The organism is Lederbergia citrisecunda (assembly GCF_018343695.1).
Lineage (GTDB): Bacteria > Bacillota > Bacilli > Bacillales > Bacillaceae_C > Lederbergia > Lederbergia citrisecunda.
In genome coordinates, this window is record NZ_JAGYPJ010000001.1 from 1,829,115 (window position 1) to 1,882,212 (window position 53,098).

Annotated in this window: 50 protein-coding genes and 1 tRNA gene (1 of these 51 running past the window's edge); 9 read left to right on the top strand and 42 right to left on the bottom strand. The window is 36.8% G+C overall.

The window, feature by feature from the left end:
• The 7 genes from spoVID to hemA all read right to left on the bottom strand — a co-directional run.
• Positions 1-220: the beginning of a stage VI sporulation protein D gene (gene spoVID / locus KHA93_RS09185; RefSeq protein ID WP_213110466.1), read on the bottom strand. Its footprint begins 938 nt before the window's first position; the window shows 220 of its 1,158 coding nt (coding positions 1-220); its start codon is at positions 218-220; the stop codon falls past the left edge of the window.
• A gap of 485 nt (positions 221-705) precedes the next feature.
• Positions 706-1,995, bottom strand: a complete 1,290-nt coding sequence (gene hemL, locus KHA93_RS09190; protein ID WP_213110467.1) for a glutamate-1-semialdehyde 2,1-aminomutase — start codon at positions 1,993-1,995, stop codon at positions 706-708.
• A gap of 252 nt (positions 1,996-2,247) precedes the next feature.
• Positions 2,248-3,234: a porphobilinogen synthase gene (gene hemB / locus KHA93_RS09195; RefSeq protein ID WP_213110468.1), complete on the bottom strand. Its 987-nt coding sequence runs from the start codon at positions 3,232-3,234 to the stop codon at positions 2,248-2,250.
• Positions 3,235-3,237: 3 nt separating this feature from the next.
• Complete coding sequence (locus KHA93_RS09200) at positions 3,238-4,047, bottom strand: uroporphyrinogen-III synthase (protein WP_213110469.1); 810 nt, start codon at positions 4,045-4,047, stop codon at positions 3,238-3,240.
• Positions 4,044-4,976: a hydroxymethylbilane synthase gene (gene hemC / locus KHA93_RS09205; RefSeq protein WP_213110470.1), complete on the bottom strand. Its 933-nt coding sequence runs from the start codon at positions 4,974-4,976 to the stop codon at positions 4,044-4,046. Before hemC ends, KHA93_RS09200 begins: the two co-directional genes overlap by 4 nt.
• 26 nt (positions 4,977-5,002) lie before the next feature.
• Entirely contained in the window at positions 5,003-5,830 is an 828-nt protein-coding gene (locus tag KHA93_RS09210) for a cytochrome c biogenesis protein (RefSeq protein ID WP_213110471.1), read from the bottom strand.
• 13 nt (positions 5,831-5,843) lie between these two features.
• Positions 5,844-7,199 (bottom strand): glutamyl-tRNA reductase, encoded by a 1,356-nt coding sequence (gene hemA / locus KHA93_RS09215; protein ID WP_213110472.1) that lies wholly within the window; start codon positions 7,197-7,199, stop codon positions 5,844-5,846.
• A gap of 178 nt (positions 7,200-7,377) precedes the next feature.
• Here hemA and KHA93_RS09220 point away from each other — a divergent pair, with 178 nt between their 5' ends.
• Positions 7,378-7,866, top strand: coding sequence for a LiaI-LiaF-like domain-containing protein (locus tag KHA93_RS09220; RefSeq protein ID WP_213110473.1), 489 nt, complete (start codon positions 7,378-7,380; stop codon positions 7,864-7,866).
• A 135-nt stretch (positions 7,867-8,001) separates the two neighbouring features.
• Here KHA93_RS09220 and yihA read toward each other — a convergent pair whose 3' ends face one another.
• The 6 genes from yihA to KHA93_RS09250 all read right to left on the bottom strand — a co-directional run bounded on the left by yihA (position 8,002) and on the right by KHA93_RS09250 (position 16,925).
• Positions 8,002-8,589 carry a ribosome biogenesis GTP-binding protein YihA/YsxC gene (gene yihA / locus KHA93_RS09225; protein WP_213110474.1) on the bottom strand — a complete coding sequence of 196 codons (588 nt, stop codon included), beginning with the start codon at positions 8,587-8,589 and terminating at the stop codon, positions 8,002-8,004.
• Positions 8,586-10,862, bottom strand: a complete 2,277-nt coding sequence (gene lon / locus KHA93_RS09230; RefSeq protein WP_432806345.1) for an endopeptidase La — start codon at positions 10,860-10,862, stop codon at positions 8,586-8,588. The genes yihA and lon overlap by 4 nt, the downstream gene beginning before the upstream one ends.
• A gap of 249 nt (positions 10,863-11,111) precedes the next feature.
• A complete protein-coding gene (gene lonB / locus KHA93_RS09235; protein WP_213110476.1) occupies positions 11,112-12,776 on the bottom strand; it encodes an ATP-dependent protease LonB in 1,665 nt (554 codons plus the stop codon).
• Between the two features lie 219 nt (positions 12,777-12,995).
• On the bottom strand, positions 12,996-14,261 hold the full coding sequence (clpX, locus tag KHA93_RS09240; RefSeq protein WP_213110477.1) for an ATP-dependent protease ATP-binding subunit ClpX: 1,266 nt from the start codon (positions 14,259-14,261) through the stop codon (positions 12,996-12,998).
• A 222-nt stretch (positions 14,262-14,483) separates the two neighbouring features.
• Positions 14,484-15,773: a trigger factor gene (gene tig / locus KHA93_RS09245; RefSeq protein WP_213110478.1), complete on the bottom strand. Its 1,290-nt coding sequence runs from the start codon at positions 15,771-15,773 to the stop codon at positions 14,484-14,486.
• 141 nt (positions 15,774-15,914) lie between these two features.
• Positions 15,915-16,925: a tetratricopeptide repeat protein gene (locus tag KHA93_RS09250; RefSeq protein ID WP_213110479.1), complete on the bottom strand. Its 1,011-nt coding sequence runs from the start codon at positions 16,923-16,925 to the stop codon at positions 15,915-15,917.
• Between the two features lie 420 nt (positions 16,926-17,345).
• On the opposite strand from KHA93_RS09250, the gene KHA93_RS09255 reads away from it, so the two are divergent.
• The 3 genes from KHA93_RS09255 (at position 17,346) to KHA93_RS09265 (ending at position 18,384) form a co-directional block, all read left to right on the top strand.
• A tRNA-Arg gene (locus tag KHA93_RS09255) sits at positions 17,346-17,419 on the top strand.
• A gap of 100 nt (positions 17,420-17,519) precedes the next feature.
• The gene (locus KHA93_RS09260) at positions 17,520-17,939 is read left to right on the top strand and encodes a VOC family protein (protein ID WP_213110480.1); all 420 of its coding nucleotides are present in this window, start codon (positions 17,520-17,522) and stop codon (positions 17,937-17,939) included.
• A 49-nt stretch (positions 17,940-17,988) separates the two neighbouring features.
• Positions 17,989-18,384: a YheC/YheD family protein gene (locus KHA93_RS09265; protein WP_213110481.1), complete on the top strand. Its 396-nt coding sequence runs from the start codon at positions 17,989-17,991 to the stop codon at positions 18,382-18,384.
• A 282-nt stretch (positions 18,385-18,666) separates the two neighbouring features.
• On the opposite strand, the gene KHA93_RS09270 is transcribed toward KHA93_RS09265, so the two are convergent.
• The 4 genes from KHA93_RS09270 to KHA93_RS09285 all read right to left on the bottom strand — a co-directional run bounded on the left by KHA93_RS09270 (position 18,667) and on the right by KHA93_RS09285 (position 22,125).
• On the bottom strand, positions 18,667-19,080 hold the full coding sequence (locus KHA93_RS09270) for a DUF3908 family protein (RefSeq protein ID WP_213110482.1): 414 nt from the start codon (positions 19,078-19,080) through the stop codon (positions 18,667-18,669).
• Positions 19,081-19,354: 274 nt separating this feature from the next.
• Complete coding sequence (locus tag KHA93_RS09275; RefSeq protein WP_213110483.1) at positions 19,355-19,840, bottom strand: hypothetical protein; 486 nt, start codon at positions 19,838-19,840, stop codon at positions 19,355-19,357.
• A 208-nt stretch (positions 19,841-20,048) separates the two neighbouring features.
• Positions 20,049-20,408, bottom strand: coding sequence for a hypothetical protein (locus tag KHA93_RS09280; RefSeq protein ID WP_213110484.1), 360 nt, complete (start codon positions 20,406-20,408; stop codon positions 20,049-20,051).
• A gap of 274 nt (positions 20,409-20,682) precedes the next feature.
• Positions 20,683-22,125 (bottom strand): arylsulfatase, encoded by a 1,443-nt coding sequence (locus KHA93_RS09285; RefSeq protein ID WP_213110485.1) that lies wholly within the window; start codon positions 22,123-22,125, stop codon positions 20,683-20,685.
• Between the two features lie 104 nt (positions 22,126-22,229).
• On the opposite strand from KHA93_RS09285, the gene KHA93_RS09290 reads away from it, so the two are divergent.
• Genes KHA93_RS09290 through KHA93_RS09305 form a run of 4 tightly spaced genes read left to right on the top strand, consistent with a single transcriptional unit; the run spans position 22,230 to position 25,595 of the window.
• A complete protein-coding gene (locus KHA93_RS09290) occupies positions 22,230-22,859 on the top strand; it encodes a chromate transporter (protein WP_213110486.1) in 630 nt (209 codons plus the stop codon).
• Complete coding sequence (locus KHA93_RS09295) at positions 22,856-23,410, top strand: chromate transporter (RefSeq protein ID WP_349772273.1); 555 nt, start codon at positions 22,856-22,858, stop codon at positions 23,408-23,410. The genes KHA93_RS09290 and KHA93_RS09295 overlap by 4 nt, the downstream gene beginning before the upstream one ends.
• A gap of 24 nt (positions 23,411-23,434) precedes the next feature.
• A complete protein-coding gene (locus KHA93_RS09300) occupies positions 23,435-24,625 on the top strand; it encodes an ROK family transcriptional regulator (protein WP_213110488.1) in 1,191 nt (396 codons plus the stop codon).
• A gap of 28 nt (positions 24,626-24,653) precedes the next feature.
• Positions 24,654-25,595, top strand: coding sequence for a formylglycine-generating enzyme family protein (locus tag KHA93_RS09305; RefSeq protein ID WP_213110489.1), 942 nt, complete (start codon positions 24,654-24,656; stop codon positions 25,593-25,595).
• A gap of 40 nt (positions 25,596-25,635) precedes the next feature.
• On the opposite strand, the gene KHA93_RS09310 is transcribed toward KHA93_RS09305, so the two are convergent.
• The 22 genes from KHA93_RS09310 to murG all read right to left on the bottom strand — a co-directional run bounded on the left by KHA93_RS09310 (position 25,636) and on the right by murG (position 48,147).
• The gene (locus KHA93_RS09310) at positions 25,636-26,142 is read right to left on the bottom strand and encodes a metallophosphoesterase (RefSeq protein WP_213110490.1); all 507 of its coding nucleotides are present in this window, start codon (positions 26,140-26,142) and stop codon (positions 25,636-25,638) included.
• A gap of 14 nt (positions 26,143-26,156) precedes the next feature.
• On the bottom strand, positions 26,157-26,750 hold the full coding sequence (locus tag KHA93_RS09315; RefSeq protein ID WP_213110491.1) for an XTP/dITP diphosphatase: 594 nt from the start codon (positions 26,748-26,750) through the stop codon (positions 26,157-26,159).
• Positions 26,747-27,508: a ribonuclease PH gene (gene rph, locus KHA93_RS09320; protein WP_213110492.1), complete on the bottom strand. Its 762-nt coding sequence runs from the start codon at positions 27,506-27,508 to the stop codon at positions 26,747-26,749. The genes KHA93_RS09315 and rph overlap by 4 nt, the downstream gene beginning before the upstream one ends.
• A gap of 123 nt (positions 27,509-27,631) precedes the next feature.
• Positions 27,632-28,693 (bottom strand): GerMN domain-containing protein, encoded by a 1,062-nt coding sequence (locus KHA93_RS09325; protein ID WP_213110493.1) that lies wholly within the window; start codon positions 28,691-28,693, stop codon positions 27,632-27,634.
• A gap of 246 nt (positions 28,694-28,939) precedes the next feature.
• Positions 28,940-29,803, bottom strand: a complete 864-nt coding sequence (locus KHA93_RS09330) for a PhzF family phenazine biosynthesis protein (protein WP_213110494.1) — start codon at positions 29,801-29,803, stop codon at positions 28,940-28,942.
• Positions 29,804-30,255: 452 nt separating this feature from the next.
• Positions 30,256-31,530 (bottom strand): coiled-coil domain-containing protein, encoded by a 1,275-nt coding sequence (locus KHA93_RS23710; protein ID WP_349772274.1) that lies wholly within the window; start codon positions 31,528-31,530, stop codon positions 30,256-30,258.
• A 621-nt stretch (positions 31,531-32,151) separates the two neighbouring features.
• Positions 32,152-32,991 carry a S1C family serine protease gene (locus tag KHA93_RS09340; RefSeq protein WP_213110495.1) on the bottom strand — a complete coding sequence of 280 codons (840 nt, stop codon included), beginning with the start codon at positions 32,989-32,991 and terminating at the stop codon, positions 32,152-32,154.
• A gap of 101 nt (positions 32,992-33,092) precedes the next feature.
• Entirely contained in the window at positions 33,093-33,914 is an 822-nt protein-coding gene (gene racE, locus KHA93_RS09345) for a glutamate racemase (RefSeq protein WP_213110496.1), read from the bottom strand.
• Between the two features lie 178 nt (positions 33,915-34,092).
• Positions 34,093-34,548 (bottom strand): MarR family winged helix-turn-helix transcriptional regulator, encoded by a 456-nt coding sequence (locus tag KHA93_RS09350; RefSeq protein WP_432806346.1) that lies wholly within the window; start codon positions 34,546-34,548, stop codon positions 34,093-34,095.
• 161 nt (positions 34,549-34,709) lie between these two features.
• Positions 34,710-35,558 carry a sugar phosphate isomerase/epimerase family protein gene (locus KHA93_RS09355; RefSeq protein WP_213110498.1) on the bottom strand — a complete coding sequence of 283 codons (849 nt, stop codon included), beginning with the start codon at positions 35,556-35,558 and terminating at the stop codon, positions 34,710-34,712.
• A gap of 380 nt (positions 35,559-35,938) precedes the next feature.
• Positions 35,939-36,925, bottom strand: coding sequence for a Gfo/Idh/MocA family protein (locus KHA93_RS09360; RefSeq protein WP_213110499.1), 987 nt, complete (start codon positions 36,923-36,925; stop codon positions 35,939-35,941).
• Between the two features lie 53 nt (positions 36,926-36,978).
• Positions 36,979-38,046, bottom strand: a complete 1,068-nt coding sequence (locus KHA93_RS09365) for a lactonase family protein (protein ID WP_213110500.1) — start codon at positions 38,044-38,046, stop codon at positions 36,979-36,981.
• Positions 38,046-38,852, bottom strand: a complete 807-nt coding sequence (locus tag KHA93_RS09370) for an SDR family NAD(P)-dependent oxidoreductase (protein WP_349772275.1) — start codon at positions 38,850-38,852, stop codon at positions 38,046-38,048. The genes KHA93_RS09365 and KHA93_RS09370 overlap by 1 nt, the downstream gene beginning before the upstream one ends.
• Before the next feature lie 53 nt (positions 38,853-38,905).
• Positions 38,906-39,688 carry an aldo/keto reductase gene (locus tag KHA93_RS09375; protein WP_213112855.1) on the bottom strand — a complete coding sequence of 261 codons (783 nt, stop codon included), beginning with the start codon at positions 39,686-39,688 and terminating at the stop codon, positions 38,906-38,908.
• Between the two features lie 129 nt (positions 39,689-39,817).
• Positions 39,818-40,774 carry a sugar kinase gene (locus KHA93_RS09380; RefSeq protein ID WP_213110502.1) on the bottom strand — a complete coding sequence of 319 codons (957 nt, stop codon included), beginning with the start codon at positions 40,772-40,774 and terminating at the stop codon, positions 39,818-39,820.
• A gap of 27 nt (positions 40,775-40,801) precedes the next feature.
• The gene (locus tag KHA93_RS09385) at positions 40,802-41,605 is read right to left on the bottom strand and encodes a sugar phosphate isomerase/epimerase family protein (RefSeq protein ID WP_213110503.1); all 804 of its coding nucleotides are present in this window, start codon (positions 41,603-41,605) and stop codon (positions 40,802-40,804) included.
• A 19-nt stretch (positions 41,606-41,624) separates the two neighbouring features.
• The gene (locus tag KHA93_RS09390; protein ID WP_213110504.1) at positions 41,625-42,449 is read right to left on the bottom strand and encodes a sugar phosphate isomerase/epimerase family protein; all 825 of its coding nucleotides are present in this window, start codon (positions 42,447-42,449) and stop codon (positions 41,625-41,627) included.
• 138 nt (positions 42,450-42,587) lie between these two features.
• A complete protein-coding gene (locus KHA93_RS09395; RefSeq protein ID WP_213110505.1) occupies positions 42,588-43,346 on the bottom strand; it encodes a phytanoyl-CoA dioxygenase family protein in 759 nt (252 codons plus the stop codon).
• A 134-nt stretch (positions 43,347-43,480) separates the two neighbouring features.
• Positions 43,481-44,683 (bottom strand): Gfo/Idh/MocA family protein, encoded by a 1,203-nt coding sequence (locus KHA93_RS09400; RefSeq protein WP_213110506.1) that lies wholly within the window; start codon positions 44,681-44,683, stop codon positions 43,481-43,483.
• Positions 44,684-44,700: 17 nt separating this feature from the next.
• Positions 44,701-46,131 carry an alpha-L-rhamnosidase-related protein gene (locus KHA93_RS09405; RefSeq protein WP_213110507.1) on the bottom strand — a complete coding sequence of 477 codons (1,431 nt, stop codon included), beginning with the start codon at positions 46,129-46,131 and terminating at the stop codon, positions 44,701-44,703.
• 114 nt (positions 46,132-46,245) lie between these two features.
• Positions 46,246-47,064: an alpha-L-rhamnosidase N-terminal domain-containing protein gene (locus KHA93_RS09410; protein WP_213110508.1), complete on the bottom strand. Its 819-nt coding sequence runs from the start codon at positions 47,062-47,064 to the stop codon at positions 46,246-46,248.
• A 15-nt stretch (positions 47,065-47,079) separates the two neighbouring features.
• On the bottom strand, positions 47,080-48,147 hold the full coding sequence (gene murG / locus KHA93_RS09415) for an undecaprenyldiphospho-muramoylpentapeptide beta-N-acetylglucosaminyltransferase (protein WP_213110509.1): 1,068 nt from the start codon (positions 48,145-48,147) through the stop codon (positions 47,080-47,082).
• Between the two features lie 349 nt (positions 48,148-48,496).
• Here murG and KHA93_RS09420 point away from each other — a divergent pair, with 349 nt between their 5' ends.
• Entirely contained in the window at positions 48,497-49,324 is an 828-nt protein-coding gene (locus tag KHA93_RS09420; protein WP_213110510.1) for a sugar phosphate isomerase/epimerase family protein, read from the top strand.
• Between the two features lie 56 nt (positions 49,325-49,380).
• Here the strand turns inward: KHA93_RS09420 and KHA93_RS09425 are convergent, their stop codons facing one another.
• From KHA93_RS09425 to KHA93_RS09435, 3 genes are all read right to left on the bottom strand, one after another.
• Positions 49,381-51,039 (bottom strand): extracellular solute-binding protein, encoded by a 1,659-nt coding sequence (locus KHA93_RS09425; protein WP_213110511.1) that lies wholly within the window; start codon positions 51,037-51,039, stop codon positions 49,381-49,383.
• Positions 51,040-51,102: 63 nt separating this feature from the next.
• Positions 51,103-51,999: a carbohydrate ABC transporter permease gene (locus KHA93_RS09430; RefSeq protein ID WP_213110512.1), complete on the bottom strand. Its 897-nt coding sequence runs from the start codon at positions 51,997-51,999 to the stop codon at positions 51,103-51,105.
• Positions 52,000-52,245: 246 nt separating this feature from the next.
• On the bottom strand, positions 52,246-53,098 hold an 853-nt coding region (locus tag KHA93_RS09435; protein ID WP_213110513.1), incomplete at its 5' end, for an ABC transporter permease.

The window sequence follows — 53,098 nt, forward strand, 5'->3', positions numbered from 1 at the left end:
CAGTTATAGGAATATCCTCAACCACATCACTTTCAATGCTGTGATTAAATTCCCCTGTTAATTGAAGCGTTCCTTTTAGTACCACGTAATCATCTTCATTAAATATCGATATATTAGGATCTAATGATATAGAAATAAGTTCATCTACTTCCTGTCCTTTTTGAAACCAAACAGTTTCTTCCAATGGGAATTTGAGCGATGTTTGTTGGCGTTCAGGCAAGATTGATTCCTCCTTTCATTTCCAATGCAAATAATATCGGTCACTTACAGCCTATGAGGGAAATGTAACTTTTATGATTGCTCACATAAACTTCTAGGTTGATTTCCACTCAAGGGGCTTCGCTTTCCACTAGCGGTTGGGCGACCTTCTCGGTATTATGCACAAGTAAGGTCTCCTGTTACCCCATTCATCAGGAGTGCTGAAAAATACGTTTTTAACGTAGTTATTGATTTGCGCTCCAGGCGCTTCGCTTTTCCGCGGGCGGTACGGAGAGCCTCCTTGGCGCCTACACTGCGGGGTCTCCCCTACCCCGTTTTCCCACAAGAGTCTACGCGCTTTCCGCTCTAATCAACAGCGTTAAAAATTCGGGCAAGGTAGTAGTCTCGCACCTTACACTACAATTATTATTATTACAAATTGGCAATGAGCCTTAGCATTGTAAAAAAAAAGAAGTAATGGCGCTAAAGCCATCACTCCTTTTATCATTATTTCCTAATGTTATTAAATGCAGTTTTTACTGCATCAATCGTTTTTTCAATATCTTCGTCAGTGTGAGCAGTGGATAGAAATAACCCTTCAAATTGTGAAGGTGGTAAAAACACTCCGTTATTAGCCATTTCCTTATAATATCTTGCAAATAATGCTAAATCTGATGTTTTTGCTGTTTCATAATTAATTACTTTTTCATTCGTAAAGAAAATTCCAACCATAGATCCGGCACGATTGATTGTATGAGGAATATCATACATTTCCGCTGCTTCTTTCAAACCTACTTCCAATTTACCCGCTTTTCGATTGAATTCAGTATATGTTTCAGGACTTAATTGACTGAGTGTCTCATATCCTGCTGTCATTGCCAATGGATTTCCAGATAATGTACCAGCCTGATAGATAGGTCCACTTGGTGCTATTCTTTCCATTATTTCTGCCTTTCCACCATAAGCACCAACAGGTAGACCTCCTCCAATTACTTTCCCTAAACATGTTAAGTCCGGAGTTATACCGAAATACCCTTGGGCACAATTATATCCTACACGGAATCCCGTCATAACTTCATCAAATATTAATAAAGCACCATACTCATTTGTAACCTCACGAAGACCTTCAAGAAATCCAGGTAGAGGAGGAACAACTCCCATATTACCAGCTACAGGCTCAACTATGATGCAAGCAATGTCATTTCCAAACTCTTGAAAGGCATACTTAACACTTTCCAAATCATTGTAAGGAACGGTAATCGTATTTTTTGCGACACTTTCAGGGACCCCAGGACTATCTGGTAAACCAAGTGTGGCCACGCCTGAACCAGCCTTAATTAATAGTGAATCTCCATGACCGTGATAACAGCCTTCAAATTTCAATATTTTATTACGACCTGTATAGCCTCTTGCAAGACGCAAGGCACTCATCGTTGCTTCCGTACCAGAAGAAACCATGCGGATAATTTCGATAGATGGTACCCTTTCAGTGACAAGCTTGGCAAGTTTATTTTCTATAAGGGATGGCGCTCCAAAGCTCGTACCATTTTCTGCTACCTTTTTTATGGATTCCACTACTTGATCATTTGCATGTCCTAAAATCAGTGGTCCCCAAGATAAAACATAATCAATATACTCGTTGCCATCAATATCATAGATTCGAGAACCTTTTCCTCTATCCATAAAAATCGGATCCATATCAACCGATTTAAAAGCACGGACTGGACTATTAACTCCACCAGGCATTAGACTTTTCGCTTCAGTAAAAGCCTGCTTTGATTTCTCATAAGAACGCATCGAAAAAAACCTCCACCTTATTTAGTTCTTTCTTAGGAATATATATTTTAGGAACTTTGTAGATAATTTTAAAGGAAGTAGTTCCCGTCTAGCTGCAGCGCCTATCGACTAGCAAACTTCTTGTCCTTCTCTTTTGCGTAAATCAACATCAGCTCGTTACTCGCCATGTTTCCTTTATCGCAATGCTTAAGGTCGAAGAAGGAATGTTGACTAAAAGCCGCCACGTCCTGTAGCGAAGTCGATGGACAGGCGTTACGCTTTTGTTCTTTGCAGCCATCTTGCAGCATCTTTTGCAAAGTAAGTAATAATGATATCTGCACCTGCACGTTTTAAGCCAGTGAGCATTTCCATCGTAACAGCCTCTTCATCGATCCATCCATTCGCAGCAGCTGCTTTAATCATGGAGTATTCACCGCTTACGTTATAAGCAACGATTGGCGCATTGAAGCTATTCTTCACATCTCTAATAATGTCCATATAGGCAAGCGCCGGCTTTACGATAAGGAAATCTGCACCTTCCTCCATATCAGACTGCGCCTCTCTTAATGCTTCCATTCGGTTAGCTGGGTCCATTTGATATGTTTTCCGATCGCCAAATTGTGGGGCACTATTAGCAGCATCCCTAAATGGACCATAAAAAGCAGAGGAATATTTAACCGCATATGACATAATTGGAATATGTTCAAAACCAGCCTCATCTAAGCCTTGTCTAATCGCCGCTACAAAACCATCCATCATATTGGAAGGGGCAATGATATCAGCTCCTGCATTCGCTTGGCTTACAGCAGTTCTTACTAACAACTCTAAACTTTCGTCATTTAATACATAACCGTTTTCTACGATTCCACAATGTCCATGGTCGGTATATTCACAAAGGCATGTATCCGCTACTACAATAAGTTCAGGATAGTGCTTTTTCACTTCCCTCGTCGCTTCCTGTACGATTCCATGATCATGGTATGCACCAGAACCACAGTCATCCTTTTCATTCGGCACTCCAAATAAAATAATGGACTTAATACCGAGACTTACGATTTCATCCAGTTCTTCTTTTAATAGATCCAAGGAAATTTGGAAAACTCCAGGCATTGAAGAAACTTCATTTCTTTCATTTTCCCCTTCAACAATAAAAAGTGGGTAAATAAAATCATCTACGTGTAAATGAGTTTCACGAACCATTGACCTAATATTTGCGGAATGACGTAATCTTCGGTGGCGTTTAAATTGAGCATTTTCCATTGGTTAATCTTTCCCTTCATCTACTTGCTTTTTGACATATAAGCATATCTCGTTGAACATATCATCAATTGTAAATGTTTTAGGACAAATATGTGTAGTATAACCTGATTGTTCAATCGTTCTTTTTGTAACAGTCCCAATTGCAGCATATAAGAGCTGTTTTGCATGCTTAGTAAGATGGTGCTGATTGACAATTTTCATAAAATGATTAAAGGTGGAGGGGCTTGTGAAAGCAGCAACATCAAGCAAATCCTCTTCCAACATCTGGACTAACTTATCTGTTTCTTTCGAAGGATAATACGTTTCATATACTATCCATTCATCTGCTGTAAAGCCTCTTACACGAAAACTATCCGCTATTGTAGTGCTTGCAAGATTTCCTTTTGGAATCAATACCTTCTTCCCTGTCAATCCTTGATCAAAAAATTCACGGGCAAAATCTTCAGCTGTATACACATTCGGCATGAAGCGAGAAGGAAGCCTGTATCTATGTAATGCTTCCTTTGTTTTTTCACCGACAACCGCAAATTGAATGTTCCCATCATGAAAGAGATGCTCATCCACTAAACCTTTTATTTGTTGAAAAAAATAATGAACACCATTTTTACTTGTGAAAATAATCCATTCGTAATGATTCAAAGTTTTAACAAAATAAGATGCATTTTGATCATGATGCGCTCGAAAATCGATGAGAGGAACCATATGTGGCACCCCGCCAGATGAAGCTACATCCATACAAAACTTTTCCCCTTGTTCCCCACCACGTGTAATGAGCACATGCTTACCTTTTAAAGGAAGCTCTCTGCTCCTCATTTCTCCAATTCATCCTTTACTTGATCAATCAATTCTTTTGCTCCTTGATCAATTAAAAGTTTTGCCGCTTCTTCACCTACTAATCGCGGTTCCCATCCTGTAACTGTTTCTTTGTAAACGATCTTTCCGTCAGGAGATGCAACAAGTGCTGTGAGCTCGATTTGATTATCATCCAGTATCTTTCCGAAACCAGCAATCGGCACTTGGCAACTTCCTTCCATTTCATGTAGAAAAACACGTTCTGCTTCAACAGCACGCGCTGTAACATTAGAAGTAAGTTCTGACAAATGCTCTAGCAACTCTACATCATCGGCCCGGCATTCTATCCCAAGCGCCCCTTGTCCAATCGCAGGCAGGCAGTTTGTAGGATCTAGAAATTCAGTCGCAATATCCTCTTTCCATCCCATCCGAGAAAGTCCAGCAGCAGCAAGAATGATTGCATCGTAATCTTCGGTTTCCAATTTATTAATACGGGTTTCAATATTGCCTCGTATCCATTTTATTTCTAAATCAGGTCGCATTGCTAATATTTGAGCACTTCTTCGTAAGCTGCTCGTCCCTACTTTCGCACCAATCGGAAGATCTCTCAGCTTCACATGATTTTTTGAAATCAATACATCTCGTGGATCTTCCCGCTCAGGGACACATCCAATAACAAGACCATCTGGAAGAACAGCAGGCATATCCTTCATGCTATGTACCGCCATATCAATTTCACCGTCCAGCATCGCCTGCTCTATTTCTTTAACAAAAAGACCTTTTCCCCCTACTTTTGAAAGGGTAACGTCAAGAATCCGATCTCCTTTTGTCACAATTTCTTTTATTTCAAATTCAAAAGGTGCACCAAGCTTTTCTAATTGTTCTCGAACCCAATTTGTCTGTGTTAACGCTAGTTTACTTCTTCTTGAACCAATGACGATTTTTCGCATGAAATAATCTCCTGCCTTAAAATAATTTACTCATACCAGATATGAAAGTTTGATAATCGACTTATAAAAATGAAGTTAATTAGTACTATTAAAAATGCCGCTACATTCCATAGAGCAAGCGTTTTTCCGAACACTTCTTTTTTTCTATGCAAATATAGGACTAGGCTATAAATCAATAACACAAAAAAAGAACCAATGATTTTTGGATCATACCATTGAAAGAATGAAAGTTTCATAAAAGCCCATTGTAATCCAAGAATGAGACTTAAAAGTAGCATGGGTACTCCAATCAAGTTCAATACATAAGATATTTTCTCTAAATTAGCCAAATCACTCAAGCGCCAAAGACGTTGAATCCATCTCTTTCCTTTTAACAGTTTATACTGCAGTAAATAAAGTATGGAAAAAACGAAAGACAACGTAAAAGCCCCGTAAGACAATATGGCCATTGTAATATGAATAAATAATAATTCTGAAATAAGTTGCTCTGCCATCGCAGGCCTTTGTATCGGAGCAAATACATGAATCGCCATTATGGTAAATCCAAGGAGATTCGTAAAAAATACAGTAAAATCCACCTTTAAAATTCGATGAATCATGAGTGAAAGCGTAATGAGTATCCAAGAATAAAAATATAGACCTTCAAATAAAGTTAGGACAGGAAATCTTCCTGTTCTCAACATATATAGACATAAAAAAATTGTTTGAAGGATCCAAACAATCGAAAGGAGCAGGAAGGCAAGTCGGTTTGCCTTCCGATTGTGTTCTAGAAAATCAATAAAATACAATAATATCGATAAAGCATATATGACAATAACAATTTCTGGCAATCTAACCATCATCAGCTCAATCATTACACACGTCCTCTTATGATTGGAAAGTAGGAAGCGGAGTAGACAATCTTATGTGATTCTCATGTTGTGTATCTTCTTTAGGTTGTTTTACTTGTCCACCATTATGCTCTTCTAAATCAAATATTTGTTTGAAAAGTTCAATCTTTTCAGCTGCATGAGGCTGTCCTGAAAATTCCTTCACTTGTAAAATTGGATCTTTTAACAGCTGATTAATAATGCTTTTCGTATGCTTATTAATAATTTTTCGTTCGCGCTCACTCAAATTAGGTAATTTTCGGTCAATACTTTCCATTGTATTCATTTGAATCGTATTCGCTTTTTCCCGAAGCGCTGAAATGACTGGCACTACACCCAGTGTATTAACCCACTCATTAAAAGAGCCGATTTCTAGTTCAATCATCGTAGAAATCTTTTCAGCAGCTTTTTGTCGTTCTGCCATATTAGCTTCAACGATTCCCTCTAGATCATCTATATCATATAGAAATGCGCTCTCCAATTCGGAAACGGCTGGATCAATATCCCTTGGTACAGCGATATCCATTAGGAAAAGAGGACGTCCTCTACGAATTTTCTCCATATTGGCTACCATATTTTTATCAATAACATACCCGTTTGCACCAGTAGAGCTTATGACGATATCCGCTTCTACCATGGCGCATTGAAGCTCGTTAAGCATCTTTGCATTTCCGGAAAATTGCTCAGCCAACGACTGCGCCTTTTCAAATGTCCTATTCACGACAGTTACCTTAGTGGCACCGTTTGAATAAAGATTCTTAATCGCAAGTTCGCCCATTTTACCTGCACCAATAACAAGGACATGCTTATCTTTTAAATCGCCAAATATTTTTTTAGCTAATTCCACGGCCGCGTAACTAACAGAAACGGCATTTGCTCCAATGTCCGTTTCAGAATGACCACGCTTTGAAACCGTGATCGCCTGCTTCACTAAATGATTAAAAATAGTTCCTGTAGCACCTTTTTCTTGAGCCATTAAGAAGCTATCCCTTATTTGACCAAGTATTTGTGTTTCACCTAGAACCATTGAATTTAAACCGCAAGTCACCTTTAAAAGATGTTCTACTGCAGATTCATGTTCTTGTATATATAAATGGTTCGCAAATTCTTCTTGATCTATATTGAACCATTCTGATAAAAATTGTTTTATAAAATAGCGTCCAGTATGCAATTGGTCTACAACTGCGTATACTTCGGTACGATTACATGTGGAAACAATCATGTTTTCCAATATACTCTTTTTATTTTTTAAAGTTGTCATGGCAAAAGGCAAGTCCGTTTCAGCAAAAGCAAGCCTTTCCCTTATCTCAACTGGAGCCGTTTTATAATTTAGTCCTACAACAATGATGTGCATAAAAATTCTAGCACCTCCAGATTTATTGCTACTATCATTTATTATACCACGACAGATTAGAAGAATTCTAAAAAGATGTGAACAGATCTTGAAACGTGTGTTATATTAAAGATAATTAATCCCTATGTAACATATCAAATAGGTAGAAGAAAAACAAGTTTACAGGAATGGTGTGCGGATGAAAAAAAAATCTTATTTATCAGGTGTCATCCTTATAGGATTCGGTATATATTTTCTATTTCAACAATATCATTTTTCCCTTTTTGAAGGATTTTACACATGGCCAACGTTGCTCGTTATCGTTGGACTTGGCTTTCTAGCTAATGGTTATGTAGGAAAAGATTATGAATCGATTCTGCCCGGAGTCGTTTTGACAGGTTTAGGACTTCATTTCCATATTGCAAATAAACTTGATGAGTGGCCGGATCATTCGGGGATTTTCCTTTTATTGATAGCCATAGGTATTTTACTAACATATGTAAAAACCGGCACTAATCTTTTCCAAGGGTTAATATTTCTTGCAATGGCAACTTTATTATTGTTTTTCGATAGATTACTAGTTTGGGCAAACAATCAAGGTCATAATCTTACAAGTATAAGCCAATTTTGGCCTTACATCTTTATTATTTTAGGAGCGTATTTTTTATTTGTAAAAAGGGCTAAGTGAAACATGTAAAGGGGCATCCTATATTTTTGGGATGCCCTAAATATTTCTTCATATTGGCTATTAAAACTAATATGTTGATAACCACTTCAGGCATTCGCTTCTCACAGGAGTCTCGAGCCTTCCGCTACAAGCCAATTACCTTTTACTAAAATTCAGTAATATATTCCAAACATGATCTTTGCCTAGACCTGTTTCTGAGGAAAACACAACAACCTCATCTCTTGCATCAAGATTAAGGGTTTCTTTTACAACTTTTTTATGTTTATCCCACTTTCCACGTGGAATTTTATCTGCCTTTGTAGCAATGACAATACACGGAAGATCGTAATGTTTTAAAAAATCATACATCATCACATCATCGGCAGTAGGAGGGTGGCGAAGATCAACAATTAAGAGAACAGCCAATAACCCTTCTCTCGTTGTAAAATACTTTTCAATCATCTTCCCCCATGCTTCTCGCTCTGTTTTTGATACTTTAGCATATCCATAACCCGGAACGTCAACAAAATATATGGATTCTTCTATTTTATAAAAGTTAAGTGTTTGTGTTTTACCAGGTTTTGATGATGTCCTTGCCATACTCTTTCTATTAATCATCTTATTTATAAATGAGGACTTGCCAACATTTGATCTTCCAGCGAGGGCAAACTCTGGGAAGCCCTCACTAGGATATTGCTCAGGTTTTACTGCACTAATTACAAGTTCTACTTGATTTACTTTCATTTTAATTCTCCTGTCAACGCTGTTTCAAGCACTTCATCCATATGTGAAACAGGAACAAATTTCAAATCACTTCGAACACTTTCTGGAATATCATCAATATCCTTTTCGTTTTCTTTCGGCAAAATGATCGTCTTTAGTCCTGCTCTATGGGCACTTAATGATTTTTCTTTTAACCCACCAATCGGCAATACTCTTCCGCGCAGCGTAATTTCTCCAGTCATCCCGACTTCTTTTCTAATTGGACGTCCTGTTAGTGCAGAAACTAAAGCTGTAGCAATCGTAATACCTGCAGACGGACCATCCTTTGGAACGGCACCTTCTGGAACATGGATATGAATATCACAAGTTTCGTGAAAATCCTTTTCTAATTTTAATTCCTCTGCTTTTGAGCGTACATAGCTAAACGCTGCTTGAGCTGATTCCTTCATAACGTCTCCCAATTTTCCAGTAAGGACGAGTTTTCCTTTTCCAGGCGTGATAGATACTTCAATTTGTAAAGTGTCTCCACCAACCGCGGTATAAGCCAGTCCCGTCGCCACTCCAACTTGGTCCTCTATCTCTGCTTGCCCATAAGAGTATTTCTTCTTCCCAATGATCTCTTCTAAGTTGGCACCAGTGACAATCACTCTTTTCCGATCACCTGATACGATAATTTTGGCAGCTTTTCGGCAAATAGATGCAAGTTGCCTCTCTAATTCACGAACTCCAGCCTCACGGGTATAAAATCGAACTAATTGTTGAATCGCGCAATCCCTTAATTGCAGTTGAGTTTTATTTAAGCCATGTTCACGAGTTTGTCTAGGAAGTAAATGATCCTTAGCAATATGAATTTTTTCCAATTCCGTATAACCTGCAATCGTAATGATTTCCATTCGATCTCTAAGTGGGCCAGGAATAGTCGCCAAATCATTGGCAGTCGCTAAAAACATTACTTTTGATAGATCATACGTTTCTTCAATATAATGATCGCTAAATGAGCTGTTTTGCGCGGGATCAAGAACCTCAAGCATGGCTGAAGAAGGGTCGCCGCGAAAGTCATTTGACATTTTATCAATTTCATCTAATAAGAATACAGGATTAATTGTTCCTGCCTTCTTCATTCCTTGAATGATTCTACCTGGCATTGCTCCTACGTATGTTCGTCTATGTCCACGAATTTCGGATTCATCTCTGACACCACCAAGAGATATTCGAACAAAATTACGTCCCATTGACTCGGCAATGGATCTAGCAAGACTTGTTTTACCGACTCCTGGGGGACCTACTAAGCAAAGAATGGGACTTCTTAAAGATTTCGTCAATTGTTGAACAGCTAAATATTCAAGCACCCGCTCTTTTACTTTTTCAAGACCAAAATGATCCCGTTCAAGTATTTTTTCCGCTTTTTGAATACTTAAATCGTCTTTCGTTGCTTTTTTCCACGGCAAAGAAACGAGCCAATCTATATACGTTCGGATAACAGAACTTTCAGCGGAAGTGGAAGGGATTTTTTCGTAACGGTCAAGTTCTTTATAGGCCGTTTTTTTAACATGTTCCGGCATATCCGCTGCTTCAATTTTTTCGGTTAAATCAGCAACTTCTCCGGTTTTCCCTTCTTTATCTCCAAGTTCTTTTTGAATGGCTTTCATTTGCTCACGCAAATAATATTCTTTTTGGGTTCTCTCCATGGATTGCTTAACCCGTTGTCCAATTTTCTTTTCTAGGTTAAGAACTTCCCTTTCATTATGAATTATTTTAATAATGTTTCCGAGTCGTTCTTTTACATCAATGGTTTCAAGAATTTGTTGTTTATCGTGAAGTTTTAATGGGAGATGGGAAGCGATAATATCCGCCATTCTCCCTGGTTCTTCTATATCAGAAACAGTTGCAAATGTTTCCGTAGTTATTTTTTTGGAAAGCTTGATATATTGCTCAAAATACTCAAGCATTGTTCTCATTAAGGCTTGAACTTCTATATCTTTTTCATTTTCGTCTTCAAAAAGTTCAAGTTTAGCGGATAAATACGTTCCTTGATTACTTAAAGAAGTGAACCTCGCACGAGTCAACCCTTCAACAAGTACACGAATGGTGCCGTTTGGAAGCTTTAACATTTGCTTAACCTTTGTTAAAGTTCCCATTTTATATAAATCATCTTCTACAGGTTCATCTATTGCAACATCCTTTTGTGTTGCTAAAAAAATTAAATGGTCATTCATCATGGCCTGCTCTAAAGCTTGAACCGACTGTGCTCGACCAACATCTAAATGTAGCACCATCGTCGGGTACACAAGCATTCCCCGTAATGGCAAAAGAGGAACGAGTGGCTCTGTTTGCTTCTTCAAATCAACACCTCCATAATAGAAAAGCTTAAGCGAAGCAGCTTACTTCAATCTTTCGTTGGATACATCGACTCTTCGATGTGAGAGATATAAGAAGTAATACTAGAAGCGCTCAAGCGAAATAAACAAATACTTTCCCCCAGAGTCTTTTTTCAATTTTAGCCTAAGTAGGGGATGATGTCGAGAAAGGAGCATTATGGAAAATTAAACGCTTTTTTTATTGTGTGAACCTAGTATATTCGGTGATAACAATTCTTGATTGGGATGCTTTAATAACGCTTCTTCCAACACAGTTTCCAATTTTTTTACTGGTATAACCTTTATATCTTCAATTTCTTTCAAGCTAGATTGGTAATTGTCTGCAGGAATTAGTGCGATCTTTGCACCCGCATTTTTTGCTGCCTTTACCTTGGAGAAAACACCGCCCACTGCTTTTACGTCACCATGTAAACCGAGTTCACCTGTCATAGCTACCTTATTATTTACTGGTATTTTATATATAGCAGAGTAGATACCTACAGCCATGGCAATACCAGCTGAAGGACCGTCAATAGGAATACCGCCTGGAAAATTAATATGTATATCATATTGATTTGCAGGAACTCCCATTGTTTTTAGAAACGTGATAACATTTTCTACAGAACCTCTTGCCATACTTTTTCTCTTTACAGATTTGCCTTGTCCATTAATGCTTTCTTCTTCAATTATTCCTGTTATATTAATGGATCCATTATCAGCTGGAATTACAGTCACTTCAATGTCAAGGAGCATTCCACTATTCGGCCCAGCTACAGCGAGCCCATTAACAATACCAACCTGTGGATTTGGAGAAATACTTTTTTCGTACCGTGGAGTAAGTTGACTAGAACGAATCACCCACTCAATATCTTCATCACGTATATATTCTCGGTCTTCCGTAATAGCCAGTCCAGCCGATATTTGCATCATATTTACAGCTTCACGTCCATTTCTAGCATATGAAGACAAAATAGAAAGGCCAGAATCTTTAATATCCAACTTAATTTTATTCGTAGCTTTTTTAGCGATTTCTATAATCTCATGCTGTTCCAATTCTTTGAAGAAAACTTCCATACAGCGAGATCTTATAGCTGGCGGGATTTCATTCGGAGTCCTAGTTGTGGCGCCAATTAAACGAAAATCTGCGGGCAGCCCCCTTTTAAAAATATCATGTATATGCGTAGGGATTTGAGTATTTTCTTCACTATAATAAGCACTTTCCAAAAAAACTTTCCGATCTTCTAAAACCTTTAATAATTTATTCATTTGAATTGGATGTAATTCTCCAATTTCATCGATAAAAAGGACTCCTCCATGTGCGTTTGTCACTGCTCCTTGCTTCGGCTGAGGGATCCCAGCCTGCCCCATCGCCCCAGCTCCTTGATAAATAGGGTCATGGACGGAGCCAATTAACGGATCTGCGATTCCACGTTCATCAAATCTTGCAGTTGTAGCATCTAATTCTACAAATACCGAGTCATGGCGAAAAGGAGAACGTTGATTTCTCTTCGCTTCTTCCAAGACTAACCTCGCTGCTGCCGTTTTTCCAATTCCAGGAGGTCCATAAATTATGACATGTTGGGGGTTAGGACCGCACAACGCAGCCTTCAATGCTTTTATGCCGTCTTCCTGTCCTACAATATCTGAAAAACTTGCCGGGCGAACTCTTTCTGCCAAAGGTTCTGACAATCTTATTCCTCGCATCTTCCTTAATTGTTCCATTTCTTTTTTAGATTCCTTATCAATGGTCACTTTTTGGGAGCGCTGATTTTTAAGTAGATTAAAAAAATACATCCCGATTACGATTCCAAAAAAAAGCTGTATCATCAAAACAAGGACTGTCCAATTCATCGCATTCCCTCCTAGAAACACTACTTCACATAATGCTTAGTATTTCCGTCACTTTATGGGAATAAACAGTTTTTTTAGCGGTTCTAAAAATATCCAAATTCAGATCATTATCTCTAAACTTGTCCAACACGCTACCTCATTACACAAAATAAAGAACACCTAGACCTTCACTCAAGAGTGATGGTCTAGGTGTTCAAATAGTTCATACAGTCTTTTAAATTATGCTGATGTTTTTTCAGTTCCTTTTACAATTGTTCCGTCTTCAAGAACTAATTTTGGTGGCTTATTGTGTAACACTGAATCTTTCGTAATAATACATTTTGTAATATCATCACGTGATGGTAGTTCAAACATTACATCTAGCATAATGGTTTCAATTATTGATCGAAGACCACGAGCGCCGGTTTTTCTTTCAATTGCTTTTTTGGCAATTTCATGAAGGGCCTCATCTTCAAATTCTAACTGAACATTATCGAGTTCAAGCATTTTTTGATATTGTTTAACAAGCGCATTTTTAGGCTTTGTTAAAATTTCAATCAATGCTTCTTCATCTAATTGTTCCAAGCTTGCGATAACTGGTAAACGTCCGATAAATTCTGGAATTAACCCAAAGCGAAGCAAATCTTCTGGAAGGACTTTCGTAAGAATGCCTTTTGCATCGATTTCTTCTTCCTTAACATCGGATCCAAAACCAATTACTTTTTGACCTAATCGGCGCTTAATGATTTGCTCTACGCCGTCGAAGGCACCTCCACAAATGAACAAAATATTGGTCGTATCGATTTGGATAAATTCCTGATGAGGATGTTTGCGGCCTCCTTGTGGTGGAACACTGGCCACAGTTCCTTCTAATATTTTTAATAACGCTTGCTGAACCCCTTCTCCTGACACATCACGTGTAATTGAAGGATTTTCAGATTTACGGGCAATCTTATCGATTTCATCGATATATATAATTCCTCGTTCTGCCTTTTCTACGTCATAGTCGGCAGCTTGGATTAATTTAAGTAGTATATTTTCTACGTCCTCACCAACATACCCTGCTTCGGTTAAGGAAGTCGCATCTGCAATCGCAAACGGCACATTAAGAATACGTGCAAGTGTTTGAGCAAGAAGTGTTTTCCCACTTCCAGTTGGACCAATTAAACAAATATTACTCTTTGCAAGCTCTACATCATCGATTTTGCTATTGGAATTAATCCTTTTATAATGGTTATATACAGCTACGGCGAGAGATTTTTTTGCTTGATCTTGGCCAATCACATATTCTTTTAATATTTCACGTATCTCAAGAGGCTTTGGTACATCTTTGAATTCTACTTCTTCTTCAGTTCCAAGTTCTTCCTCAACTATTTCAGTACAAAGTTCAATACACTCGTCACATATATATACACCAGGGCCGGCAACTAATTTGCGGACCTGTTCTTGTGTTTTTCCACAAAAAGAACATTTAAGTTGCCCTTTTTCCTCGTTAAACTTAAACATTGAATCTCACCCCTTTTAAAAGCTACAACTATTACATTCGGCTAAATGCCAATAGTTATGTATTGCATTGTAACATATTATACCGATTAATAACCAATAAAAACGTTCAATAAACATCCATTTATTCCAATTATGTATTCATTGTTGGATAAAACAAGGCACGTACTATCCCGCGCCTTGTTTTATCTTAAGTCTTATATCTTATGTCAGTGTTATTTACTATTATGCACCAGTTTTGCTGTTTTCAACAAGAAATTCAACTGCTTTTTGAATTTTTAAGTCCGCTTTTAAGTTTTCTAAGTTTCCACCTAGGAGTCTTTTAATTTCTTCAAGATCCATTTGGTAAGTTTCAGCCATTTTTTTCATTTCTTCATTAGCTGCTTCATCGTCAATTTCAATATTTTCTGCTTGAACAATAGCTTCTAATGTTAAGTTTGTTTTTACACGCTTATCAGCATCTTCTTTCATTTGCCCGCGTAGCGCATCTGCATCTTGACCAGAGAATTGGAAATAAAGATCCATCGTCATTCCTTGCATTTGTAAACGTTGTTCAAATTCCTTCATCATTCTGTCAACTTCAGTTTCCACCATGACTTCTGGAATGTCAACTTCAGCATTTTCAGTTGCTTTATCTACAAGCTCATTGCGAAGAGTTTGCTCTGCTTCATTTTTCTTACTTTCAACTAAACGATTTTTAATAGATGCTTTCAAATCTTCAAGAGTTTCCGAATCTTCACTTACATCTTTCGCAAATTCATCATCAAGCTCTGGCAGCTCTTTTGATTTAATTTCATGAAGCTTTACTTTAAATACAGCTGGTTTACCTGCCAATTCCTCAGCATGATACTCTTCAGGGAATGTGACTTCTACATCTTTTTCTTCCCCAGCTTTCACACCAACCAATTGATCTTCAAATCCTGGGATAAATGAACCTGATCCAATTTCTAGGGTGTAATTTTCAGATTTGCCGCCTTCGAATGGTTCGCCATCAACAAAGCCTTCGAAGTCAATAACAACAGTATCTCCTTCGACAACTTCACCTTCTTCTTTTACAACAAGTTCTGCTTGGCGCTCTTGTAGTTGTTTTAATTCAGCGTCAACATCTTCATCTGTAACTTCAGTATCCATTTTTTCTACTTCAAGGCCTTTATATTCACCAAGTTTAACCTCAGGCTTCACTTGAACAGTCGCCTTAAAAATAAGTTCTTTTCCTTTTTCCATTTGCTCAATATCGATGTCCGGGCGATCAATTGGCTCAATGCCTGTTTCTTCAATTGCGGACATGTACGCATCCGGTAAAATTATATCCAATGCATCTTGGTATAAGCTTTCCACACCAAAACGCTGTTCAAACATTGATCTTGGAATTCTTCCTTTACGGAATCCTGGAATATTCACTTGCTTGGAAACCTTTTTAAACGCATCGTCAAGGCCCTTAGTTACAGTTTCTACATCAACCTCAACCGTTAAGACCCCTTTATTCCCCTCTAGTTTTTCCCATTTTGCAGTCATAATCATTACCTCCAACAAATATATAATCGCTGCTTATTCTCCTATTTATAGGAACTGCTGTATGTAAATTCCTTTTGGCATCTGCAGTTCGGCATAACCATTATATTATACCACAGCTTCAGTTCCTTTCAACAATTGTAGTTATAGAATAGGTGAAGAAATTTCCTCCAAGCTTAATAAATATGAAAAAGCATCTACCATTTTTTCGCAATTCACGCCAAACATTGTTGCTATTTTTTCCTTATCCCATTTTTCTCCATACATTTCATATCCCATACAGCGATAGGCAGCAGCCCATAATAAAGGATCTTCTGGGTGTACTTCAAATGGATAAAGAATAAAAGCATGCCGGCCATTCATTTCTTTTAATTGTTCTAATAATATTGGATTATGGTCACCTAAATGGTACTCCAGATTTTTATTAATAGCCATAAATAATGGCATATCTTGGACTTGTAATAGATGTGCTGGAATGAAATAACCATCAAAATCCAATTTATTAACATTTACTTTTTTTTCGATCTTATTTTCTCGTAAGACATTCAGAACAATTGTTTTTAGAAACGGATGGGTACTCTTGTCTGCAAGCATTTTTAATAAGGAATCTAAATAAGGATGTATATTTTTATCAATAAGACTCCCCAATTGGATTGTTTGCTCATGTAAATCCTGACTATCGAAAACCGCTTGATCGATTGAATATTCGTTTGAGTAATCATATGTACGGTTTTCAACAACCTTTTTACTTAATTGCAATAGAGTTAAAAAATGTTCTGCCTTATGCGCAGGAACCTCTCTTTCATCAAATAAAGCTTCTATCGTATCAATAACGTATTGATGCTCATTTAATTGAATAAGGATCATTAAATAAATATCGATGATTTCAAAATAATGACCGATGCCTTCACGCAAGATTTCCTCTGCTAGTATTTTTGCTTCCTCATAATCGCCGTTTTCATATAATGCTGCAAGATAAGCTGAATTAACATTTGGGTTCGTTTCATCCATTTCCTTCGCTTGACGTAGTAATTGTACAGCCTCATGAAAATTGTGAGCCTCTAAACAAGCGACCCCTTTTTCATAATATCTTTGCTTTAATCCTGGGAATGGAATGATTTTACCTGTTTCACGATCATCTTGGTCTCTTTTCATGATAGAACCGCCCATCATAAATAATGATAATTAGTTTAACAAAAGCAGATTAAGAAAACAAATCTAGATGATGTCCCTCTTTAAAAAGACTAATAACTAGTCAAGCTACATATGATTATCCATATGTAAACTAAATTGTTGCGATAAGATAATGTGCAATAAGTAGAGTCGTATATTTATAGTATATAGATAAATAATTTAAAGGTGCCCAATTTGGCACCCTTTAGTTATTCAAGTACTTTACCTATAAACATTGAATATTGTACGAACATCTTAAGTAATGAAAGTATTGTTTTTTATGATTAATAGGTGTAATATCCATTTACATGAGATAAAAACATCAAGAAAAATTAATTAAAAAAAGGTATTGACTTTGTACTTTAAAGACCATATAATAAAAAATGTCTTAAATAACAACATGTCCCAGTAGCTCAGCAGGATAGAGCAACAGCCTTCTAAGCTGTGGGTCGGGAGTTCGAATCTCTCCTGGGACGTAACTAAGAAAAACGCCAACCTTGTGATACACAAAGGGTTGGCGTTTTTCTTTTCTATTATTTTCGCTATGTGATAGTGTACTTAGGAGTTGATAGTCGTATGGAGTCAAGAATCTCGACTGAAATAGTGCAAATTTATTTACCTGTTGCTGATATTCGAAGGTCTGTGCATTGGTATGTATATACATTAGGCTACCAAGTCATTTGGGAGGATGCGGAGTCAGCTAATTTAAAGCTATCAGCAGGTCCGTTATTATTCTTGAAGAAAACATCAACGAATCAACCAATAAGGTTTACAAGCAATAACGAAAATTATCCTGTGCTAAGTTTCAAAACATCCGATATTGAGGCATTGCATAAAGAGTTATTAAGCAAAAATATACCAGTAGGTGGGATAGTTAAGTATGGTGATGGAAAAAATGGACCTTATAAAGAGTTTATTTTGTGTGACCCTGATGGTCACCAATTAGAAATAAACAGTTATCCTGATTTGGCTCTACCAAAATTTAGAGGATATTAATAATTATCAAAACGGTTACGTTAGTTCAATTAACCTACGATCATCATTAATGACTTACATAGCATTTATTATAGATATTGTCCTAGGTGGCATGTATGGAAAAATTGGATTGACAGAAGCGGAAGCTAATGGGAATGTAAATTCGCATCGAGGTGCCTACGTGTTATCAATAAACGAATTATTAACAATACATTTGAATATGGATCAAGAAAAGTATACTGAAACTAAAGGAAGATTAAATAGTTTAGCTGTATCAGCAGCTAGAGTAATCTCTTCTCAATATCAACATAGGGAATATGGAATTGATGTTGGACTTAATGAACAAGACAATCCTGTAATATTTGAAGTGAATACAACTCCAAGTATACGAAGTTTTGCCGAAGTTGAAAAGAAAGCAATCTGGAAGAGAATTGTTAATATTAGAAAACAGCAGAATGAGGGCTAATATACTTTTACTAAATAAAATTTGGAATATAGAATAACCCTAGTTGTGATGAAACTAGGGTTTAATTATTTTTGATAATGATTAACAAGGACTAAGAAAGGCTCACATACAAGCTAAGCAGTAGAATAAAAGAAATAAGACTTTGGAGGAAAACATAGGTGAAGTCATTGTCCGTGGACATAATCTTTTTCTACTTGAATTCGTACTTAAGCTATCTACAACTGGTTATTTGTGTTGTTTTAGATTAAAGTAAAAGCACCCTGTAAAGAGTGCCTATCTATTTCAATTTAAAAGTTTAAATATCTCTTCGATTTTTGTAGTAAACTGACCGCTCCAAGACGTATCTGTATCTGTTTTATCATTAAGCTCTATTGTTTCATCGTTATTAAACTCAATACATAAATTTACTGGTTCATCCATATCTACATACGTCAGCTCCACACTCTGAATCTGATCGCACCTAAGAACTTTGACTAATACGTCATCTTCTCTCTCATTTAAAATAACGATCTTGTTGCGTCCAAAAAAGTAAAGTTCGAGATAATAATCTTCAAGAAAAAGGTTTTTTGGATAAAATACGACTTCATTTTCTTTGTTTACAAATTTTTCAATTGACGTAATTAACTTTTGATATTTACGTCTATTTTCCCACTCGGTCGCATATTTTTTGAATTCGGGATAATCCATTCTGTTCATATACTCTCCTCCTTATAACTACATTCGACAAAAGGAGAAATTTTCCTACTACAATCTATTCTATTCTCCAATAATGGAAAAGAAACTACTTAAATTATAACAAAGAGCATGATCAATAAATCAAAAATAGCACCCCTTTAATTTGGATGCTATCTTTCTCATTTATTTCATGAGAATTCTTAGTATCGGATTGTATTTTATAGTTACTAAACAACGGCATCCATCATGACATTTCCAGTGGATTGAATAGACTTTTGCCAACTATTTCAATATGCTACTTTAACCTTTCAGTAATAACCCGAGTTGGAAAATAGTCCATACCAAGATCATTTGTTTCTTTCTCTGATCGATTCATACTAATAGTTCCAATTTCAACATATTTTATCGTTAAAGTTTTCCATCCTTCATGTTCTAATAATTCATCAGATGCTTGGCTATAAGAAGTTACTGCCAAATCTTTTGGATCAAGCAAGTCGTTAGGTGCCAACTCGATTACTATTTCTATGTCACCATTTTCAATATATACACTTTCTAATTTATCATCTTCACCCATACCGGCATATGTTATGGCTTCTTCAACTACAGAAAGTTCGATTTGAGTTGCTACTTTTGATTCTTCATCTGAAACTTCAGGCTCTATTTTATCTGTTCCTTCATCTTGAACTGCTGGAACTTCTTCATTAATAGTTTCCTTCGGCTTACTAGCACATCCGACTAACACCACTAAAACTGATAACAACATAATAAATATTTTTTTCATACGTTATATCCCCTAACAATTTCTGTAGACTCATTGTCTAATATAAGGATATATTTTGCAAGGGAACAGTGAATATGTCATTGTATGAGTTGATCACCAATAATTGATAAAAGCATTCCAAGTAAATAATATTCCGATTGAATGGCACAGTGTATCGGTTAATTTCGAGTAATCAAAAAAAGAGCCGATGGCCCTCTTTATAGTTTATTTATTGTTTCGTAATTGCTCCCATGCCCTCTAATACTATTCTTGCATCGGAATTTAAATACTGATAAATTTCATTTTTGACTAACAAATCAGTGTTATTTTTTAATGTGATTTTTAGACCACCTAAGTCAAAATTAGAGGCGTATGTGTTGATCGTTTGTAAAATAAGCATTTCTTTTCTATTGAGAGTGGATAAATTGGCATCCATTAAAACTTCTACTAATTCCCTAGCATTGCGACTTAAGTGATGTTTTTTCCCCTTTACGATTTCCATATTTTCTTCGATTAACTTTCTTGCGTATACTAAATCAAGTTCATCAACAAATTGATTAATTTTTTCAAATAACTCATACAGTTCCATGATGTAATCCCCTTAAGTTTTCGCTTCCGTACCTATTATCGGTATAAAAACAATATATTAAAGGGTTTTTCGACAAATACTGACATATTTAATCGGTGGAATTTTCCGTAAAATATTAAGTTTATACAAAGATTAATTCCTATTTTTTCAGATATGCTTGCGTGGAAAGTTGACATCCCTTGCAATATGCACCAAAAAAGGCGAACAACAAAGTAAGCAATAGCCTATCACTAGTAAAAGCCGATAAATTCTACATTTATCGGCTCCTACTTTCTCAATTCAAGGCAGTTTCTAAAACGGCTTTTGGTTTACAATCAGTAATCAGCCTCGTTCCATCGGAATACCCTTCTTCTCTGCCTTCGAGTTCTTTTATCAAAATGCTTCTTAATAAGGAAGCTTTTTCATCGTCTTGTATAATATTATTTATTTCGTTTGGATCTGCTTTAAGATTAAAATATTGTTCTTCTCCTGTTTGAGAGTACCAAATATATTTTTCTTTTTCATTCACGATAAAATGATGTGATAAATCACCGTATGTATGTTCTCCATGAATGTATTCTCTCCAATTGCTTTCTAAACCTTTCGCTAAAGGGATAACACTTTTTCCTTCTACAGTTTCTGGAATTTCTGTTTTTGCAGCATCAAGTAAGGTTGGCATGATATCTCTAAGTTCGACAAGCTTATTGCATGTTGTCCCTTTTTTGATGCCAAGAAGGTTACCAGGATCGGAGAGTATAAATGGAACTTTGGCACTGCCTTCATATGCAAGAGATTTGGCTAAAAAGTTATGATCACCTAGTAGCTCCCCGTGATCTGACACAAATAAAATAACAGTATTATAATATAGTTGGTATTCGATTAAAGTCTGTATAAATCTACCAATTTGGTCATCAATATGTGCAATAAGTGCATAATACGCAGCTCTTGCTCTTTTAAGCCGTTGCTTAGGCACAATTCCACTCCTCGTAGTCGGGAGCAGCCCATCTCCGTTATCTTCGTTTTTTGCCCATTTTCCAATTACTGGCTCGTCCAGCTCCATACTCATATAATAGTCAAAGTAGTCTTTTGGTGGATCAAACGGTGGATGCGGTCTTACAAAAGACATTTTTAAGAAAAATGGTTTCCTTGGATCACGACGTCTTAAAAAATCGATGGACTGTGTTACAACCCAATTCGTTGGATGATATTCCTCAGGCAAATGCCATGGGCGACTCATCGCAGATGCATTACAATCCAATCCCAAATCTGTTAAATCCCTATGTCCTCCAAGGCGTTCTCTCAACCATGGCAAATAGTCATCTGTCTGTTCAAACGACTCTTGATAAGGAGTATTTTTAAAACGATTATGATGTAAGTATCCATCATGCAGCACAACATTATGAAACCCACATAAATTTCTCGAAGGATATACATGCATTTTTCCGACACATTGCGTGTGGTAGCCTGCTTTACTCATTTCTTCCGGAAGCATATGAGGATAATCCCAAGGTATTCGATCTTGATAACCTACTCTCCCATGAGATTTTTGAGACATACCAGTTAAGACTGCTGCCCGTGCAGGAATGCATGTTGGTGTAGCTGAATAGGCATTTGTAAAGCGAACACCATCATGCACTAGCTGGTCCATATTAGGTGTTTCAACAATTGGGTGACCCGCAGAACTTAAACAATCAAATCGCATCTGATCTACCATAATCATGACAATATTTGGTTTCATGTTAACTCCTTATCTTGTTTTCTATTATTATAATACTTTTCACCAAAATGGACAAAAGTATGTTAATATTAAATTATTGAAACTAAACATAAGGTGATAGACACATGAGTCCAAACTGGAAGTTAATCTTGCAAATCTTTTTGACATTTTTAAAAATAGGTCCAATTACTTTCGGTGGTGGATACGCAATGATCCCTATGATTGAAAGGGAAGTAGTCATTAAAAGAAAGTGGCTTCAAAATAGGGAAGTTGCTGATATATTTGCGATTGCGGGCTCAGCGCCAGGAGCAATTGCCATTAATTCTGCTGTATTCATCGGATATCGCATCGCAAAGATAAAGGGTGCTTTTGCCGCACTTTTCGGAGTGCTTTTACCTACATTTTTGATCGTTATTCTATTAAGTATTACCTTTATATATGTAAAAGGGAATCCTATCATAGAGGCAGCATTTCAAGGAATTCGTCCCGCTGTTGTTGCATTAATCGCTTTTGCAGGATACAAGATTGGTCGAACAGCCCTTTATGATAAGACCACTATAGTTACTTCAATCTTAACGATCGCTGCCTTATTTTATTTAAATATCCATCCTGTACTAATTATATTAATTGGGATCGTAACAGGGATTGTCCTCGTTAAAGTAAAAAATTCATTGGGAATTGCAACAAAACTTGAAAAAGAAAGTGATATAAAACATAAGAAAGACTTTTTTAACGTAAATAGCATCAGGCGGTGACCTCTTTGATACTAATTGATTTATTTTTGACATTCTTAAAGATTGGTTTAGTCTCCTTTGGTGGAGGTTATGCGATGATTCCAGTGATAGAGGCGGAAGTTGTCAATAAACACGGCTGGATGACGACGCAGGAATTCACTGATGTCATTGCAGTCGCTAGTATGTCCCCAGGACCAATTGCAACAAATAGCGCCATTTTCATTGGATTTAATACTGCGGGTTTGCCGGGAGCTATTTTTTCTACTATTGGATCCGTTTTACCTTCTTTAATCATCATCTTAATGATCGCGATGTTTTTTTATAAGATGCATGAACATAAGCTAGTTAAATCTGCTTTTTACGGACTACGTCCCATCATAACGGGGCTCATCATCTATGCAGCAATTAGTTTTGCACTATCAAATAATGTTATTGGAACACTTTCAAAACAAACAATCATTCTTTTTACAATATTCTGCGTCTCTTTATTTGCATTGATTCGTCTGAAAATGAACCCTATTCTCGTGATTTTTATTTCAGGGATCGCGGGTATTATTTTCTTTTCAAAATAAAAAAAATAGGTGAGTCTTTTGAAAATGAAAGAATTTCTTATTGAAGATTCTACAAAGTATCACACCTTAAAAAAGGTATATCGATTGATTTATGAACATGGTCCGTTGTCTAAAGCAGATTTACAAACGATGACAAATATAAAACATACAACTTTAGTTAGGATTATTGATGAACTCTTAATACAACAATTTATTTTTGAAAGTGGTTTAGGAAATTCCAGTGGAGGAAGACCACCTGTTTTATATGAAATCGTACAAAATCGTGGGTATATCATTGGAATTGATATTTCGAGAACCCATACTACTATCGCATTACTAGGTCTAAAATTATCGATAATTGAAAAATATACATTCCCTATGACTCATGTTCATACACCAGAAATAGTTATAGAGAACATTATTGATACAATTAAGCTTTTCATGCAACGTCATAATGTAACGGAAGAGGATTTGATTGGTATCGGCGTTGGTTCTGTAGGACCTTTAGATCGAAAACTTGGTTTGATACTAGACCCTGATTCTTTTCCTTGTATTGGTTGGAATCATGTACCTATCGTCTCTTCATTAGAAAAAGTATTTCCCGTTAAGGTTCTGCTCGAAAACGGTGCAAATACAGCAGCGTTTGCTGAATATCTCCATTCATCTGCAATTGGACAAGATATTTTATATTGTATAAACGGTGTTGGATTACGTTGTGGAATGCTTGTAAATGGACAAGTAGTACAAAATAAAACAGGTGTTGCTAGTGCTTTCGGTCATATGATTGTGGATATTGATGGAAGAGAATGTATTTGTGGCAGAAAAGGCTGTCTACTTTCTTATACGTCCCTTGATTCTATGAAGACTCAAATATATGAACAAATTGCAGCCGGAGGAAAATCGTTAATTTCAACTGAACAAACGTTAACATTCGAACTTTTGATCCAAGCAGCAAAAGCAGGAGATGAAATAGTCGAGAATGTTATACTTAATTCTGCTCATTACTATGGGATTGGTATAGCCAATATGATCAATTTCATGCAACTAGATCAAGTCCTATTAAATGGACCGCTTATATACGAATATCCGCCCTATTATGAAAAAATAGTACAAACTGCGCAAAAGTATATGTTTAATACGTACGAAAATGCAGTTCTATTTAATAAGGGGGCCTTAAAGGAGGATGCTGTTCCAATTGGGGCAGCTGCACTCCTCTTAAACACATTTTTTACTTGATCAATCTATAAATTGGAGGAAAGAGCGCATGAACTCCTGTTGTTCCGTATCGAGGGAATCAAATGAAATAGAAAAGCTAAAAAATGCTATAGAAAAGCAAAAATCAACTTTTTCAAAAAATGATATGGTCCTGATTCAAGGTGGAGAATATCTGATGGGAACGAATGATTCAGAAGGCTTTCCAGCTGATGGAGAAGGTCCCGTTAGAAAAGTAAAAATCGATTCTTTTTATATTGATAAATATGCAGTGACAAATGAACAATTTATGCAGTTTGTACATGAAACGAATTATATTACGGAAGCGGAACAATTTGGTTGGTCCTTTGTATTTCATCTCTTCTGTTCAAAGGAAACGTTAAAAAATAATCCACAGCGTGTAGCTGCAGTTCCGTGGTGGGTCGCTGTTAAAGGTGCTTATTGGAAACAACCAGAAGGGCCTGGCTCGGCGATTGAAGATCGATTAAATCATCCTGTTATCCATATCAGTTGGAATGATGCAATTTCCTTCTGTAAATGGAGCGGAAAACGCCTTCCGACAGAGGCAGAATGGGAATACTCGGCTCGAGGTGGTTTGGAACAAAAGAAATACCCATGGGGTGACGATTTAATCATCAACGGAAAGTATCAATGCAATATTTGGCAAGGTGAATTCCCAATCAAAAATACGAAACGTGACGGATATATTGGGACATGCCCAGTTGATGCGTTTCATCCAAATGGGTATGGCTTATATAATGTTGCAGGAAATGTATGGGAATGGTGTGAAGATTGGTTTAGTGTCGATTACGACAAAAGTGATCTGATCAATCCAAGTGGACCTAAAACAGGAACGAATAAATCCGTAAGAGGCGGCTCATATCTTTGCCATAAATCTTATTGCAATAGATATAGAGTGGCCGCAAGAAGTTCGAATACTCCCGACAGTTCTACAGGAAATATGGGCTTTCGCTGTGCAGCGGATGTTCAATAATAACAAAAGGAGATATAATTGCATATCTCCTTTTCATTGTTTATTGAAAAACCGATTTAAGTTCCGTTAACTCCTCATGATGTTCATTAAAATATTGTACAGTTATAACGGAATTTTCTTTTGTAATGATTGCATACGTTTTTTCGTTGCCACCACGAGGAAGCAAAATGCTTCCAGGATTCAAGTAGATTGTTCCATCAATCATTTCAACTCCGAGTAAATGAGAGTGCCCAAAAAATACAAAATCCGCTCCAACTTCTTTTGCACGATAAGAGATTGTTAGTAATGAAGACTTAATTTGATGTAAATGTCCGTGTGCCACGTAAATAACGGAATCGTCCATTTTTAATATGAGTTCATTCGGCAACTTTGAATCTAAATCACAATTACCTCGTACTGCCGCAAAACCTATAAGAGCGGGATTATCAGCGGATAATTCTGAATCTCCACAATGAATCATTGCATCCACTCGATCTTGATATGTACCCTTCAACTCTTCCAAAACCACCTTATTTCCATGGCTATCACTGACAACGAGTAACTTCACCACGGTTCACCCCTTTAAAAAATCTCTTCAATCACAGGCTTTAAATTATGTAAAGCTTCTGCTCGATGGCTAATCTTGTTTTTTTCGTTTGATGACATCTCTGCCATTGACTTACGAGCATCTAGCGCATAAAAAATCGGATCGTAGCCAAACCCGTTTGTGCCCTTTCGTTCAGTTAAAATTTTTCCTTCACATGTTCCATTTACAACTATTGTCTTCATGCTTGGACCTGATATGGCAAGTGAGCAAAAGAAACGTGCGGTTCTTTTCTCATCAGGTACATCCTTCATTTCGAATAACACTTTATCAATATTCGCTTCATCACTTTTATCTTCCCCGGCATATCTTGCCGAAAAAATACCTGGCCTACCATCTAATTCATCAATAACTAACCCGGAATCGTCTGCAATAACGATTTTTCCCGTCATGTTAGCAATCGCCTCTGACTTAAGCGTGGCATTTTCCTCAAAGCTAGTACCCGTTTCCTCTATGTCTGGCGCATCATCTAAATCAAGCAAAGTTAAGATTTCTACATCTAAAGCTGAAAATAATGCTTCAAATTCCTTTGCTTTCCCCTTATTTTTCGTTGCTATTATCACATGTCTCATTGAATATTACTCCCTGCTTCACTTTTAATGAATGTTGCAATTTCACCAAGTGCTGCTCTTTGAATATCCATAAGCTTCTTTAAGCCTTCATCAGAAACTGCTAACATTTCCTGAAGCTGAGAGACAGTGAAAGTTGCTTCCTCTCCTGTTCCCTGAAGCTCTACAAACTCTCCCGCACCTGTCATGACAATATTCATATCAACCATCGCGGTACTATCTTCAGCATAATTCAAGTCTAAAATAACTCCTTCATTCTCAAGGATACCTACACTTGTTGCTGCAAGAAAATCCAATATAGGAAGTTCTGGAAGGTTTTTTTCAACCTTTAATTTATTTAATGCGATGGCTACTGCAACGAAAGCCCCTGTAATGGATGCTGTACGAGTACCACCATCTGCCTGAATGACATCACAATCGACCCAAACAGTTCTTTCTCCAATCGCATCTAAATTGACAACAGATCGAAGAGCCCTTCCAATAAGGCGTTGTATTTCCATTGTCCGACCTGATACTTTTCCTTTTGAAGACTCCCGGATATTCCTTGTTCCTGTTGCACGCGGAAGCATCGAATATTCTGCTGTAATCCACCCTTTTCCTTCACCTCGCATAAATGGAGGTACTCGCTCTTCAATACTTGCTGTACATATGACCTTTGTATCTCCAACCGATATTAATACGGACCCTTCAGGATGTAATAGATAATCAGTTTCAATTTTTACATTTCTTAATTGGTTAGAACTACGTCCATCTACTCGCAAAAAAACTTCCTCCTTTAATATCGAACAAATTAAATGCTGTGTACGATATTTAAAAAATAACAAAAGAGGTGGCTAATTGGCCAACCTCTACTTTTTATTATATAGTATATCAAATTTTTTCTTTTAAAACCTACCACTATTAACTTTTTCTGGTCTTGTTACTGGCTCTGTTAGGGCTTCGCCTTTTTCATTCACCACTTCACTACTTCCGTTAACCATGACTTTAACACTTTCAATGCCAGTTTGTTCGGTTAAGGACAAGACAAGCGAACGTAATGTTTCATCTGATATCACTTTATTTTCACTATTTCCAAGTATCGCTTCATTAAAATTAAGTGTTACTACATGATCTTCAATCTTCGGATCTTCAACAAGTTTAACCTCATCAACTAAACCTGTTACGAGAGCTGTCAACATTCCTGGACCTTCAACAAGTTCATTTATTACGGCTACTACGTCATCTTTCACCGTATTTGACACTCTCCGAGTAACAGGTACATAGTTAAAATCTTCGCCTATTTGTGTTAAATAATAAACAGTAACCGGGCGAGTGTTTGTAATATCCGCTACGTTTGTAAACTCCGTATTAATACCATCTGCACGACTCAATCCTTCATTGCTAATTGGCGTACCATTAGCAGGCATTTCTGTTAGAGGATAACCATTTACTCTAAGCTCCACCTTATCAATTGAATCAAATTGAGTTAAAGTCCAAGTAACTGCTTGCAATATTCTTTTTTCATCTTTAGGATCGTACGTAGTAAATTCTTCGGAAAAATCAACGGTTGCCTTTCCTTCATGTACGTCTACATCCAATTCAGTTCCAGCAGGAAGGACGGTTCGAAAACCATTTGGTAAAATATCCGCTACCGGGCCATCAGTAACGAGATACGATAACGCTTGTTTTGCAACACTTTCCGTTTGCGGTAGTGGCAATGATTGAGCTACTACAAAACCATTTTTGTCGATTAAATAAATATCCCTCATTACGACGTCTTTCTTTTCTTCCGCTGCCGTCTCTGCATCAGGAGAAGCATCAAGAGCCTCACCTTCTTTTAAATACGACACTTCTTTTGGCGGATCCAGACTTTCCTTCTCTTTACCGAAGAGACCGCAGCCCGATAAAAATATGCTCGTCGCCATTACTGCAGCTGTTGTTAAGGCTATTTTCGCCCTTATTGACATTAAGTACCCCTCCTAAGACAGTTTGTACTACATGTATACGAGCTATGTCCCAGGAATAGACCGCTTGGCCAAAAGTTTATTAGAAAAGTGTTGGCGCCTTGATCATCTACTAAAAGAGTCATGGTGAAAAGTGCATTAAAGTTGATTAATTTACCTTATAGACACTTAAAACACCATCCAATAGATTTAAATGGTGTTTTAACATATTCTTTTTATTTATATTAACCTCGTTGAGTAAATAGGAAATTATAACCATTTTCCTTCTGCTACAACAAAAATTCTACCACCAACTTGTATTAGAAAGTTGTTAGCAATCTTTTTAGCTTGTACTTTCAATAGTGACTTTCTCCCTATGGAATAGCCTTGTTCGACTCTATAATTAATATTATTTTTACCCAAAAAGTTGTGTTCTAATAAATACCCTGCTAAGTTCCCATTAGCACTACCAGTTGCAGGGTCTTCTAAATGACCTGATGTAAACATAAAAACTCTTGCGTGTAAATCGTTTTCAGGATGTATCGTTTCCTCTGTAAAAATAAGAAGATTAGCATTTCCTATTTTCTCTAAAATTTCATCATATACATTATGATTTATTTTACATCGATTAATCGCATCTAATGTATTCACATTCACAATAATGCTCGGTAAACCCGTCGAAACTACTTGAACTGGGTAGTCGCTATTTATATCCTCTATACCAATTTGCAGAGTTTTAGCAATCGTTTCAATATCAATTTCAGTGCCAAAAACAGGTTGGTTTTGTGTCATCCAAGCATATTGTTCTTCAAATACTACAGGAACTTGGCCAACGTTAAGGTTTAGTTTAATTTCAGTCGCTTCTTTATCTTCTAAGAAACGTTGAATGATATAAGCAGTACCAATTGTAGGATGTCCTGCAAACGGTATTTCTGAATCGGGCGTAAAGATTTTCACATCATACCCACCGTTCCTTTGTAATCCTGACTTAATGAAAGTCGTCTCAGAAAAATTAATTTCTTTAGCAATAGCTTGCATTTCCTCTTGGCCTATATTTCCATCAGGAAGACAAACCGCTAATTGATTTCCCTCATATTTGTTTTCTGCAAAAACATCAACAATATAAAATTTCACCTAATTACTCCCCTTTTAGAATAAGGCTGTTGTCGTAAAGTTTGTTGTTTTGTAAAATCCCAAAAGCCGGCTTTTACACCTAAACAATGAAGTATAGCTGTTCTTATAAAATTGGAAGCTCTTTTCTCAGCAGGTTCAAATCAATCTCTTATTATTAAAATTTATATGAAATAGCAACAATGTTTGAGAAAAGAGCCTAGAATAATAATAGCAGGTATATTCATTTTTTAATATTTAAAATTTAACTAACTCCCCCTTCCACTACAATAAAATTAATCAACTTAACTTTCTTCTAATTGTTTTTATTCATCCCTGATATAGAAGCAGCTGACACCGCATTAAGAATCTAAAGCTCTTTTTTCAGGCAAAGAGTTACGATAAAGGAAATATGAAGATCCAGATAATATAAAAAAGAAGGTGGGGAGAATCCCACCTTCTACTTTCAAAATCTATTACTCTACAACTCTACGAACATGTCCTTTAAAAGCATTTTTCCAATACGTATTACTTAATGAGTCAATCGATACTCCGTGAGAACTATTACTATTTAAAAATGTTCCATTTCCTAAATATATACCAACATGACCATTTGTTTTATACGTATTGAAGAAGATTAAATCTCCCCTCTTCATCTCAGACGTACTGACTTTTTTTCCTTGAGTGGCCAATGCACTTGTTGAACGACCAATATTCACACCCGCTGAAGCATATGCCCAATGAACAAAACCCGAACAGTCAAATCTTCTATTTTTGACATCTATAGCTCCCCAACTATAAGACGATCTCCCGACCATAGTAGAACCAACTTGTATTGCCTTTTCGATGGCTGATGAATTATGACTGACAGTTGGCTTGGAAGGAGCGGCAGGTTCTTCCTTTTCAACTTTGTTGTCTTTAGATGGAGTAACTACGTCTTCGTGTTTCTCTGATTTTCCATTATGTTTGATTGGCTCAGCTGTATTAGTTTTATCTGTAGCAATTCTTTCGTTGTTCTCATCCGCTACAATTGAATTTCTTCTTTCTGCTTCTTTTGCTTTTTCAACTAAAATGGCTTTTTGATTTTGCAAATCGTTTAATTGCCTGCTTGCTTCTTTTCGTTGTTCTTCCATAGATGCAAGCATGCTATTTTTGTCATTGATTTGATATGTTAGTTGTACTTTTAGTTCTTCCACTTCTTTTAATTCATTTTGAACTTTATCTAGCTTCTTTTTCAAATCTGACTCTGACTTTTTAAGTGCAGCTTTATCCTCTTCCTGTTCTTGCAAAATACTTTTATCAGCAGAAAAAATAGTGTTTATGACAAATGCGCGATCTACAAAGTCACTAAAACTTTCGGCACCTAACAGAATATCCAAATAACTCGTTGCTCCACCACTTGTCTGGATGCTACGAGCACGCTTTTTTAAAAGTTCTAGGCGCGCTTCCATCCGTTTCTCCAATTCAATAATATTATTTTCTAATTGCTTAGCTTCTTTTTGTGTTTTTGATATATCATTTTTTGTTGATGCTATTTTCTCGTTCGTTTGAGTAACCTGAGAATCTAATTGTCCCAGCGTTTCTTTCATTTCTTGCTCTTGTTGTTGAATGTCGTTGATTTCTTGCTGTTTCATCTGAATCTCTTGATCTATATTTTCATCGGCAAAAACTGTAACACTTGGAAAAGAGGTAAATAATACACTAGCTCCAAGTAGAACTGCAAAGCTTGAAGCCATAAATCTATTTTTCACTGTTAGTTTCCCCCTGTTTTTTATAAAAAATTTTCTAATATAAGATAGAACTGTATTATGCTGAAATTTTAGTATATGAGGAGTTGTCTTTACAGAGTTGATTGTGATTTAAACGTAATGTGGAGATGTAGTATATTTGTGGAATAATGTTATATGAAAAATGTCTCATCTTCATTTTAAGTCCAAAATAGACGAATCCCCTTACTAGTCTTAAACTCCCATTATAAATTGAACTTCTTGTGTAATTAAAACGTAAAAGAAATATGCTATATTTCTTTATGTAATATATAATTTCAATAGAAAAACACTATAATCTCTTATTTCTAGATAAATTATAACATCATTTTTCGCCAATCAGACTTTACAATCATCTTCCAATATTGTTTCAATTTGATTACAAAAGGAACGTTAGTTCTCCTTTTCAATTTAAGAAAGTATGGGACAAAGATCATAGTTGACAAGTTTTGATTACGTAAAAAGACGGAGGTATATATCCTTCTAACACCCTTTTACATCTATTTAACTTGTCTATGTAGTGGTGAATTGAGGACAAAATGGCATGGGGTGACACGTGAGGAGAGATTGTATACTTTGCAAAAAAATATCTGAATCCTTTAACAATCACCCCTCTTCTAATGATTTATTCCTTTTTTTTGCGAAAAACTCTTGAATTGGTATAATTAGACCAACTTTTCCATATTCCTCATGTTTCATCGTCGCAAAAACGACTCCAATGACCTGACCCTCTTCATTAAGAACCGGGCTACCGCTATTCCCTCTATAAACAGGTGCTTTGATCATGACAACCTCATCTTCCCAATCTGTTAACTTTATATAGTCAATAATCGTACCTTCATTTACAATTCCTTGAAAACGAAGAGGATTCCCAATAAACAAAATTCGTTGATCTCCAACGATATTCGGTCGGTCAGCAAGTTGTAAATATGGCAAGTTTTCCTCGTTTATTTCTAGTAATGCGAGATCAACGTCCGGATATATATCAACAACATCTGCTATAAACATTCCATCATCCGGAAATGCCACAGTAACTCGTTCATTTCCATCTATGACATGGAAATTGGTTAATATCTTTCCATCGCTAGATATAGAAAAGCCTGTACCTTTACTGTCTCCTGTCACAATCGTAACGACTGATTTTTTATATAATTGAATATCTCTATCTACTGATAATTTAGTAGATGTTTTTAAAAATTCAATTGCTGGGATTGAATAGATTTCAAAGAAAAATGAAAATGAGCTAAATAGAAATATTGTCGCCATAAGCCAAAACATCCATTTCGGCATCATACGTTTAGATTGTGGAGTTTCTCTTTCTCTAGCTGCTTTTTCTAGTGCCTCACGCTGGGCTTCTTTAACTAGCTCGTACATTTCCTCATCATCAATGTCTTCAGTTAGATCACTATCAACATGGCCATATGTATCTTTATTTATATCTTCCATTTCACTTCACCTCCTGCAAAAGTAAATAAAACGGGTATAAAAAGAAATTAACAAATGAAAATAGATAAAGAAAAGCAGCTCAACTTGTGGGCTGCATTCAATCATAAAAATAATTCTTTTTCTTGATTTGCAAGATTGGCAAACTCAATATGTAAATCATTTTCATTTAACCAATCACAAGCAATGCGCTTAAAGATTTTCCTAGAACCTGTAGTGAAAAAAATATGTTCTGGCTTTTCCGGTGATTCATTCAATAGATTTTTATAATCTAATATTGTACTCACTTCTTGCGCAGTTTCCTCACCTGAACTAATTACTTTTACATTCGGTCCCATTACATTTTCTATGATGGGACCAAGAAGTGGATAATGTGTACAACCAAGAACAAGAGTATCAATCCCACTGCCTATTAGAGGTGTCAATGTTTCTGCTACTACTTTCTTCGCTACATTGCTTTGATATTCAAAACTTTCTACAATTGGAACAAATTTAGGACAAGCGAGTTGGAGTACCTCTACTTGATTGTTAATCAATTTGAGTTCCCGGGCATACGCCTCACTTTTAATTGTTCCGATTGTTCCAAGTATCCCAATTTTTTTATTTTCGGTCACTTTTAATGCCGCTCTCGATCCAGGTGAAATTACACCGACTACGGGAATATTTAGGATAGATTTTAATTCTTCTAAAACAACTGCAGTAGCTGTGTTGCAGGCAATAACGAGCATTTTGATATCACGTTTTATTAAAAAACCTGCCATTTGTAGGGTGAATCTTCTAACTTCCTCAACTGGACGTGGTCCATAAGGACAGCGAGCTGTATCTCCTACATAATATATAATCTCATTTGGCATTTGCCTCATGATTTCTTTTGCGACTGTCAGGCCGCCTACTCCCGAATCTATAACTCCTATTGCCTGTTCCAATTTTTCCGCCTCTTCTAGTAGTCGACGCCGAATGTATAAAAGCCATAAGCCCTAGCTTTAAAACATAGCTAGTTTCTGATACAGCCGGCGCCTTCCAATTTAGTATCGTGTCGCTTTTGCGCCTAACCTTGACCATTACATTTTTTCAGTATCTTTTACTATAAAAAGAAATGATACATTATTCCTGGCGCATTACCTTGTGTAATCTAGATAAGTTGTCCTTTAACATCAATACTTCTTCTGCTGTAAAATCATTCAATACATCTTGCAAATAACCTTGTCGTTTCTTAATCACTTCATCAATTATTTTTTCGCCCTTATCTAATAAATGTATTCTAACAACCCTGCGATCTTTTGGATCCCTTATACGCATGACTAATTCTTTTTTTTCCATTCTATCAATTAAATCAGTTGTCGTGCTACAGGCAAGATACATTTTATTGGATAAATCTCCAATCGTCATGTCGCCTTCTTCAAAAAGCCATTGAAGGGCAACAAACTGTGGAGGAGTGATTGAAAAATCTGTTAGTAACTCTCTGCCTTTTTGTTTAATGATAGCCGAAATATATCGGAGATCTTTTTCTAACTCAGCAACAACTTTCTCATTATGCTGCAGGAGCTGTTTTTCATCCATCATTATCAGCAACTCCCTATATCCTTTTATTGCATTGTCTCTTTTTTTTAGCAAAATTTCAACATATTTCAATGATTGAATAATATAAATTGTGAATAATGATTTATTATAATACAAAGAGGCTGCTCCCAAAATGGTGTGCAGCCTCTTCTATCATACTATTATTGTAATTCTGCGGCAGCATATACTTTTGCATAAGCTTTGCCAGACTTTTCTGCTAATGAATTTGCAGCTTCTGTTAACGGCTCTTTAGTTAATATTTCCTGGGCAACTGAACCTTTATATCCAATTTGATCTAATGTTTTTAAGAATCCTACTAAATCAATGATTCCTTCACCTGGATATAGACGATCATTATCTAGAACTTCTTCCAGCGGGACATCTTTTGCATCATTTAAATGAACATGAGTAATTTGCTCAGGACGTAAAGCGGCTAACTCTTCAATTGTGCCGCCAATTGTGTACCAATGATAACTATCCAGCAATAGACCAACATTAGGCTCGCCAATAGCATCAATCCAGTCCAGTGTATCTTTCATTTCCCAAATAAATGGATTTTTCCAAGCTGTTCTTAGATGATGTGGACCAACAAATTCCAAGCCAAGACTTATTCCATATTCATTTAAAATTTGTGCACATAGTCTTAAACGTTTTGTTACTAAAGCCATAAAATGTGCAGCGTTGTAATCAGTTGCAGGTAGAACATATGTACAGCAGCTAGTGCAGCCAAATTCAGAAGCAATTTTTGCATCTTCTAGTAAAGTGCTTAATCCTTCCTTAAATTGTTCCTCCGAATGTCTCCATTCTAAAGGTAATCCGATAGAACCAATTGTCACTTCGTGCTCATTTAAAAACGCTTTCGCATTTTCCAAACCTTTTTCCTCTGCAAAATCTCTTAATTCTTGTCCAGATGTATCAACGGACCCAAATCCATTTTCAGATGCTAGAATGATAAGTTCCTCTAAATTTTTCACATGTCCTAAACCAGCTGTACTTAACCCCTTAATCATTGCCAAATTCCCCCTCTATTAATCTTTACTAGATTATACCAATATTTTGTCAAATTAACGATTCTTGTTTCACTGAAAAGCTCTATAAACTTATTTGTTGATTTCCGTTATAGGTGCTCGCTTTGCGTGAGAGGTTATGGAATCTCTTCGGCGCATGAACCTCCTATGTAGTCTCCTTATACCATTTTCCCCGCTAAAGTATCGTACATTTCGCTCCACTAAACATTTTCGTAAAATCAACAATGAACTTTAACAAAGAAATCATGAAAATAATCAGTTTGTTTAATAATCTTTCTCGTTTATTTTAATACAGATTATTTTCAAGTAAGTCTGCTAAAAAAGACCCGACAAGGAGAAACAATGTCAGGTCTTTCATCGTTTTAGGAAATTACTTTGTCATTCTCTCCTAGAGGATTGTAACCTGCTGCTGTATAAATCATTTCTGTAAGCTTTACTACTTCTTTCGCAAACTGACCAGGAACCAACACTTCATGTTTGCCTAGAATGGCGTCGATGAAGCTTTTATCCTGATTCGTTGTTTGTTCCGGAAGTCTTGGAGTAATCGGCTCTTCTCTCAAACGACGGATTGTAATTTTTCCATTATCGTAGAAAATCCCACCATTATCTCCACAGAAAACGTATGTTTCATGCCAACATGGAGCATAACCAACGATATTTAAACCAGCAACTACCCCATTTTCAAAACGAATAGACGTAAATGAATCTAATTCTACAGGTGACTGATGCTTTTGCATCTGTGTTGAAACTTCTAATGGTGATAAACCTGTCGTCCAAAGAAGGACATCGACGATATGACTTCCAGAATCCATCAACATTCCTCCACCTGAAAGGGCTGGATCTTGCCTCCAGCTGCCGACAGTACCTTGACCCCACTCTTGATAAAGAGAAGCTGTTACAGATGTTAATTTTCCGATTTCACCTTTAGCGATTGCATCACGAATAAACAAAAACTCTGGTTGAAAATGTCGTTGGTACGATACTTGCAGTACTTTTCCAAGTTTTTCAGCTGTTTCAATCATCTCATCTGCTTCTTTTTGTGAACAAGCCATCGGTTTTTCAATTAACACGTGGCAACCGCTATTCATAACATCCATCGCTTGCTGGAAATGAAGGGTATGAGGTGAACAAATCACTACTGCATCAAGTTCTGAATTCTCAAGCATCTCCTTATAATCCGTAAATTCTATAACACCTTCTAATTGGTGCTCCGAAATGATTCTTTCCCTGTTTTGAGCACTTGGATCTGTAATAGCGACAATTTCTGCCTCCTCTAGTTCTTTAAGCTGTCTTGCATGCCAATGTGCAATGCCGCCAGTCCCAATCATCCCAACTCGAATTTTTCCCATTATTATCGCATCCTTTTCATAGAATCTTTTACACAAATACTAAATGAATATGTTCATATGAAGAATTTAATACATACTGGTTCTGATACATTTATCGTATTGATTGGTTTTGTTAATAGACCAGTTTCTTCGTCAATTTTAAATATAACGATAGAATCAGAGTTTTGATTTGCAGCAAATAAGAATTTTCCATTCGGTGTTATCGCAAAATTCCGTGGTGTTTTTCCGTATGTTGAACAAATTCCTATACGTGTTAACGAACCGTCCTCTTGATTGATTTTGAAAATAGTGATACTATCGGCACCTCTATTAGAGGCATACAGAAACTTCCCATTCGGAGCAATGTGTATATCGGCGCCACTATCTTCTATTACGTTAAATTCGATTAAACTTGGAATGGTTTGTAGCATCTTTAATGTTCCATCCATTTCCACTGAAAAAGCACAAATCGTACAATCTAGTTCATTAATGACATAGGCATAAGGAAGATTCGGATGAAAAACTAGATGTCTTGGTCCTGCACCTAAATGTACATTGATTTCTTTGAATGCAATAAATGAATGACGTTCTTGATCCAATTGATAGATAAATATTTTATCCAAGCCAAGATCAGGTACGTAAGCAAATCTATTAAGCTTATCCAATATAATGGAATGAGGATGTGGGCCTTCCTGTCGGTCAGTTCGAACGCTTTTTCCGGAATGTTGAACTAAATCATCGAAAGGTCTTATATGACCTGTTTCATCTACGGAAAACCGACAAAGATTTCCTCCGCTATAATTAACTACGTATATATTTTTCCCATTATTATCTACACTTAAGTGGCAAGGCGCACCTCCATTTGTATGCTCTGCACTTAAGTATGTTAATTTTCCAGTTTCTTTACAAACTTCATACGAAAAAACTTGGCCACCTTCTTTATCATCAGTCATAGCTGTTTCACTTACTGCAAATAAGTGGTTATTTTTTTCGTCAATACTGATAAAGGATGGATTTTTAATTCCATCAACAGCATTTATATGGATCACGGATCCATCTTTCTCATTAAACGTAAAAATATTAATTCCTGATGGATGTTTATTTGTATACGAGCCTACAAATAAAAGCATATTATTTTCCATTACCTTATCTCACCCCAACCGTATCCAGCTTCTGGTCTAATGTCTTCAGGCATTCCAGGTAAGATTAGCCCTCCGTCAATTTTGATCGTCTCTCCTGTTATATAGGACGCTTGATCAGATATGAGCCACGCTACAGCTTGACCAATATCTCTCGGGGTTCCAACTCGGTTTAAAGGAATTTTATCGCCTAATTTTTTTAGATGCTCATTATTTCCTTCGCGAACCTTTGTTGCACCTGGTGCGATACAATTAACTCGAATTCCGAAGGGGGCACATTCCAAAGCAACAGATTCTGTGGCTCGTATTAAGGCTGCCTTAGTCCCACCATAAACAGCATCATCCGGATAGGCACGCTTCCCTCTAGTTGAGGAGATATTGATGATATTTCCTTTTATTCGTTCGTCAATCATATGTTTTACAGCCGCTTTCATCGTTAGTAATGGTGTTTTTAGATTAAGGCTAAGCAAATGGATAATATCTTTATGCCCCATTTCAGCAAGTGGGCTTTTAATTGTGACTCCTGCATTATTAATGAGCACATCAAGTTTGCCTAAAACATCAATCGATTTCTGCACAATGATACTGGCTGTAGACTCATCTGCCAATTCTGCATGAATGGGATAGCACTTTCTTCCATAATTTTTCTCAATACTATCGGCTGTCTCTTCCGCTTCTTCCTTCCCTGTTCGATACGTAATGACTAGATCGTATCCAATAGAAGCCAACTCTAATGCGATCCCCTTTCCAATTCCACGGCTTGCACCGGTGACCAAAGCGGTTTTTTTAATAAAATTTGAATCATTCACGAAAAATCCTCCCAATAATTCAAATTTTTTGCCCGAAAGATACATCAAAAATCTTAAAAATTAAAATTATCTGGATCTGCCCCTACTCGTTTGTTTTCGTTTAACTCATCGATTTTTTCCATCTCTTCATTCGATAATTCAAAATCGAAAATATCCGCATTTTCGATAATCCTATGTTCCTTCACAGATTTTGGAATTGTTACAACTCCACTTTGAAGATCCCAACGAAGAATGACTTGAGCCGCTGTTTTATTATATTTTTTTCCAATTTCCGCAAGGACCTCATTTTCTAAAAGTCCACCCTGCATTAAAGGAGACCAAGCTTCAAATTGAATTCCATATTCTTTACAGTACGACCTTAAGTCCAATTGAGTAAGTCTCGGATGGAATTCCACTTGGTTCACCATTGGTTTAATTTCAGCATCCTGCATTAAATCCTCAAGATGATGTACATGAAAATTACTTACACCAATCGCGCGAACCCTACCATCTTTATAAATCTTTTCAAGTGCTCGCCATGTATCCTTATATTTTCCCTTTACTGGCCAATGGATTAAGTAAAGATCAAGATAATCGAGCCCTAAACGTTTTAAGCTTGCTTCAAATGCTTCCAATGTTGATTCATAGCCTTGATCACTATTCCAAACCTTAGAAGTGACAAAAATGTCTTCACGAGGAACGCCGGACTCTCTAATTCCTTGTCCAACCCCTTCTTCATTTTGGTATACAGCAGCTGTATCAATGCTTCTATAGCCATTTTTTATAGCAGCCTTCACTGCATTGACAGCTTCTTCTCCATTTTCGACTCTCCAAACACCTAGCCCAAACCAAGGCATTTCAACACCATTATGTAATACTGTTGTACTATGTAAGCCCTTTAGCAACTCCTTGCAACTCCTCTTAAAATATTTTTCGAATACTCATTCGATTAATAATCCTTTAAATCCTCTTTTTAAGTGAAAAAATCATCTTTCAATATGAATTTCTTTATTCATGATGGCTTGAACCTCATCCAAAGTAGGCAGTCCTTCCCAATCACCTTCAGTTTGTATAACTAAGGCTCCTACCAAATTTGCTAGCTGTACCGATTTTTGATGACTAAACCCTTTCAATAATCCCGCTACGAATCCTGCGCAAAAACCATCTCCTGCCCCAACAGGATCAACGACTTTCTCGACAGATATGTAAGGAAAAGAGGTTACTGATCCAGTATCAACTAAAAATGTTTTATCATTACCACCTTTTACAATTGAGACCGCTTTTAACTCTTTTAACCTAGAAAAAACCTCATCTTCGTCATTAGTATCATATAGTAACTTTAATTCATCTAGCCCAGGCAAAAAATAGTCTGCTTGCTCAGCTATAGGGAGTAACACTTCCCTCGCCTCAGCAATTGTCCACAGCTTTAATCTAATGTTAGGATCAAAACATATTTTAACTCCGTTGTTTTTTGCAATTTGGATTGCTTTATAAACAGCATTTCTAGCAGATTCGCTTATGGCACATGTGATTCCTGTTATATGAAGTATCGTCGCATTCTTTACATATTCCTCATCTAAGTGTTCTGGACTTAATTTGCTTGCAGCTGACCCATTTCTATAATAATAAACAGAGGTTTTCCCAGCGACCGATTCACGTAGCATAAAACCCGTCGGAGCTTGATCGGTCAACTCTGCCCTCGACACATCAACTCCCTCACCTCTGATTGCTTTTAAAATGAATTTGCCGAATGGATCCTTTCCTAAACGACTAAACCAACCAACCTGGTGTCCTAGACGTGCCAATGCTATCGCAAAGTTACTTTCCGCACCTCCAAATGATTTGAAAAACTGATTGTTATATTCTATTCCTTTCGTATTCGCAGGAGTCATCAAAACCATGGATTCTCCAAATGTAACGACTTCAGGAAATTGTTTGTCCATACTTCTTCACCTCTGTCAAAAGAACATTTATTGCAACTCTTCCCACCAAGCTTTTACTCTATTTAAACTTTCTTTTACATCTTCAGTAGGGTCATGGTGGTGTGGTTCATGTTCTATCGTAATCGTACCTTCATATTTAATATCTTTTAAGACTGATAAAACCCCTTTAATATCAACAATCCCATCACCTAATGTACATGATTCATGACCGCCAACCTCTTTAATGTCTTTTAGGTGAACATGGACGAGATAGTCTTTTAATTCACGAAATGCTTTTACGTTATCATAACCATGTGTACCAAACCAACCTGTATCAACAGCTGCACCAATCCACGGTGAAAACGGACCTACTTTATCTATCACCTCTTGCGGTGTTTTTTCTGGATGATTTTCCAAACCTACTCGAATTCCATACTTTTCGGCTAATGGCATGACAATTGGGCCGTTTGCCGGATGGAAACCTTGTGCTAATACAGGGGTGCCAATTGCCTTCGAAGTTTCAAATACTTTCGTAGCTTCCTCGACAGTAATACCCGGAGAGCCAAAGCCTGCTGTGTAGGAAGCGACAGTCATTTCATATTGTTTTAAAATATGCAGCGCTTGTTCAATCATGTCAGGTGTAGCGTGTAGAGGATCTAGATGAGCAATCCATAATTCAATTGCATCAAATCCCATATCTTTCGTCATCGAGATTAATTCTTCAAACTTAGATGAAAATTGTGGTCCATGAAAAGCCTCAAATGTTGCTTGATGGCACTTACCCCAATCATCACTATTTTGATAATTTAATTCCTTTGCTACAAAGTTAGCAGTCATAAATGCCCATTTCATTTCAATTTCCTCCAAACTCTTATAAATGATTAACAATGCCTTTAATATGTTCGATTGATTGCCTCGTATAGTCTTCGTATAAACTAGATTCAGTACGATACTCTGAAACTAAGTAAGGATTTGACACTGAAGGCAGAAATTCCATACAGACGTATCCTGAATAATTAAGTTTCTTCAGAAAGGACATAATTGGGGTGAAATCGGTTTGGCCTAATCCAGCTGCCTCCCTTGTATTATCCGCGATATGAACGTGAACGAGATGATCCGAAGTGATTGTCAATGCATTGATCATATCTTGCTCTTCGAGATTCATATGAAAAAAATCCGCCATCATTTTTACATTCTCTGAGTTCACTTCTTCAATAAATCGTTTTGCATTATATAGATTCGTAACTAAGTAGGTTTCATACCGATTTATAGCTTCGATTGCAAGAATAATATTATGCTGTTTAGCATAATCTCCCAACTCTCGAACACTTGCTACCGCGTTATTCCATTCTTCTCTATTTTTCGCCTCTACTTTTCCAACATACGTAGGAACAACAATAACAATCCGGGCACCTAATGCATTTGCCATATTTATACATTTTTTTACGTACTTAATTGCATTTTTCCTAATTTCTTTATTTTCTGAGGAAAGATCTCTCTCCTCGTTATAAATTCCACAGATGGAGCTGCATTCTACATTATATTTATCTAAAAGCTCCCTAGTTTTATTTATATCTATGAAATCTGGCTCCCCCGCTAGTTCAACTCCTTGATATCCATATTTCACTAATCTTTTTAGACTTTCCTCCAAGCTTTCATTTCCGAAAATCCATTGGGTTAGACTGTATTTGAACATTAGTGTATCTCCTGCCTAAAATTTTTGGAACAATCACCACTTTATATATTCGATATGAATCTTTTTTCTCCTTTTCTCTCAAAAAACTAATAACAAAAAAAGCGGACTTAATCCGCCAGCTTACACTTTATCTATAGCTTATTCTAATGAAATTTTCTTTTTTAAATCCTCTCTCTGTATCGTAGAATCATGGCGAATATAGTGGCACACATAAGAGCGTCGCCATCTGTTGCTCGTCCGATTCTTTCCAGAAGAGTGGATAAGAAGGTTATGAAAGAACACGATATCCCCTTTTTCCATTGTGACAGGAATTTGCTTTGATAAATCTGCTCCTTCTGTCTCATCCGTCCATGATTCATGTTCACTCGTATCTTTTACTTTTCCATGTGGAAGAAGCCCTTCTTTATGACCTCCGGGGATCACCCATAAACATCCATTTTCTTCATCTACATCCTCCATGGCAATCCAGGCCGCTGTTAAGGTGTTTGGTTCATTATCAATATAATAATAATCTTGATGAGCTGCCTGTCCAGGTGAACCTGGAGATTTGTAGAAATACATACTTTGTATCCCTACTGCTTCATCACCAAGCAATTGTGCCAAACCCCCCCGGACAATTGGAAGCTTCATCAATTGCAAAGAAAACCCATCATGAAGATGCGGATTAAAGAGCCGAAGAGAAAAACGATCTTTTTCGGACAAAATTTTTCCAATATGAGGATTTGCCCAGTCCTCTATTTTTTCAGCTGAGCGTACTGTGTAAATATAGGAGTTATATGCATCGATTAAATCATGACTACAGCCACCTTTTAATACTAAATAACCATCCTTCTCATATTGTGAAATCTGAGCTTCTGTAAGTGGTGCTAACCGATTTTCCTTTACGGGTGCTTGCATAAAATGATTCCTCCCTCTATATAATACGTTGATTTAGATCCTGAACTGAGTGACATATCCAATAACAAGCTTTAACAAAGCCATTCTTTTAAAGATATCCATAGATCATATATTTATGAAAGAAAATGATTATTTCACTTTACTAAACTATTTTTTATTTCTATCATTCCCCCTCTTTTTGCCCAAGGTACATTTACTTCACTTGGCAGAGTCCACTGTTCATAACATTGGAAAAGTGTTTCACTTAATCCTTCCACGCATGTTACATTCGCTTCTTGATCTAGGTTGATTAAGTTTTCGGGAAATAAAGTAATAGTTGGAACAGATTCATGCATTGCGGTAATGGCTTGTACATGTGGAGTTGCTGCTTCTGGGCCGCAAAGAATATCGTGATTACCATTTTCTACTGCGTTGATACAAGTTAATAATTTTTGTAGATGGTCCTTTTCCGGGTCAGGGTATACTTTTTCCGTGCCATCCTTAAATCGTGCAATCACATGATTTTCTCTCTGACCATCTGATCTAGAGATGGTCGCGTGTTCAAATTCATACAAAAAATGTGGCCCAAATGAGTCCTTAACTGCATGAGTTGCGTAATAATAGATCTTTACGGCTGCTTGTGTAGTTATTTTTACAGCACAAGTATCAAAACTGTCGATTGGGTTTGCATGATACAATTCTGCGCTGACATCTTTTATTGGAACGCTTTCATCTTCTTTGGAGCCCAGTAAATAAAACATATGATGAAGATAATGTGAAGTTGCATTATTGGCAACACTGTCCAAAATCGGTGCGCCATCTTCACTGTACAAGCGACCAGCCCAATTATTTCGGTTATAATAGGCAGCATCTCGCGGCCAATTTACTATCGTTTTTAGTCGCTTCGGTTTTCCAAATACTCCATTTAATACGTCTCGTTTTAGGTCGTGAACAGACGGACTGAAAGACCAGTTAAAACCAATGGCAACGAACTTGCCTGTTTGATTTCGTGTCTCTATTATTTTTTTTACCTCTTGAAGAGATGCACACATCGGTTTTTCACATAGTACGTTACTTCCTTTTAGAAGAGCGTAGCATGTTTGGGATGCATGAAGATGAATAGGTGTTGATAGAATGGCAAGATCAGCATTATGATTTATATAAAATTCTTCAATTGTAGAAAAAACTGGAATATTATTTTCAATAATTCTGCCATAATTCCCACTCAATTCTGGATTTGGATCTACAATGCCTGCAATACTGGCATTCATTTCATTTCCAAAATCAAGGAGCTGTTGAACATATAAATTTCCATATCCACCAATACCAACTACTACAATATTAACTTTTTTCCCCACGCTCATTCTCCGCCTTATCAATTATTTTTTAACATACATTTATACACAATTTTACTTGCACTAGCATACGAGATGACAGTTTCATTTGGCAAACTCAGTAACAAAGGTATATGTTCTGGCCCATCAATCACAATGCTAAATTCATTATCCTCAACTTTCCATTCTACATATATAAGCCCATGCGGAGTGGCTACTGATCCTTTTGCCCAAGAAAGATTTCCGATTTGAGGCTTCACTAAGAATCTTTCAAATCCTGGTAAATCTGGTTTTACACCTAAAATTTCTGAAGTAAATTCATATAACGGTGCAGCACCCCAAGCATGGCAATCACTTCTTTGACCTACCGGGTCTTCCACCCACGTCGTTAAATTTAGCTTCAACATATCACGCCATGTATCCCATAAAACAAAGGATCGATCGTATAATCCTGAATTGGATAGTGCTCTAAAAAGGAAGAACGCCATAGCATAGGATACTTGGGATAGTGTTTTATCATTAAGCACTTTTCCCATCACTTTTACAGCATTTTCTCCTTCGATAATTCCTGAAAGAACGCTCCAAATTTGCACATGTTGGCTATATTCTTCGACTTGAGGTCCGTCTCTGAATAATCCTTTTTCATTGGACCAGCAGGATGAAAGAATAACCTTTTTCAAATTTTCAGCTTTTTCTCTGTATTCCTTAGCCACATCCGTCCGCCCTGTCCATTCATTTAAATCAGCCCCCTTATGCAGAGCAACCGCATACATTAAATTGTAGATAGTCAACGGACCTTTTGAGACAGCCGTTGGAATCCCGTTTTTCCACTCTGCTACCCAATCAACAAAATTCCAATATGAACTAGTGAGATTTCCTACAAGTCCTTCAGCGCCTATCTTTCGATCAAACCAATTTAACACCGCGTCGATTGTTGGACGGTATCGTTTAACTAAATCAACATCCTTGAAATACATATAATGATCATGTACCATTAGTATCCAAAAAATTGAGAAGCCAGGAATAACTTGAGGCAAAACTGAAGGATATCTGCTTTGTAACATTCCTGAAGGCAATAAGGAACTATGGTAGTCAAATATGGCTTTTCTAGCTAGGCTATCATCACCACTAATAATGTATGTAAATAAAATTTGCAATCTAGTATCCATTGTATATTGTAGTTGCTCGTAATAAGGGCAATCTTCATATGTTTCATGCATACAACGCCTTAATGTACGTAAACTAACATCCCATAGTGGGGTCATTGAAGGTTCGGAACTTTGAAATTGGGCTTTCACTTCTAGTGGATAACCTGTCTCTCTGTATGAAAAAGAATGGATGGTAATCGGTTCATCTCCTACTTCAATATGTAATCTCACAAATCGAAATGTCCTCCACCAAAATGGTTCATATTCTTCTAGAGATTCTTTATCATCTATACCACTAACCATATATATATCTGAATCACCCAATAGTTTGCTTCCTTCTAATATTTCGTCTCTTACACCCTTAAGTCTATTACCTGTATATGGGTCTTCTATTTCATAACATTCAGAAGGTAATATAGAGATTTTCGTACCGCTTCCTCATGATACTTTTATGTTCAAGTATCCAGTCGTAAGCTCTCCAGCATCAAGTTCGACGATGAATTGTTTTCCTTTTAATAGATGTAACGGTCCAGTGTTATTAATAAATACATTGGTTAAAGGGAGATTTTCTTCATCAGATCGCATGACCCTAGAAAATGCCTTTTCTTTTTCGTAAAGGAATGGAATACTACGTTTTGTTAATTGCCACGGAGTTAGGAGTCCATGGTCTAGTTGAGGATCAAGAAAAGGAACAGCATGGTCCCATTTACTATCATTATGTTCAATTGACTGCCAACCATGTGGAAGCTTAGCCCCATTTACTCTTTCTACGCCGCCTAACCAAATCGATGATAGCCATGATTCAGCTTCATAATGAATAGCATGATCAATAAGGCATTTCCAATCTTGATTAGAATCAAGTATTTCGATCGTCTCGCCACTAGATGATTGTAGGCTTCCTTCTAAAAGAAACCCTCCTTTTGTGGAATGCCAAATCGATTCTGGACTTGGTTCAGAACTAAGCGGTGAGTAATGAAGTACTTTCGCCGCCAATACATTTTTTCCCTTTTTCAAGTAAGGAGAGAGATCTACTGTTTCGTAATAGTGAGTATGATTATCACCTTTAAGAGGACCAACACAAACAGATTTTCCGTTTAAAAATAGACGATATCTACTATCTGCAGAAACATTAATATTTAACTGACACTGATCATTTTCAACAAAGAATGACCTTCTAAAATAAACAATCTCATGTTTATCTAAGAAAGAATTTCTTGGCCAAATCCATTTTGCTGACCAGATTTTATTTTCCTCCATTAATAGAACCTCCTTTTATCGTATATTTCTAATCTCGTTAACTAAGTATGATAGAGCGTTTTTATTTGGGTAAAGATTCATCGCCATTTGCATCTCATGTCTTTTTTCATAAACATTATCTAGATAAGTGATTAATGTTTTTGTTGTAAGTTCTTCTTCTTCCAACATAATAGAATATCCTTTTTTTTCAAATACTTTCGCATTTAATATTTGATCGCCTCTACTTTGTTGTAACGTTAGCGGGATGATGATCATCGGTATTTTTAGTGCGAGAAATTCAAAAATAGAGTTTGACCCCCCACGAGTAATGACAATATCGGTCGCTGCTAATATGTCGGCAAGTTCTTCATGTACGTATTCAAATTGTTTATATCCTTCTATATCAGCCATACTGTGATCAGTATTATTTTTTCCACATATATGAACAATTTGATATTTCGTCGTCAGTTGTTCTATGGCACTTCGTATCGTTTCATTTATCTTTTTTGCTCCTAAGCTGCCACCCATAATGGTCAAGATTGGAAGTTTACTATGAAAATTTAGATACTTTCTTCCTTTCGCAGCTGATCCTTGTAAAATTTCTCTCCTTATAGGCGAACCAATATATGTAGTCTTATTTTTCGGGAAATATTTTATTGTCTCTTCAAAGGATGTAAAAATTCTTGTTGCGAATCTCTGTGATATTTTATTTGCAAGCCCCGGTGTTAAATCACTTTCGTGAATGAAGATGGGGATTTTCAACATTTTAGCCGCAATGATAACGGGTACTGAGACAAAACCACCTTTTGAAAACACAATATTTGGTTTTATCTTTCGTAAAACTTTTCTTGCATCCATACATCCTTTAAGTACTCTAAATAAATCAATAATATTTTCAAAGTCTATATATCTTCTTAACTTTCCGCTGCTTATGGAGTAGTAAGGAATATTTACTTTTTCTATTAATTCCTTTTCGATTCCTTTTTTCGAACCAATGTAAACAATATCCCATTCTTCTTGATTTAGCTCTCTGATCATTGCCAGATTAGGTGTTACATGTCCAGCAGAACCCCCACCGGTGAATACAATTCTATTTTTGTTCATAAAGCCTCCTAGAAATAACAACGATTTTATTAGGCTCTTTTCTCAACATTGTTGCTATTTCATATAAATTTTTATAATAAGAGATTGGTTTGAACCTCAAAATGAATTATTCTTCTGAGAAAAGAGCTGCCAACTTCATAAGAACAGCTATACTTCATTGCGTAGGTGTAAAAGCCCGCTTTTGGGCTTTTACAATACAACAAGCTTTACGAAAACAGCCTTTTATTATTATTATATTGGATTACGATCTATATTTTAACTTTTAGAGGAATTTTTAATAAATAATCGAATTATGATACATAGAGATTATTCATCTCGTCTACTTTTTTCTTTAAGGAGTTGTTTTTTTATGTCATATTTATCAATAAGTACTTGGAGTTTGCATCGAAATCTCGGCCCCCTCAATTGGACGGTCTGGGACGATGAGAAAAAAAGTCATATGGTTCAGGTAGAACCTCAACCTGAAACTACTACTCTACTTGAATTACCGGCTATTTTGGCTTCCAAAGGATTTGAAGCTATTGAAATATGCCATTTCAATTTTCCAAGGACAGACCCGGACTATTTACAAGAACTAAAAATGGCTTGTAATGAGGCGGGAATAACGTTCAACACTCTTTTATTGGATTATGGTGATATTACATCTGATGATGAGATCCGTAGGAATGCAGATATCCATTTAATAAAAAAATGGATTGACATTGCAAGTGTAGCAGGAGCAAGACAAATTCGAATTATTGCTGGTGACGCCTCTCCAGACAATGATGTAGCCCTTGAACGTTCATCTGAAATATTAAATAATCTTATAGAGTACGCCAACAAGCTTGACGTACGAATTATTACTGAAAATTTCCATTCGCTTACTTCAACTGCTGATAACTGTATTCAGTTAGTGAAAAATACAAATGAAGAATTAGGGCTAATTGCCGACTTTGGTAATTTTAAAGGTGAGACTAAATATAAGGAGATCGAAAAACTACTTCCTTATAGTCAATCCGTTCATGCAAAACCCGAAATGGATTCAGAAGGAATCCCTGACGAAGACGAATTTCGAAATAGTTTAGAGCTTTTAGTTGCAACAAACTACAATGGACCGATAAATTTAATCTATGATGGGCCTGGAGATATGTGGGAGGGAATTGAAAGAGTTAGGAAGGTAGTAGAGTCTTATATATAATATGAAAGGTCTCATCCACTTTAAATATAGTGGATGAGACCTTTTTGAATGGCTAATTAGTTACCAGCTATTTTCGCTTTGTTATCTTGCCATTTTTTAGTTTTGAACTCTAGCAATTTGTCATATCCAACTGCTGTAGCATCTTTTTCAGCTTGATCGAGGATTTTTAGAACATCTGCTTCGCTCTTCGCATGAAGGGCTTTTGCTCTTGCTTCGTCATAGATTTCATTCACACGTTGTTCTGCCATACCTTCTTCTGTTTCAGGAAGTGGCGATAGATTTTGGAACTCTGTTGAATTCTTTTGAGTCTTCCAAGTGATACTCATTTGATATTTTGTATCCCAGTTTTGTTGTTCTTCTGGCAATGTCATTTCAAATGCTGTTTTGGATTTGTCGATATAAACCACGTTTCCAACCCATTGGAAGCTATTTGTTGTATTCATTAATTTAGATAGGTTTTCAACATCTGTTAAATATTTATCTGTGAATATTGGTGCTTCTGCAATGCCTTCAACAGCTTGTGTTCCTTCCCAATATAAACCTTCAGGTCCCCAGAAAATAGTACGCTGACCTTCTGGACCTACCATCCAATCAAGGAAAGCAAAGATGCCTTCTGGGTTTTTAGCCGCTTTTGTAATAACACTTACGTTCCAGCCAAGCTGACTCCATGTTCCAGGAGTGATTTTTTCTTTATCCAATCCTTCTTTATGAATTGGCCAAATCATTTTCATACCCGCATCTGGATCCTGTGCTCTTAATTCTGTATGGGCAAGGCTTCCATGCTCTGTAGGAGAGCTATCTGCGAATACCGCAAATCTACCAGAAACAATTTTTTCTTTCACTTGGTCTGCCGTTTGAGTCAATGTATCTTGTGAAATTAATCTTTCACTGTAAAGTTTATTCATATAAACCATTGCTTCTCTAAATACTGGATCTGTAAAGATAGAAGATAGTTTATCGCCATTTGGCACAAAATGACCATTCATAAACATGTTTGGATGTTCTTCTCCAAATGCTGAGTAAAGAATGTCAAGTCCGCCACCTTGTCCAGCTTCAAAAGGAACGACATCCGGATATTTTTCTTTCACTTGTTTCAAATAAGCATAAAGATCGTCAGTTGTTTCTAATTTTGGTGAGCCTAATTCTTTATAAATTTTTTCATTTACGACATAACCAGAGTTACCATTTGGTTGTGTTGTATACCAGTTAGGAATACTGTAAATATGTCCATCTTCAGCGCGAAGCATGTTAAGAGTAGACTCTCCAACCCATTCCTTGATGTTAGGATATTTTTCAATATACTCATCAAGTGGAACAAGCATATCTGCTTCACGAAGTCTATCCAAATCGGCATTACGATCTAACCACATAACGTCTGGAAGCTCGTTACCAACGATCATCGTATTGAATTTTTGTGCAGCGTTACCACCTGAGCTAATAGGTTTTACCGTTACTTTTTTGTTTTCTTTAATCCACTTTGTTGCTACGTCTTCGCCCCAAGGTGGCATTGTGTACCAGTCATAGTGACCGTACATTGTATACTCAAGCTCGTCTTCTCCTAGAACAAAGCCATCACTCTTATTTCCGTTGCCGGAATTGCCTTTATCATTGCCATTACTGTCGCCAGAGCTACCTTTTGAACAGCCGGACAATATACTGAAGACCATCAGCAGAGCAACTAGGGATAAAGTCAATAACTTCATCTTGTTTCTCATTTTATTTCCCCCTTAAATATCTCTTTACTATCTATTTAAAGCTTGCGCTTTAAACCAATTTCATTACCCTTTCAAAGAGCCGACCAATACCCCTTTAACGAAATACTTTTGAACGAATGGGTACACACAGATGATCGGAATGGTTGCAACCATCATCGTCGCCATCGAGAGAGATTTGGTTGAAACAGATTTTAGTTTCTGCATATGTGCTGCAGCCGTTGAATCTGCCTGTGCCATTTGCTCCGTCATGATGTTGGAGCTAAGAATTTGCTGTAACATTGTTTGGATTGGCAATAGTTTTTGTTCCGAAATATAGATGCTCGGAGAAAACCAATCATTCCAATGATAAACAGCTGTAAATAACGATAATGTTGCGATAACTGGACCCGATAGCGGAAGGATGATTCGGAAGAATGTTCCCCAATATCCACATCCATCAACTTTCGCGGATTCTTCCAGCCCTGCTGGCAAGCCTTGGAAGAAGGTACGGAAGATAATCATATTCCATACGCTGACTAAGCCTGGAATGACCATGACCCAAAATGTATTGAAAAGTCCCAATCCTCTGATCAATAAGAAGGTAGGGATTAAACCACCACTGAAGAACATCGTGACGACACAGAAAATCATATAGTAGTTTTTACCAATTAATTCTTTTCTCGACATCCCGTACGCAAAGATGGCGGTAAAGAGAACAGCTGATGCTGTACCGATCACCGTACGGAGAATGGAGATGAAGAATCCATTCAGGATACGAGAATCTTGGAAAACGATGTCATAGTTGTCCAAAGAAAATTCCCTTGGCCAAAAAGTGACTCCACCTTTCATCGTATCGATTCCGCTGTTAAACGAGATAACCAACGCATTCCAGAACGGATAAAAGGTAACAAACGCTAATATTGTAAGTATGATATAGATGGTAATCGACATGACTCGATCACCAGTTGTCATTTTTAACATGTGGAATCCTCCTTTGTAGTCTCATTTGAGTGCTTTTCGCCATCGACAGGCGCTAACATTTTTCTCTGTATAGGGTGTAGCGCCTACGCTTTTCTCTGTCCAGCTCCGGCGCCTATCGACTAGCAAACTTCTTGTCCTTTTCCCTACGATAAGTCAACATCGACTCGTCCCTCGTCGTGTTTCCTTTATCTCAGTCACAGGCCCTGAAGTTTGTACGTCGATGGACAGGCGCCTACGCTTTTCTTTTTACCACAAGCTGCTTCCTGCTCTTCTTGACAAGAAGTTTGCCAATGTGAGCAAGGCTACACTGATGATGGCTTTAAACAAACCGACAGCGGTTGCATAGGAGAATAACGAGTGCTGAATCCCTCTTCGATACACGTAAGTATCCAAGACATCCGATACATCCCTTACAACAGGGTTAGAGCCTAAAAGGAGAATATCCTCAAAACCAGCGTTCAATAAGTTTCCAATTGCCAAAATCATGAAAATTAAGATAACTGGCAAGATGGAAGGAATGGTAATCAAATAAATTTGTTTGAATCTACTAGCACCGTCAAGAGCGGCTGCTTCATAAAGCTGTTGATCAACACCCGCAATAGCAGCTAAATAAACAATCGATCCAAACCCGATTTCTTTCCAAACATTCGTTGTCACTAAGATCGCCCAAAAATATTTCGGAACGCTTAGGAAGCTGATTGGTTCGTCAACCGCTCCGATTTTTTCCAAAGCGATATTTAAACTTCCATTATCTGTAGACAATAGTGACATGACAAATCCAGACACGATTACCCAAGACAAGAAGTGAGGTAGATAGCTCACGGTTTGTACAACTCGTTTAAAGAACATATGCCTTACTTCATTCAGCATTAAGGCCAAAATAATTGGTGCCGGAAATCCAATGAAGAATTTAAGAAAACTGATCACAAGCGTATTTCTCATAACTTGTGAAAATTCTGGTGCGGTAAAGAACATATTAAAATGTTTCCAACCCGCCCAAGGACTTTCCGCAATCCCCTTGAATATGTTGTAATCCTTAAACGCCATGATGATTCCGTACATCGGAATATAACTAAAGATAAAGACGAATATAATGGCA

Coding starts and splice junctions, on each gene's coding strand:
- KHA93_RS09275 (WP_213110483.1), bottom strand. CDS start 19,840: ATGAAAAAAATATTTATTATGTTGTTATCAGTTTTAGTGGTGTTAGTC.
- KHA93_RS09355 (WP_213110498.1), bottom strand. CDS start 35,558: ATGATTAAGGGGTTAAGTACAGCTGGTTTAGGACATGTGAAAAATTTA.
- KHA93_RS09280 (WP_213110484.1), bottom strand. CDS start 20,408: ATGGAACTGTATGAGTTATTTGAAAAAATTAATCAATTTGTTGATGAA.
- KHA93_RS09380 (WP_213110502.1), bottom strand. CDS start 40,774: ATGGACAAACAATTTCCTGAAGTCGTTACATTTGGAGAATCCATGGTT.
- KHA93_RS09290 (WP_213110486.1), top strand. CDS start 22,230: ATGAGTCCAAACTGGAAGTTAATCTTGCAAATCTTTTTGACATTTTTA.
- KHA93_RS09250 (WP_213110479.1), bottom strand. CDS start 16,925: ATGAAAAGAGACCAAGATGATCGTGAAACAGGTAAAATCATTCCATTC.
- KHA93_RS09285 (WP_213110485.1), bottom strand. CDS start 22,125: ATGAAACCAAATATTGTCATGATTATGGTAGATCAGATGCGATTTGAT.
- hemL (WP_213110467.1), bottom strand. CDS start 1,995: ATGCGTTCTTATGAGAAATCAAAGCAGGCTTTTACTGAAGCGAAAAGT.
- hemC (WP_213110470.1), bottom strand. CDS start 4,976: ATGCGAAAAATCGTCATTGGTTCAAGAAGAAGTAAACTAGCGTTAACA.
- KHA93_RS09315 (WP_213110491.1), bottom strand. CDS start 26,750: ATGAGACATGTGATAATAGCAACGAAAAATAAGGGGAAAGCAAAGGAA.
- KHA93_RS09425 (WP_213110511.1), bottom strand. CDS start 51,039: ATGAGAAACAAGATGAAGTTATTGACTTTATCCCTAGTTGCTCTGCTG.
- tig (WP_213110478.1), bottom strand. CDS start 15,773: ATGACTGCAAAATGGGAAAAACTAGAGGGGAATAAAGGGGTCTTAACG.
- KHA93_RS09420 (WP_213110510.1), top strand. CDS start 48,497: ATGTCATATTTATCAATAAGTACTTGGAGTTTGCATCGAAATCTCGGC.
- lonB (WP_213110476.1), bottom strand. CDS start 12,776: ATGAATTGGACAGTCCTTGTTTTGATGATACAGCTTTTTTTTGGAATC.
- KHA93_RS09395 (WP_213110505.1), bottom strand. CDS start 43,346: ATGCAAGCACCCGTAAAGGAAAATCGGTTAGCACCACTTACAGAAGCT.
- KHA93_RS09385 (WP_213110503.1), bottom strand. CDS start 41,605: ATGAAATGGGCATTTATGACTGCTAACTTTGTAGCAAAGGAATTAAAT.
- KHA93_RS09220 (WP_213110473.1), top strand. CDS start 7,378: ATGAAAAAAAAATCTTATTTATCAGGTGTCATCCTTATAGGATTCGGT.
- lon (WP_432806345.1), bottom strand. CDS start 10,862: ATGCTTGTGTACCCGACGATGGTGCTACATTTAGATGTTGGTCGAGCA.
- KHA93_RS09305 (WP_213110489.1), top strand. CDS start 24,654: ATGAACTCCTGTTGTTCCGTATCGAGGGAATCAAATGAAATAGAAAAG.
- KHA93_RS09200 (WP_213110469.1), bottom strand. CDS start 4,047: ATGAGGAGCAGAGAGCTTCCTTTAAAAGGTAAGCATGTGCTCATTACA.
- KHA93_RS09340 (WP_213110495.1), bottom strand. CDS start 32,991: ATGGAAGATATAAATAAAGATACATATGGCCATGTTGATAGTGATCTA.
- KHA93_RS09410 (WP_213110508.1), bottom strand. CDS start 47,064: ATGGAGGAAAATAAAATCTGGTCAGCAAAATGGATTTGGCCAAGAAAT.
- hemB (WP_213110468.1), bottom strand. CDS start 3,234: ATGGAAAATGCTCAATTTAAACGCCACCGAAGATTACGTCATTCCGCA.
- KHA93_RS09270 (WP_213110482.1), bottom strand. CDS start 19,080: ATGAACAGAATGGATTATCCCGAATTCAAAAAATATGCGACCGAGTGG.
- hemA (WP_213110472.1), bottom strand. CDS start 7,199: ATGCACATCATTGTTGTAGGACTAAATTATAAAACGGCTCCAGTTGAG.
- KHA93_RS09260 (WP_213110480.1), top strand. CDS start 17,520: ATGGAGTCAAGAATCTCGACTGAAATAGTGCAAATTTATTTACCTGTT.
- KHA93_RS09300 (WP_213110488.1), top strand. CDS start 23,435: ATGAAAGAATTTCTTATTGAAGATTCTACAAAGTATCACACCTTAAAA.
- clpX (WP_213110477.1), bottom strand. CDS start 14,261: ATGTTTAAGTTTAACGAGGAAAAAGGGCAACTTAAATGTTCTTTTTGT.
- KHA93_RS09375 (WP_213112855.1), bottom strand. CDS start 39,688: ATGCCTTGGTTTGGGCTAGGTGTTTGGAGAGTCGAAAATGGAGAAGAA.
- KHA93_RS09390 (WP_213110504.1), bottom strand. CDS start 42,449: ATGTTCAAATACAGTCTAACCCAATGGATTTTCGGAAATGAAAGCTTG.
- KHA93_RS09430 (WP_213110512.1), bottom strand. CDS start 51,999: ATGTTAAAAATGACAACTGGTGATCGAGTCATGTCGATTACCATCTAT.
- KHA93_RS09325 (WP_213110493.1), bottom strand. CDS start 28,693: ATGTCAATAAGGGCGAAAATAGCCTTAACAACAGCTGCAGTAATGGCG.
- KHA93_RS09360 (WP_213110499.1), bottom strand. CDS start 36,925: ATGGGAAAAATTCGAGTTGGGATGATTGGGACTGGCGGCATTGCACAT.
- KHA93_RS09265 (WP_213110481.1), top strand. CDS start 17,989: ATGACTTACATAGCATTTATTATAGATATTGTCCTAGGTGGCATGTAT.
- murG (WP_213110509.1), bottom strand. CDS start 48,147: ATGAACAAAAATAGAATTGTATTCACCGGTGGGGGTTCTGCTGGACAT.
- KHA93_RS09350 (WP_432806346.1), bottom strand. CDS start 34,548: ATGGATGAAAAACAGCTCCTGCAGCATAATGAGAAAGTTGTTGCTGAG.
- yihA (WP_213110474.1), bottom strand. CDS start 8,589: ATGAAAGTAAATCAAGTAGAACTTGTAATTAGTGCAGTAAAACCTGAG.
- KHA93_RS09365 (WP_213110500.1), bottom strand. CDS start 38,046: ATGGAAAATAATATGCTTTTATTTGTAGGCTCGTATACAAATAAACAT.
- KHA93_RS09210 (WP_213110471.1), bottom strand. CDS start 5,830: ATGATTGAGCTGATGATGGTTAGATTGCCAGAAATTGTTATTGTCATA.